This is a genomic window from Furfurilactobacillus milii (assembly GCF_021654115.1).
Classification (GTDB): Bacteria; Bacillota; Bacilli; order Lactobacillales; family Lactobacillaceae; genus Furfurilactobacillus; species Furfurilactobacillus milii.
Genome location: NZ_JAIWJF010000010.1, coordinates 1 through 48,339 on the forward strand (window position 1 = coordinate 1; position 48,339 = coordinate 48,339).

Genomic DNA, 48,339 nt, shown 5'->3' on the forward strand with positions numbered 1-48,339 from the left:
GGGTCATGAAGATACCTCTTTCTTGTTTGTGGTGAATTAAGAATAGGTCTTCATGGCCTTTTTGACTAGTCTGAATAAAGAACTGGTCTAGTAGAGCAGGTGTTGCACTTCAATTTTAAATCGAGGGAATTTTAAAAGAATAAAGTGTTGTGCTTTATTTTTTTATTGGTTTATTAAACGTTCATTTAATAAAGAAGGAAAATACTATGCAAATTACAATCTTCGGTGCTACGGGTAGTGTTGGGCATTATCTCATAAATGAAGCCCAACGACGTGGTGACACTGTAGTAGCAGTCAGTCGGCACGCACACAGCAAACAGAGTTCGGGCGTGAGTTGGCAAAGCTTTGATTACGACAGCCTCGATAGCATCGTTAAAACACTGGCAGGCAGTGATGCCGCCATTATTTCATTGGGCGATTACGATGTGATTACACCAACCCAAAATATTGTTGCAGCAATGAAGGTAGCGAACCTTAAACGTGTTGAGATACTGACGGGTTTTGGAACGAGCTCTGCAAGTCGTAAGCAATTGGGAATTGGGATGCGTGCCGTTATGACGGTAATGATGCCAATGTTACGAACGAAGGAAAAGCAGGATCAGATTATTCGCAATTCTGGGCTAATATTTACCATTGTTCAGCCACCGACTTTAACGGACGGGCCAGCGACTCATGCCTATCGTTACGGCAATTACGGGCATAAATCGATTAGCGGTCATATTGCGCGAGCTGACTTAGCTGAATTTATGATAACCAATTTAGTGGAAGATCGTTTCAAACGAGAATCCGTTTATTTACAAAATTAGGAGGACATGATTATGTCAAAGAAAACCATTTTAATTACTGGAGCTTCAAGTGGCATGGGTTACGCCGCTACAAAATTATTTGCACAACAAGGATGGACTGTTTATGCCGGCGCACGTCGAGTCGAAAAGATTCCAACGGGAACGGGAATTCATCCAGTAGTATTAGATGTAACAGACGACACGTCACGTAAGGCATTTGTACGGGCCGCTAAAGCGGAAACCACGATTGATGTATTACTTAACAATGCCGGATATGGTGAATATGGGCCGCTAGAGGAGGTTGATTCCGAAAAGTCGCACAAACAAGTTGAGACTAATCTGTTTGGTGCCGCTGAGTTAACCAAGCTAGTGTTGCCATCGATGCGACGTCAGCAGAGTGGCCGAATCGTAAACATTTCCTCAATTGGTGGTGATGTTTACTCGGCCTTGGGCGGCTGGTACCACGTTACTAAGCATGCACTCAATGTCTGGTCCGATGTTTTGGATACGGAGATTCAGCAGTTTGGCTTACGCTCCGTGGTTGTTGAACCGGGTGGTACGCAATCTTCATGGAGTGAGATTGCCATGGGATCCATCAATAAGAATGTATCTGCAAATACGCCGTATCAAGCGTTGATTGATGGCACTTTGTCCATGATTAATCGTGTCGGCAGTCAATCTTCGGCCACTTCGGAAGAGCTAGCTAAGGTCTTTTACCGTGCGGCCACTGATGACAGACCTAAATTACGCTACTACTTTAGTATTGGTGACAGAATGATGGCTCATTTTGCACGTGTACATCCCAACTTGTTTCACAGAACGGTGATGAGCATGGTCAAACGTGCGACAAAATAAGAAGTCTTCATGCGTTGTAACTGACGTTTTGTGTCCTAATTACCCGAAAAGACCAAGACTATCGTTGAGAGGAAAGCCTTGGTTTTTGAGTATAAGGCCTAACTCACATCGCCAGTAATATAGCGGTATTCCTGAGTCTTTCCGCCATAGCCCCAACTATCGGAGGCGACATCTTGTAGAACAACGTAACTTGTTAAGGCAACGTTTGGAAATAGTTGACTCATTTGGTCAAACGTTGCCTTAACAAAGGCTGCTTTATCGTCGCGAGAATTCGTGGATTCGGTGATTTTAATTTCCACAAAGAAACTTGTTTCATTTGTTTCAGAAACTGATTTAGCGCCGATAAACCACTCGTTTGGATCAGTAAAATGAACATCTACGGCGGCAACGGCGCTTGCTTTTCCTAGTTTGTCGACAGCAAGCTGGGTGAGCATTGCAGCAACTTTTTGTGCAGTGACTGTGGTTTTAGGACTAGCAATTCGAACTCTTAAATATGGCATGTGACAATCTCCCTTGTGTGTACTGAATAACTTATGTTTCCAATTATAGTAACGGCGTTTGCTGGTGCATATTACGAGATTATGATACGGTTATCACAATTTATGATAAGGCGGCAATTTATGCAATTGCAGGATTTGGAAATATATGTTCAACTCTACGAACAACATTCAATCAATCGGGTTGCAAAACTAATGGGGTTTGCGCAATCAAACATCACGGCCAGATTGCATGCGATAGAAACGGAGTTTGATGTCGAATTATTTACGCGCAGCTATCAAGGCATTACACCAACGAAAAATGGTGAACAATTTTATCAGTATGCACAGTCTGTTTTGAGCGCTACGCGAAAAGTTAGGGCACAAATGAAGCCCAGCGTTGTTTCCAAACGGCGTATCGTGATGTCACAACTGCTGTTTAATTTGCTAGTTGTTAAACAAAAACAGTATCCCTTGGCTCAAAACACGTTTGACTTACTGAGTTCTACAGAGATTTTAGCGTTGTCCAACAGTCATGCAGATCTAGTAATTACATATGCCAACTTCAATCCCTCAGGTTACCAAGAGATTGCCACCGACTATTTGTCGGCTTCATTCGTTGTTGCATCCGGTCAGGAGGAGGATGGTCAGCTACCGTACCTCGTTAATCGTGATCGTCACTGTCCATTTCGCGCACGAACGCTACGGCGATTAAATCATAATATGACGAATATTCAGGAAATTGATTCTTGGGATAGCATTATTAAGCTAGTCAAAAATGGGTTAGGCATCGCTTTACTGCCAGATTATTTAACTGCCAGTGATGACTTCAAACGGATTGATTCTAAGCATCGTTTTAAAGTGCCATATGCGACGTTTAAAAAAGTATCACAGTAAACAGTTTTGATGACCCGGTGACGCACATTGTCTTTAGTGGTCTGATGGGATAGATTTAAAGATAGTTAGTTACGTCAGGCTTAGTCACAACTTAGGCTAGAAAAGAGGACACGCATCGATGTTAAAAGATGATCAAATTGTGTGGGCGATTCATCAAATGGAAGCTGAGATTGGGCCGGTTGGACCGTCGTTGATTACAAGAACACCATTTCAGTATTTGATTTCAGTTATTCTCAGCGCACAGGCCACTGACGTATCTGTGAATCAAGTCACGCCAACATTGTTTGACAGATATCCTGATCCCGAGGCATTGATGCACGCCAATGTTGAAGACGTAGAAACAATCATTAGGCGAGTTGGCTTGTTTCATAACAAGGCGAAGAACATCGTTAAGACTGCTGGCATTGTGCACGAAAAGTTAAATGACACAATTCCAAACGATCGAAAGGGTATCATGGCGTTGCCAGGAGCGGGTCGGAAAACGGCCAATTTGGTGTTAAGCGATGTGTTTGGGGAACCAACGTTTGCAGTGGACACGCATGTTTCAGCGATTTCAAAACGACTTCACTTTGTTAAACAATCAGCATCACCCTTGCAGGTGGAACGAAAGATTGTGAGTGTCGTTAAGCCGGAGGAACTGTATCAAGCGCATCACACAATGATCGAGTTTGGTCGGAAGTACTCGATGAAATTGACGCCGGACAAAGAGGTTTGCAAACTGATTATCGACTGTGACAAGTTGAATGAAGAAAATGAAAGTGCTATTTAAGAGGTTACCTTTGGAAACGTAATGGTTGGGTGGGAAGCGACCATGGACAAACAGCACATTGTCTCGAAACCTGACGGCGGACATTACACGGTGCGTCGTTTTTGTTTTGCACGAAAAAATCCTTAATCAAAAATCGATTAAGGATCGTTTTTAATGCAACGCGGCTAAAATTTATTTAGCAATATACGTATCTTTCCAGTCGTAAGGCACACCGGATGGATTGTAATTGACATCTTTAACTTTGGTATTGAGCAGTTGTGCTTGAACCTTTTGGAAAAGTGGGGCGGTACCTTGTTGCGTCATGAGTAGCTTTTCGGCTTTGACTAAGTTATTCCAACGGTCTTCTGGCTTGTTTGCCAAGCTGTTTTCAGAAGCGCTGAGCAACGTATCATATTGTTTGTTGTTCCAACCGCTGAAATTGTAAGGACTGGTGCTTTCCCAAATGTCCAAAAAGTTAATTGGGTCCGCAAAGACTGACTGCCAACCACCAATGATAAGTTGGAAATTGCCAGACTTTTCACGCGCAAGTTGAGCAGTTTTAGGTAAATTAACGACTGAAACTTTGACGTTTGGCAACTTTTCAAGCTGTGATTGGATGAATTCACCGACGTTTTTACCAGCGTCATCATCAGTGGTAAGCACTTCTGTCTTAATCGACTTGGTGCCGGTCTGCTTGTAGCCTTGTTTCAGTAACTTTTTAGCTTCGCTCAAATTGTAGGTGACGCCGGATTTAACGTATGCTGATTTGGCAAAATCCTTGCCGCTCTTTGGATTGGTGCCAATGCCAGTTGGCGCAAAGCCTTGTGGGACAACAGATCCGTCTGATAGGACATTATTGACAAGATCTTTACGGTTCAAAGCTAGTGAGAAAGCTTTACGGACGTTAACATTCTGGAAGGCCTTAACCTTCTTCTGATTGAAATCGAGTCGGTAACCATTCGAAGATTTACGAGATACAAAATCTTTGTGCCCCTTAAAGTTGGCCACTTGTTCGCCGCTTAGAACTGTTTCGTCAATCTTATGGGATTGATATTCGTTTAAACCAGTTGAGGGATCTTTAACAACTTGTTCGTTGATTTTATTAAGGTGAACATGTTTGTTGTCCCAGTACTTACCGTTTTTAGCTAACGTCCATTTACTGTTTGTGCCGGTCCAGCCAGTGAGCTTAAAGGCACCGCTATACACGTTGTTTTTCGCACTGGTGCCAAACTTACTACCTTCTTGCGTGGCGACCTTTTTATTTACGGGGAAGAACAACGGCCATGCTAATAGCTTCTGAAAATAAGAAACTGGTTTGGTGAGATGAATGGTGAGTTGGTATTTACCGTTAGCTTTGATGCCAAGGGCGGATAACGGCTTTTGACCTTTGTTGACTGCTTCGGCGTTTTCAACTTGGTACATATAGAAGGCATCTTGAGAAGCTGTTTTAGGATCTAGGGTGCGTTGCCATGAATACACAAAATCTTGAGCCGTCAGTGGGGCACCATTACTCCACTTAGCGTTGTGTCGGAGCTTAACGGTATAGGTTTTGCCGTCCTTGCTGATTTTTGTGCTGGTGGCGAGATCATTGACAATTTTGTGGCCGGAATCTTTCAAACGGTAGAGGCCAGACTGCGTATTAAGCAAAACATTGAAGCTTTCAGTATCCGTAGCCTTCGCTAAGTCGTTTGTTGCCAGTTCTTGGCTTTCTGTCCAGTTCAAAGTTTGATCTTTGGCATACTTACTTGATGCATTAGCGTTTGTGACAGTGCCATTGGCTAAAAATAGTGCTGATAACAGTGTGACCGTGCCTAATGTGATCGCGCGTTTAAATTTCATAAGTCACTACCCCCGAGAAGTTTTGTTGATGTTTATAAAACAGAAAAAATCCGTCCTCTATTAACAAATTATTGTTAATAAAGGACGGATTTCCGTGTTACCACCTTATTTTGAAGCAATCTCGCGATTGTTTCCTCGCCAAGTGCCAGGTTCGTGCACAAACCTGATACTCTGGCGCTGTAATGGGCGCACCCAGCATCGTCTAACCAAATTCGGATCAACGGTGTCGCTTGAAGATCATCTTCGGGTTATTCATCAACAGTGCTTTCACCAACATGCACCTCTCTGTGGATGACGTTTAACCGTACTCTTCTTGTCATTGCGTTTCTGTTTTTAAACTGATGACTTAAATTTACAACTTTTAAAATGAGTGTCAAGTGTGAATTGCCATTTGATTTTAATTTTTGCAAGTTTGTCTTAAGGTTAAATGACGAATAAAATGCAACAACAGAATTAAGTTATAAGGTTAGAACATGTGGATCTTGCGAATATTGAGTGAGGCAAAATAAAAAAATAAACCAGCAATCATATTAACCAATTGAGTTTGGTGTGATTGCTGGTTCAGTATAAAATGGTAACCGAATTTTTTCCTTCGGCGACCTGTTAATTCAGTGCTGTAACTTGTTGTTCATTAGTGAAGGGAAACTCAACTGGTTCCGTTTGTTCCAATAGTTCAGGTGAGAGAGAAACCTTGAATACTGACTGGTTGTCATAAGGCACAAAATAATAAGCCTTTGATGTTGCACCCATGATCCCAATGTATTGGGTGTAATCTGATTCGCCCTGTTTAATGTTGACACCATGCGGAATTTCGACATTGTGCAGAACATGAAGGATCGCGTTAACCCCCGCATATTCACCCGTGACAGGGGTAATGTTTTGCTTCAAGAAGGCAGTCCGGACGAATCGTTGTGGTGGCGTGTAACCACCGGGCAATTGTGAGGTGCCGGTGCCTTGCCCAAACGCTTCAGCAGTCACACCCATGAACTGTTTTGAGTCATGGGCGGTAGGCTGAAGGGTTAAGTAGTTGTTTAAATTTTTAATATGCCATTGAAGCTCTGGTGAGTTGGTCATCACTTCGACCGGATCGTCCTCGAGTGTGAGTTGTTCATGACGAGGCTCAATTACACAGCAGCGTCCACTGGCATCGGTTACGATCCAGTGCAATGGGGGCACAGTATTGATCAATGGCGTTTCAAACGCAATCAAGCGAATCTGATCCAGTTCCTGTTGAACCTCGTCTAAATTACGGCAGTTTCCTAATAAAACGGAAACGAGTTCGTGAGGGGCGAGGTTCTTTTTGCCCGATTGAGGTGTTTGATAGTTTGCCTCGCGGGGGAAGTAAAGTGCGGCCACAGAAAGGCCGTATTCATTAATCCCATCTGCGAAGAAGTAAGTACCCAGTCGACGGCCGGTGCCAACGAAGGCGTATTCATTGGTGAATGTAGCTTCTTTTGTGGCGCTTTCCCACTGATAGTGGCGTGGTAAGAAGACTGGCCGACCACCCAATTCAAAAGCATAGTCCATGGTACGGGCAAGAAAGTGGTGATTATCTGTCGTATCAAAGGTTAGGCTTGTACACATACGCATTACCCTCTTATTTTTGGAGTTGACATTATTTTAAGAGGGGATTGTAAAGGGGTCTTCTCAAACTTTTGTGGATTAGGAGTATTGGCGAGAATCTGGAATAGGCTAACACCACTTATAAATGAAATGGATAATTTCTGCCATTATCTAAAGTGCTTTGTTTCAAATATTTGTGTATCTTTTGTGGTAGTAATATAGTTTGCGTTATAAAACACGCCGTTTAAGTGTGTGCATAAAATTGAAGATTGTTGTGCAGTCTATCTCAGATTTTTCTATTAATTTGCAATTCACTAAAGAGAATGGACTTGCTATCTGTCCTTAACAACAGTCGTTTACTAAAACTAGAATTTAATCCAGAAATGGCAACACGTACAGTGAGGCGAAGTACTAGCAATGACAGTATACAAAAAGATTAGTGTAAAAGGATTGAATATTTTTTTCCGGGAAGCAGGAGATATTAGCAAACCAACAATGTTATTGCTTCATGGTTTTCCAACAGCGAGCCACATGTTCCGTTATTTAATGCCGTTACTTAGTCACAAGTTTCATTTGATTGCACCAGACTTTCCTGGTTTTGGTCAGTCAAGTTCGCCGGATCATACGAGGTTCGAATATACGTTTGACCACTTAGCGGAGGTTACAACGGCGTTTGTCGAAGAACTGAACCTGGATAAATTTTATATGTACGTGTTTGATTACGGTGCTCCGATTGGTTTTCGGATTGCCTTGCACCATCCAGATTGGATCTCCGGCATTGTCAGTCAAAACGGGAATGTTTATCAAGAAGGATTGGGGAAAAAGTGGGCAGAACGTCAAGACTTCTGGAATCATCCAACGGAGACCAAACGTAATTCTTACCGAGATGCGTTTGCACCGGCAACAATCAAAGGCCAGTATACGTTTGGTACGCAACCGGGAACAGTCTCGCCAGATGGGTATACATTGGATATTGCATACACACGGACTGCTGGCTATGCGGACCGCCAACTTGATTTGATTTACGATTACCAAAATAACATCAAGATGTACCCAGCATTTCAAGCTTATTTACGCCAATATAAACCCAAATTACTGGCCGTTTGGGGTAAAAACGACCCATCGTTCATTTATCCCGGCGCCGAGGCGTTTCAAAAGGATGATGCGCATGCCAAGGTTGCCTTTGTTGATAGTGGTCACTTTGCGTTGGAGACACACGCGAGTGAAATTGCCCGAATAATAATTAATTATTTTTAGGATGAAAATAACGGATCGTTAAGTGATGACCTGAGTCTGATACTTGACTGCTCAACGCTTACTTTAGTGAAATTGCCGCAGAGGCGAGACAGAACACTGACTTTTGCTCATCTAACATATAAATCCGGCGCTCATGGGGGAATTACCCATAAACGCCGGATTTCTGTTACCTGAGAAAGCTAAACATTGTCATGTCTCGCTCTCATTAATACTATTTTTGATAAACGTGATGTGCTTGCCAGACACGGTAATTACGCCCTCTTTTTGAAGGGCCTTCAACTGGCGACTTAACGTTTCTGGTGATAGGCCTAGAAAACTTGCTAATTCCTTTTTCTTAACAGGTAACTGGAACGTATTGGAAGAAGCATTTTCTAGTTTGTCCGTTAAGTAGGACAGAACGCGGTCTTTAGCTAATAGCGTGTCACGACGAACGGAATTCTGCTCAACGGCAACTAGCTTATCGCCAAAATTATTTAATAAGTTTAAGCATAGTTCTGGAGATTCCCGTAGTACTTGTTGAAAGGCCTGATGTGAAACGGAACAAACGTAGGAGTCCTCAAGCGACTCAATAAAATAGTCAGTCTGACGTTGAGAAAATACTGTTTCCTGACCAGTGATGTCACCGGGTTTCATCATGTAGAGAATTTTTTCTTTACCAGTATCCGAAACTGAATAGACCTTGGCAGATCCTTGATCTATAACAAACATACCATCGTTATTATCGAGCGGTTGCTTTATCAAAGTGCCTTTTGGAAACCATTGTCGGTGCTTTGAAGCGGGAACTAGTGACGTTAAGGTCTTCAAATTTAATTTTGAAAATAACGGGGCTCTAGCCAAACATGTTGTTGCGGAATGTTTTGTGATTATTTTTCGCCTTCTTGAGATAGATCAATTTTTTTATTTGTGGTTCATAGTACCATATTCTTATCAAATGAACGATGACGTGTCACACTTACAACAGTTCTACTATCACCGTTCGTTTCAAATTGTTGTTAACTTAGCTCAAGAAAGAGGTAGAAAAATGCCATTAATGAGAATTGATGTTATCAAAGGACATGATGAAGCTTATTTAAAAACAATGTTGGATATTGCCTATGAAGTACAAGTTGATAAATTTGCGACGCCAGAGGGTGACCGTTATCAGTTGTTGACCCAGCATGAACCGTTTGAAATGCAGATTCTTGATACTGGATTAGGTATCAAACGAACGCGTGACGTAGTGTTCTTTAATTTGGTTACACGGCCACGTTCAACACGCGATAAATTGGATTTTTATAAGACGCTGGTGGATCGATTGAATAAAGAACTGGGAATTCGTAAAGAGGATGTTGTCTTCAGTCTGGTGCCTAACAACGATGATGACTGGAGCTTTGGCAATGGTGAGGCACAATTTTTAAACGGCAAGTTGTAAGCACGAAGCTCAATAAAAATCTTTTTGAGATAAACTTTTACGAAATGAACCTCTAAGATTGGATACAAAATCTAACCTTAGGGGTTCATTTTAATGACAGCCTTCACACTGATATTGATTTGTGGGTCATGACGACAACTTGAAACTTTTAAGCCTCGGATACAAATATCAGCGTTTTCTTAAGATAGTCTAGTTTATCAAAGCGGGCGGAATTCCTAGGCTAACACTGCACTTTACTGATAAAACTTTTTTTATGAAGCCGTTTGCATAACCATATTATGGATAAGCGTTTCGACATCAATTTTACGGACGAGGTCAGAATGTTGAGCGTTCTGGCCTGTCACGAGTAATTCATTGAAAACCGCGACATGATTCTGAAATATTTGACGGCTAGCATCCACACTTTGAACAGGGACGCGGCCGTCGGAACTATATGTTTGGGCACCCAAAATCCCAAATACCATGAGATTGCGTGGAAGCTTGTTTTGGTGTCGAATAAAGTCTTTGAGCATAGTGGTGTGCTGATTTTGAACTGTATTATTGAAGTTAAATGGTGATCCGATAAACATGAATTCGCGGACATCAAGTGACTGCTGATGATAGTAACGTTCGAGATAATCAGTAAAAATTAGCCCGCCATTTGAATGGCCAACGAGGTTAAAGGTGTGAAGGTCCGCATGTTGTTTAAGATAGCTAAAGGCCGTTCGAAGCCAATATGATTGATGACGGATATTGTTATATCCATCATGATTGTTGGTGAATGAAATTACCACGAACGGTCGAGTGTCACGACGGCTGATGGATCCGGTGTGTGTGACGGTGTTGTTTTGGTGCACAGTTAAACGTAAAAGACTGTGCTGGTGGTGATCACGGTGATTAAGATCTTTGACTAAAGCATCAAAGCGATGAGAGCCTGCACTGCTGCCAGGAATGAGGATTGTTGGTATAGCGTTACGACGGATATGTCCAATTTTTGTTGGTTGAAATAATTTTCCGATACTGAAAAATAACAGACAAATAATAACTAAAATAATGCTAACTATAGTGCCGCGTCGATATTTTTTAAACGTAAGCTTTTCCTCCACACTCCAATATTGATTGGCTAAATTTTAAGAGTGAAAATGCCGTTTGTCGAATATCAATTTTGCATGGTCTGGCATACTTTTTACGTATGCCTAAGCTGGGCAGATCAGTATTATAGATGTGTATGAATTGGCATCGCAAGTGAGTATTTAACTTTGGAAGGTAATCGCGTTAAGGTTAAATTCATTAAGAATGATATTCCAAAGATAAGAACGCAGCCACATTACGAGGCTAGTTAAAAAATGTTAAACAACCAAATACCGATTTGTATGATAGAACTGAGTTAATTCCATTTGATAAATTAACGAATTTCTTCATGACTAAGTTATAGAAATGGTTATAAGAAAAAGGATGAATCTTCACTTGATTCATCCCTTTTGCATCCGCTTTTAATCAAGATCACGTTGAAGTTGCTGCAGGAAAGCTTTGGCAGCTAACGAAAGTCGCTGTCCTTTACGCCAGACAATGCTGGCGCCTGAGGTAAGGCGTGGCTCAAACGGAACAAACTTGAGATCAGATTGATTAGTATTAATAATACCGTCGAAACATAAAGCATAACCAACGCCTGCGGATACCATTAAGGCAGCATTGTAGAGTAAATTATACGTCGCCACGACATTTATTTTAGCTGTGCTTTTGCCCAACCAATCATCTAGCAGGCCGGTCATCCCTTGTTGGCTGGACAAAATCAACTTCATCTGGGCTAAGTCGCTAAGTTGCAGGTGGTCCTTCTTGGCTAAAGGTCCGTCACCAGGCATTAACACGCCCCAGCGACTCTCACCTGGGAGATGAAGAAAATCATAATCGGTTTTGTCTGCTGGTTCCATGATGACACCAAAATCAAAATAACCTGACTTGATAGAAGTACGGATTTCATCTGCATTAGTACTAATGATGCTGGTTTGAATATGTGGGTAATGCTGCTGCAGTGTGCTGATTGACTGCGCAACGTTAAGAAACGTGCGTGCTTCTGCGCTGCCGATAACGACTCGTCCATTAATTTGTTGCTCTTCGTGCAAATTTTGCAGTGTCTTGTCCGTTAAAGATAGAATTTGGTCCACTTGGCTGGCAAAATATTCACCACTGTTGGTTAATTGAATGGATCTTGTACCGCGCACAAACAGTGTCAGTCCTAATTCATCTTCTAAATCTTTTAGTTGTCGTGAAACAGTCGGTTGGGATACATGTAGCATTTCTGCTGCACGACTGATATTTTGTTCACGCACAACTGCCTGAAAGTACCGGAGAACTCTTAGTTCCATTTTCAAACCTCCTATATAGCTAAAAGGCATATGTATAGATTTATATTAGGCATTAGACATATATCTAGTCAAGCATTAGGATAACTTTATTGCCAGATGGCAAGAATGTAAATGACTTTACGTTTGAAAAAAGGAGTTAGAAATGGCAACCCTTGTGAATGAAAATCTGCACTGGACGACTCAGCAATTAACTGCCTTTGCCAGGGCAAACGATATGCAAATCTCACCATTTTATAGTGATGGTAAAACTTATGGCACGCCATTGTGGATATGGTCAGTTACCGCCAATCGTGCGCTATATGTACGTGCGTGGCATGGGACACAATCAAGTTGGTATCGCTCAGCAGTGGAACAAGGGGCCGGGCGAATGCATTTAGCAGGCCGCAATTACCACATTTTCTTTAAACCGGTTATGGACCCAAACATTATCCAGACGGTTAACATGGCTTATCAAGCGAAATATACGAATAGTCCCTATTTAGCGGGGATGGTTAACGTAGCCGCACAACAATCGACCTTATGTGTATTGCCAAGAGACAAGGACAGAAGAAAGGAATAATAAAATGAAGACAATTTTAATTTTAGGCGCAAACGGTGGGACAGCACAGATTCTAATTCAGCGGTTACTAAATGAGATCGACGACAAACTGATCCTATTTTTACGCCATGCTTCACGTTTGGCACAGTATCAAGATAATGACCGTGTGACTGTAATTGATGGCGATGTACTTGATCAAGACCGGTTACGGCAAGCAATGCAGAAAGTTGATATCGTCTACTCAAACGTTGGTGGTACCGACCTAGCAGCGCAGACACAAAGTATTTTGAAAGCAATGGCTGCCGAGAACAAACAGCGGTTAATTTTTATTAGTGCACTGGGTGCCAATTATGAAGTTAAGGGCAACTTTGGAAGTTGGAATGAACAGGCCATCGCTGCTTATTTGCCGGGATTTAGAGAATCAGATCAGTTGATTCAGGATTCTGGCATCAACTATACCGAGATTAGACCGGCTTGGCTGACTGATGAAAATGAAATTGATTATGAAACCACCCAGCGTGGTGAGGATTTTAAAGGTACGGAAGTATCCCGAAAGAGTGTCGCAGATCTTGCTTTTAAGTTGATTAGCAATCCTGACATGGATCAGCGGGCTAGTGTCGGTGTAAATAAACCGAACACCGATGGTGATAAACCACGTTGGATGGCATAGAAAGAAGGTAGCAAAATGGTTGAAACATTTAAATTGAATAATGGTGTTGAAATGCCAAAATTAGGTTTCGGTGTTTTTCAAATTGATGACGCGCAACAGTGTGAACAGGCCGTTCTCGATGCACTAAAGGTTGGTTATCGACTAATTGATACGGCCGCAACATATGGAAATGAACGTGCCGTTGGTAAGGCAATTGTTGAAAGTGACGTACCCCGGAGTGAAATTTTCATCTCTTCAAAGGTCTGGATTCAAGATGCAGGGTACGAAAAAACTAAAGCATCGTTTGAAAAAACACTGGCAAATTTACAAACGGATTATTTGGACCTTTACCTTATTCATATGCCGCTTGGTGATTATCACGGCAGCTGGCGTGCAATGGAAGAGTTGTACGAGGCAGGCAAAATCAAGAGCATCGGCGTCTGCAACTTTGAAGCAGATCAGTTGATTGATTTAATCTTGAGCCATCATGTAAAACCAGCTGTTGATCAAATTGAGTTGCACCCATTTTGGCAGCAAAATCAATTACGTGATGTTATGGCAAAATATGAGGTTCAACCAATGGCATGGGCACCTTTTGCAGAAGGTAAACACCAATTATTTACAGATCCAACATTGACTGCAATTGGCAAAAAATACGGAAAGACAGCTGCACAGGTAACACTACGCTGGTTGATACAAAATAATATTGTAGCGATACCAAAATCAGTCCACACCGAACGTATGCAACAAAATTTTGACGTGAGTGACTTTTCATTGAGTAATGCTGATCTAATTCAGGTTAATGATCTAGATTTGAAAGAACCTGCAATATTGGATATTCACCGATTAACTGAGGTATATCGCTTGCACGGAATTAAGTTCGAACAGTAGTCCAAGGGAGGAGTGCCATAGTGGTTGTTAAAAAGCTTTCAGTAACTGATGAAGAGTACAAACAGATTGATAAGGTTAATGCAGAGAATCAGATGACGCTGCAACAGCTGAACAACCGAGTCAACGATTCCGATCAGGCCCGAAGCTTGTTGAGCAAAATTATCGGTCAACCGGTTGATCAATCTGTTGAGGTGCGTTTGCCATTTTATACGGACTATGGACGGCGAATCATCTTCGGCAAAAACGTTTTTGTTAATAGCGGGGTTATGTTCACAGATTTGGGTGGCATTGTCATTGAAGATGATGTCCTTATTGGCCCAGGTGCCAGCTTAATCAGTGTTAATCACCCTCAGAATCCAAATAATCGACATGGTTTAGAATTATCCCCAGTGTATATCCATCAAAATGCATGGATCGGCGCAAAGTCGGTTATTTTACCAGGCGTTTCGGTAGGTAAAAACGCAATTGTTGCCGCGGGTGCAGTCGTGACACATAATGTGCCGGATAACACGATCGTTGCGGGCGTACCCGCCAAAGTAATCAAAACAATTGTGGCTTAATTTCGAGAAAAATAGGCGATAACATGAGAGAACATAAAAGTCTTGCCATCCGATTGATGATAATAATTAGCAGTTTAATGCTCATAATGTTGTCTGACACACTGACTGGTAGTGCGAACCAACAAAGTAGTAATTCAAACATTGTTGTGCAGATCGGCCGACAACGTTTTAAAGCGACGCTTAATGATAGCGTTGCTGCAAGGAACTTACAGCGGAAATTACCAATGTCGGTGAAATTTTGTAATTCACCGGGATTTGAAGAGAAAATTGCCGATTTAAAACAGCCGTTGCGAATCAGTGGTATGACGGCAGGTGGTAACCCGGATGTTGGCAGTATTGCCTATTGGTCCCCAGACCAGCGATTAGTCTTTTATTGGGGGAATGTCGGTTACTATCAAGGTATTCACATTATTGGTCATTTCGATGGCAACAAGTTTAGAAAAACGGTTCAACACCTTGGACCAAAGCAAACGGTTACAATTCGGGCAACAAAATAAAAACTAATAGCAATTAATGGAGGAATATTATGAGTATTGAAAATAAAGTTGTTGTAATTACAGGTGCATCCAGTGGTATTGGCGAAGCCACCGCTAAGCTATTGGCTAGCAAAGGTGCCAAGGTTGTTTTAGGTGCGCGTCGTGAAGAACGTTTGGCACAACTCGCTGATAGCATCGGCGAGAATGCTGTTTATCGGGTAACAGATGTTACTAATCGGCAAGAGGTAGCTGCGTTGTTCAAACTGGCCGTGGATAAATTTGGTCGGATTGACGCGCTCTACAATAATGCCGGGATTATGCCGCAGGGCAACCTGAGTGACCGTGATTATGACCGTTGGCAAGCAGAGATCAACGTTAATATCATGGGCGTGTTGAATGGCATTGGTGAAGTTTTACCAATTATGCAAAAGCAGCAGGATGGGTTAATTATCACGACAGATTCTGTCGCTGGTCACGTTGTCTACCCAGCATCCGCTGTTTATAATGGCACCAAATACGCGGTGCGGGCCATTATGGAAGGCTTGCGGCAGGAAGAAAAAAACAATGGCATTCGTTCCACAATCGTGTCCCCAGGCGCAGTGCGGACAGAATTGTCTAAGACAATCGGTAATGCTAACGTGGAGGCAGCGCTACAGCCAATGTTTGATGCACCACAAGAGGAAGGATTGACATTGGCACCTGCTGATATCGCAAACGCGGTGTTGTTCGCTATCGATCAGCCCAAGCATGTTGCAGTCAGTGAAGTTATTGTTCGGCCGGCCCGTCAGGAAGTTTAAACAGTTGAAGCGTATTGCGTGTGTAGATAGTAGGCTCTCGAAAGTGGTTATTTTCACTTTTGGGAGCCCTTATTTTTTATTGAAAGATGAAGTTGTTCAGCGTTATAAGAATGCTATTTTACGGGAAAATGCACCGTTGCTCAGATGCATAAAATTGATATTGTCTTTTATTATAAAAGGCCCTATACTATCTTCGTAACATGTTGGCAGAGTGGTTCAGCAGTATGGAGGACAAGACGATGGCTAGCAACAAAGTTAGTTTCGAAGATGATCAATTACTCGTAGAGCCTGTTGGTATCGATAAAGTGCTTGGGTTCGAAAACTGTTTGAAAATTCCGTTACATCATGTAGTCGATGCAAGCTTGGATAATGGCGAGGATAATCAGTTTGTTTGGCGCAAACTAGGATATGGCGGCATTAACAAGAAGGTAGGGACGTTCAGTAGCAAAGGCCAGGATTACTTTTACAATTTTGACCGAAGTAAAGCAGCAATTGTGATTTCGCTACAAAATGAAAAATTTTCCCGGTTAGTGTTAGATGTAGATGAGCCTAACCAAGTAATTACAGATATAAATGCAAAAGTAGCAGAATTGACGCAGTAGACTAAAGCAAATAATTAATATTGACCCCCAATCTGGATTAGGTTAGGGGTCTTTTAATGGAGAATATTATTGATACTGTTTCTGTGTATGACTGAACTTGTTTATTCTGTATACTTGGGACAATGACGGACATTGTTTGATTAATCACGTCAATGAAAGGTATCAGCGAGAGGACTCTACAATATGGATTGGGAAGACAATTTTTCAGAGCAAACATTAGACCGCGGCTATGATTATTTTCAGCGAGGCCTAGTGCACGACTTTACCCAGCAGGATAACGGAACGTTGACTGCTACAGTGTTTGGCACTGAGGCTTATCAAGTAACGGTCAAACTGAACGGTAACCGCCTCGAAAAAGCAGAATGCGATTGTCCGTATGCAGAGGGTGGACACAAATGCAAGCACATGGTGGCAGTACTCGATTACTATGAGGACAAAAATGATCCGGCCGCATTTGACGATGATGACGAGTACGACGGGGATGATTACGACGAAGATGATATGGAAGTGGAAGAAACGGACGGTGACGAAGATGATTTTGCCTCAACGATTCCAACCACTCGTGAAGCCATCGACATGGCTTCAAATGCCCAGATTCGAGAATTTTTGAAATACGCCCTCACTCGTAATCCTGAATTGGCCGTTGAATTCCAAATGAGAACGAATAAAACGGTTATTAAGCGACGGAATAACAGCTATCGGAGCATTATTGATGATATTTTCTCAATGTGTATGGACGCTTCAGGCTTCATTGACTACGATACTGCCGATTTATTTGAAAGAGAGTTAAGCGATTTCATTGATAAGTATTTAAAACCACTGATCGAGGAAGGTCAAGGAACATTAGCTTTCAAGTTAACTGGCTATTTAGTTGAAGAACTAGCCGAAGTCGATATTGATGATTCTAACGGTGAGATAGTCATGTTGGCAGACGAAACTGCTTCTCTCTTGAAACAAATCTTGGGCGAAGCAGATCTGCCGCTTAAGCGAACTATCTTTAAGTGGTGTCAAAAGCATGCTACAGAAAAGTTCGGTGCGTTTGAAGAAATGGTTGAAGATATTCTTTTCGATAACTTTGCGGAGTCGGAATTTCTTCAGAAGAAGCTGACGTGGACCGCTGACAAACTGCAACAATCGCAGTTGAATCCTGGTAGTTGGATGGATCATCGGACGGCTGAAAAGTGGGCAAGCTATCATCTACAAGTCATGCAGGAATTAAAAACTCCTGAGGAAGCAATCAAACAATTCTGTTTGGAAAATCTGTATTACGCTAAGTTGCGGACTACCTATGTAGCAATCTGTGTTAAACAGCAGAACTATGATGAGGCCATTCGGGTTCTGATTGATGGCCAGCAGTCTACGCCTTACCCAAGGACTGCGACGAATTTTGGCGAACAGTTAAAACGAATTTATTTAAAATTGGGAGAAACGGAGAATTACCTAGATGAACTGACTCAGTTAGAAACTGTCTATAATCCAGCTAACCTTGAAGATTTTCAGGAATTGGAGAAAGCCTACTCAGCAGCAGAATGGCCGAACGCACGGCAAAAATTGTTTAATGCAATGCCAGCGGGCACCGATCTCAGAAGGCTGTACGTGGAAGATGAACTGTACGATCAGTTGATGGACACTGTCTCAAAAGAAACCGATCTGTTTAGGGTTCGGGACTATGAACCGATATTAAAACAAAAATATCCTGACCGGATGTTGCAGCATTATGCAAACGTTATCCAGACAATGGCGTCACATACCAATACCAGAAGGAACTATTGGAATCTAGTAGAAATTCTGAGACACATGCGTCAATATCCTGACGGTAAACAGGTTACTAGTGAGATAGTTGCGGACTGGCGCAAACGTTATGGGCGTCGGCCAGCGATGATGGAAGAATTGGATCGGTTGTGAGCAGATGTGTCTTTAAAAAGGCTTGATATTAAAGGACTTATAAACTTGTCAAATTACTATAGAAACATAATGAAAGCAGCATGAAATCCTAACGTAAATCGAGGGTTTCATGCTGCTTATTTTGGTATACTTTTGCTTACCGAGAAGTGATGACGTTTTAGAGAGTGCCTACGAAGCACGAGAGAAAGCGAGCAATAACGTTAAGAGACAGTTGTGAAGGTGGCCTTTGCCTTTTCAATTGTCTCTTCGTGTTATGTACAGCTTTCTGTGCGTCAGTGGCACGTTTGATGCCTACCATCAATGGAGGTGACGCCAATGACGTGTTTAATGACATTATTGTTGCGGGACCGAAGGGAAGGAAGACATCTGTGTGTCCCAAAAGGATACCTTGTTCTTGGCTTGCAGTTTTGTGACGTTAATTATCGCATGGCTACAGCTACTTGTTTCATTGACACAACACATTTGCTGTTGATGAACAAAAAGAGCAATCGTCGTTATATAGCTTTGGAAGGCTGACAGTTGCTCTTTGACTTCAGGCACCACCGCTTTTGCGGATCGGTCAGGGGATGTTATTCCAGTGTCATCCTTTTTACGTTGTTAGTATAACACCTGATACTAAAAGATACCGCAGTCAAAGTTGATTACTTGATGGTTTGAGACATTCGATATGCCTTGGGTGTCATATTGGTTCGTTGCTTAAAAATTTTCGTAAAGTACGCACTGTTATTAAAACCAACGCCCAATGCAATAGTAGTGATAGGGTCATCGCTTTTTATCAAACGTTGTTTCGCCTGATCAATACGATACTGAATTAAATAATCAATCGGACTTTGATGAAAATACTTATGAAATGAACGGCTGCATTCCTTTTCGCTCACACCAACGTGAGCAGCAATATCGGCGACTGTTACTTTTTGATCAAAGTGGCGATGGATGAAACTAATCATTTGTTTGATCCGTTCTTGAGCGTAAGGCGTGGTTGTAAGTGCGTACTGTTGCTGTGTATTGATCTCGTCTATCAGGGCAAGCCACGCCTGACTCAGCAGACTACGGATCTGAAATTCCTTGTCGGCTTTTCCATCCAGTTGGGTAAGTTGTTGAAGCAATTTGAAGAATTGCCGACCACTTGGGGTGCTTTCTCGAATGATCACGACTTCAATGCTCAGATTTTTGAGAATCGGGTTGAGATATTTGGTTTCAAACACACTTCGGTAGTGGCCAGTTAACAGGATTGGGTGGAATAAGTGCGCGTGCTCCATTGCACTTTTTTGACCCGGTCCTTTTCGTTTGGTATTCATCACGTTGGTATTGATAAAGTAGGCCTCACCTTGATGAATGGTGTAAACCTGATTAAGTGTCTCCACGATGATCGACCCTTGGTAGGCGTAGTCAAATTCCAATTCTTCGTGCCAGTGCCAAGGCGCAATGAACTGACTGAAGTCTCGCCGGTGCATTGTGTAAGGAAATGTGTACGTCATGCCATCAATTTGTTCGACGGCGTTGTCGTCTTGTTCAAAGCCTAGCTTCATATTTTTATCTCCATTTTGTCCGAATAGTTATACTTTAAGACAGAATGATAATATTTTAAAGCCGCTTCTCTTTGTATGATGAAGATACAAATTACGAGAAAGAGGCAAAACAATGGCTTACAATTTTGATTTTTATTCACCAACAGAAGTTGTGTTTGGTCGCGACACACCCAGTAAGGTCGGCAAATACATTAACAAGTATCATGGTCACAAGATTTTGATTGTCTACGGTAGCGACCGTGTGCGTCAAAATGGTCTGATGGATGTCATTACGAAGGCACTGGCGGATGATAGTCTGACCTATAAAATGCTTGGAGGTGTGGTGCCCAATCCACGTTTGAGCAAGGTTTATGAAGGCATCACGCTTGGCAAACGGATGGGTGCTGACTTTATCTTAGCTGTCGGTGGCGGCTCCGTAATCGATACAGCCAAAGCGATTGCATATGGTCTGGCTGAACCTAACGAAGACGTTTGGACATTATTTGCCCATCAACGTACTGCCAAAGCTTGCCTGCCAGTGGCGTCTGTCCTAACAATTGCGGCAGCTGGCAGTGAAACCAGTATGGGTTCCGTAATTACTGATGAAAAAACGAAGGAAAAGCGCGCGTATGATGATGACTTGGCACGACCAAAGTTTGCTATCATGGATCCTGAATTAACGCTGTCTGTTTCAGATTACCAAACAGAGTGTGGTGCCACAGATATCATGATGCACACAATGGAGCGGTACTTCACTAACGGCGGTAACATGGCAATTACTGATGCCGTTGCGGAGGGATTGTTACGAACGGTGAAGACAAACGCGCAGGTCTTGCATGCCAACCCGCAATTATATGAAGCGCGTGCCGAAATGATGTGGGCCGGTTCACTGTCACACAACAATTTGACCGGTTGCGGCAATGACGGTGGTGATTTTGCAACCCACATGTTGGAACATGAATTGAGTGGCATGTTTGATATCACTCACGGCGCAGGTTTAGCAGCCATTTGGCCGACATGGGCGCGTTATGTTTACCAAGATGATTTACCTCGTTTTATCAGTTTTGCGCAGAACGTGATGGGCGTGACTGAAAAGGGTAGCGGCGAGATGATTGCATTAACGGGAATTGCCAAAATGGTGCAGTTTTACCATGCCATTGGGATGCCTGCGACCATCAGCGAGTTGGGCATTACGTTGACCGATGACCAGTGTCATACGTTAGCTCATAACTGTGCTGTTGCTGCTGGGGGTAAAAAAGGATCGGCTAAGGTGTTATACGAAGATGACATGTATCAAATCTACAAAAAGGCCAGCGAAGCTTAAACGTAGATCAATGGCACCATATTACTATTGAAAATAGGGATTAAAATAGGTGGTTCTGTCCTACATTTTGGGACGGAATCATTTTTGTTTTGCAAACGTGATTTCTATCATAAAGACGTATAATTAAGAGCAAACAGTCGACTAGAAGCAGGATGGCGATTTTACCCATCTCTTTTGCAAATAAAGGTTTGGTAGCTAATCATGAAACAAATTTATTTTTTATGTACAGGCAATTCATGTCGTAGCCAGATGGCTGAGGGGTTTGCCCGGCAATTATTGGGACCAGAGTGGCACATTGCTAGTGCTGGAGTAGAGACGCACGGATTAAACGCCAGGGCCGTTGTCGTGATGAATGAAGTGGGAATTGATATTTCGCACCAGTATTCCAAACTGATTGATGTGGATTACTTGAACCATTGCGATCTGGTTGTGACGTTGTGTGGTGATGCTCGTGACCGTTGCCCAATAACGCCGCCATCAGTGAAAAAGCTGCACTGGCCCTTACCGGATCCTGCACAAGCGGCGGGCACCGAAGAAGAGCAACTGACAGTGTTTCGCGCTGTCAGAGATCAAATTAAACAGCGTATTTTGGCAGAAATCAAATAAGGCAAAGGCGAATAGTGACAATTATGCGAAATTTCTTTTTAACAACATCACGACTGGGCTTTTCTCATTGGCAATCGACGGATATGGAATTGGCGCAAACACTGTGGGGTGACATCAATGTTGTTCGATATATTCATCAAGGCCCATTTTCAGATGAAGAGGTGGTCGAGCGTCTGAACACTGAAATGGCACAACAAGCCAAAGTTGGAGCGCAATACTGGCCAATTTTTTGGAAGGCTGATGAAACGTTTATTGGTGCTTGTGGACTGCGGCCAACAGATGAGCCGAATGTTTTTGAATTCGGTATTCATTTACGACCATCAGTTTGGCATCAAGGCGTGGGAATGGAAGCGGGCCAAGCAGCGATAACGTACGGTTTTAATGAACTGAATGCTAAAAAGATTGTCACGGGCCATAATCCAAATAATATTGGTTCGCAAAAATTGCTCGCAAAACTAGGTTTTGAATACTATGGCAAAGAATTTTATGCACCAACGGGTCTTGAACACCCGATGTATCGAATGACACCAGTCATGTGGGCGGCAAGAAAATATTAAAAATGACGGTTAATTGTCTCTTTTGCGAGAAGAAATTAACCGTCATTTAGGTTGGTGTCGATTATTAGTCTTGAGCGCCCTTGCCTAAGAATGCGTTAAGCATCCAAACGTTCTTATCAACGCTCATCTTAAAGCCATTTAGCATATCTTGAGTTGGCCAATCTTTTTCATCATCGGAAACTTCCATGCCCAATTCAATTTGATCACGGAGATATTTAAATTGATCGGATAATTGTTGAATGTAGTCCGGCAATGATGTGCTGCCCCAACTGGTTTTATCATCAGGTAAGCCAGTATGTTCAATGAATTCGTGTGTTGTTGAGTAAGGTGAGCCACCGAGTTGTATCAAACGTTCAGCAATATCATCAAGCATGTCGTCGAGTTGATCTAAATAATCGTCCATCTGGGGATGCATGCGGAAAAATTCTGGTCCGCGCATGTACCAGTGAATTTGGCGAACATTGACCTTGAGTTGGCTGATGTCAGCAATCAATTGATTTAACTGATCACGAGTTTTGGGGAAATCGTACTGTTTATATGATTGTGCCATATTTACAAAACACTCCTTCACATAGTGACAAACTTCCGGCTGACGGTGAAATCCTTTAATTGATTTCGAAGTTATGATACATGGTTGGTTGTTGATCTGTCGAATTTCTAACCTCGAATCGCAAATTTAAAACTGAGATGTTTGAATGGGTAGCAGTTGGTTAACTTAACAACCAAACGTTAGCCACTTTCCGATGATGAATAAAGATATAGTTGCTTGCGCAAATAAAACGATCGATTTAGAATACAATCACGTCCATGAATAAGACGTGATGAGCCCAATAATTGCCACATTAACTGTGCATATAAATGACAGTGGGAGGATCAAATATGAGCAAATTTGTTGAGAACTTTGATGCAGATAACGAATATTTAACAATTCCTGATGGTTTTAAAGAAGTCGCCCACGACACTCGCTCTCGTAATGGGGAAGACGTTGAGGTGGTTCGCTATCAACAATCTGAAAAGATTGTGCAGAACAATCCACACGTCACAGTTGTATACGGTGACGATGGTCGTTTGATCAGCTACAACAATTTTTCTGTTGATAGCCCGGATGCATTGCCGGATGATTCTGAGGCCGTGGACATTGCTCTTAATGTCTTTGATTCGTTGGATTCAGAATACGCAGAAGAACTGTCACTGATGCGCATTGATGAACAAGAGCGACTGTTTATCAACGACGATGGTGATGAGATTGCCACACCGATTTTGTGGGTTAAGTTCGCGCACATGAACGGCTCCTACAACTGGGTTTCCGTAGGCCCTGCAGGGCAAGTGATTGAATTTGAACGGGAGTCATTGTGGGATTACGGTCAATCTCGTCGTGCCACAGAAGAGTGGAATGATGACGACTGGGTGGCTGCTCGGGAACACCGCGGACCACAGTTATCGGCACCTTCTGCACTGGCGTAACTCAATGCTATCGGCCAATAAAATGAGTTTGAACGAAATATGTGAAACTAACGAAAAGCAGCGTGCAATTATTTCTTGCACGCTGCTTTTTTGTATATAAACGAAGCTTTGATTACTGATAAGATTGTTGAAGAAATTCCTTCAACGGTGTCGCCTCATGACCCATGATTGTTTGATAATCATCACTGACCGTGTCGAGCAGACCCATCGCACCGCCTGCATACATGGACGACAACATGTGGCCTTCGTTTCCTTGATTGTACATTTTCTCAAATTCCGTGGCAGTGACAGGCTGGTAGGTAATGGGCTGCCCTGAGACGTCACTGAGGACAGCGGCAAGTTCCGGCATTGAATAATTGCGAGCTTGTGTCAGTGTGTAAACGTGGTTTTGCAAACTTGGCGTGGTGGCAACTTTGGCAAACGCTTTTGCACTGTCCGTTTGCGAAATAAAACTCAATGACTGATCACCAACTGGGTAAATGACATGTTGACGCTCAATTAGTTCGGGCAAGTATGGAATCAGTGGATCTGCGTACAAGGCATTTCGCAGAATGGTGTAATGAAGCCCTGATGCTGCTAGCCGCCTTGGTAGATACCCATAGAAGGCAGACAGGTCAAACGGATTGTTAGCCTGATCGGCAATAAAGCCCATGGCAATCAGCTGCTTGACGTGTGCCTGTTGTGCCGCCGCAATAACGTGTTCGAGTTCCGTGACGCGGCTATAGCTATCGTGACTCTTGCTAGGCACATAAATAAACACGTCGGCGTTATCCAGTAGCTTGGTCAAACTACTTTCGTCGCTATAGTCGATTTGATTGATATCGATTCCCAGGGTCGCCCACATCATTGCCTTTCTAAGCGTGTGAACGCCGAGAGAGACATCATCAGGATTAACTAACCGCGTCAGCTCAGTGGTGATCTGGGTGCCCAGGTGACCTGTGGCACCAGTTATGACATATTTCATTTAGGGTAGCGCTCCTTTTCAGTGAAATTACTGTTGTTTGGACAGCACTTCTTTAACGGCTTCATTTAGTGGTGTCACAGGGTGACCTAACACATCGGCCAAATCTGATGAAGAAACATCGAGTTCGCCACTACCCATGAGACTTTGCATACTGGTCAAAACCTCGGCTAGGTGTGCATTAACGCCGTTGTCAATCAGCGATTGTTTGTAATCGGCGGTTGAGACATTGGTAAATGTGAATGTTGTACCGGTCACTTGATGGATAGCATGGGCTAAATCCTGAAATGACGTTGGTTTACCCCCAAACTCATAAACGGACTTTGTGGATGTGGCGGCCAAAACTTTAGCACCAGCTTCAGCGTATTCACGTTCTAATGCATAGCTGACGCGGCCATCACCAGCAGCATATAACATGTCTTTACCTGCGGCGCCAGCAGTTAAATAGTTGGCTTCGTTTTCGAGATACCAAGCATTGCGGAGGAAGGAGTGGGCAATACCACTGTCGGCAATCATTTTTTCGGTGGCCACGTGGTCTGTAGATAATGGCGATTTAGCGATATCCGCTTTAGCAAAACTGGTGTAAGCAACGTAGCGAACGTCGGCTGCCTTGGCGGCCTCAACGACATTGGCGTGCTGTGTTTGACGAGGAACAGCTGTGCCAGGAATCGATGAGATGAATAGCAAACGGTCAACACCGGCAAAGGCGGCGTTTAGGCTGTCAAGGTCAGCATAGTCACCTTGGCGCACTTCAATACCGGCTGGCAACACTTGATGTGCTTTGTCTGTATTTCTGGCAATGGCGATGATGTCAGAAGGTGAAACGAGTTGTGTCAGTGTTTTAATAATGGTTTGGCCCAAATGACCGGTAGCTGCTGTAACTGCGTATTTCATAATGATTAACTCCTTTTTGAATTGATCAACGGTTATAAACTTTGACGGCGACGTTCTTGAATGCCATCAATGATTTCGGTTAACGTAATGGCCTGCATTTCCTGTTCTGCGGCCTGTTGTACGCGATCGTAGACACCATTTAATGTTTCCTGGATATTGGCGCCGACGGGACATTGCATATTGGTGCGTGGGTCGACGTGCAGGATGTTTTGGCTAGCTTCAACAGCACGATAGACATCAAGTAGCGTAATGTCATCGGCTGAGCGAGCCAAACGAGGTTCTGCGGAACCATTTTTCGTCGTTAACAAACCGGCATTTTTGAGATCAACCATGAGTTTGCGGACGACACTAGGATTGGCCTCGATACTGGCCGCAATGCTAGTACTGCTAAGACTGGCTGTTGGCGCGATACTGATGTATGCCAGAATATGAACACCATCACTTAAACGATATGAGTACTTCATGGAAATCACCTACGATTCTAACTGTTACTTTATAAACAACAGGTTCATTGTAACGCCTGTTGCTTTTAAGTCAACAGATTAGTGTTTGATCTTGGATGTCGCTTGCGGTTGTCAACATTGACACGCTCGCCGTGGGACCGGTTCAAGCCGGAAGTGCACCGTCTTTCACCTCGCCGTAAAGCCTCGTGAAGACCGCGAGTCTTTGCGTCCGTCTGTGTTGTAAATTCGAGAGAATCATTCGAATTAACAACACCTTCACGGTTCGGTATCAATGTTGACGCCCTTCGGCTAACGTGGTGGTTTGGAGGAAAACATTAATGTCGACTTCTAAAAAGTTGGGAAGTCATTTAAGAATATTGACAGCTTATTATAGACGACTAAAATTAACTTTTCTTTACTAAAATCCACTTTTTGAATACAATTACATATATAAATATATTTGGAGGTGTCTTATGAGTATAAAAACGCCAAAAAAGATTAACTTGAATGTTAAAATAGATCCTGATTTAAAACAAAAAGCAGATACTGTCTTTGAGAATATGGGTATCACAACGAGTGCTGGTGTCATGTTATTCATTAAAAGAGTGGTGGATGACCAAGAGTTACCGTTTACACCACGCGTTGCAACAGGCGTTGATAAGGCTCTTCAGGATTTAGAAACAGGTAATGTGCATTCTGTAAAGTCACCACAACAAATGTTTGATGAGTTGGATGGTGACGATGACTGAAAAATGGCTAACCATCGTATATACCAATCAATTTAAAAAGTCATACAAGCGAATAAAGAAGCAAGGACGACAGCTAAAAAGTTACAGTCTACAATAGAGATGCTTGCGAGTACAAATACAGTTGATCGTGTTTATCATGACCATCAATTAACAGGGCGTCTGAATGGTTTTCGTGAACTTCATATTGAACCAGACTGGTTACTTATTTACAAACGTGATGATGCAAAATTAATTTTGTTGATTGTGGATACTGGGAGTCATGCTCAATTATTTGGCATGTAAGTGAAAGGTCTATTGGCCTTAGTCTTTATTGACTGAGGCTTTTTTATTTGTTGCTTAACTTAATCAATATCATTGGCTCACAATTCGTTTTTATTGAAAATTAGGGATTTCCCTCGTTTACAAACGTAAACAAAAATGATATTGTTTAAATAAGGTTTACAAACGTAAACGCAAAACGGATTGAAGGAGTGCAGTGCATTATGGATAAGTTGGTCGTTCTTATTGGCGGAATTACATTGATAGCGTTTATTGGTTGGTGGTTCTTTGGCAAACATCAATCAGCTGCGGTGGATGCACAGGTAACAGAAAAGCAACAGCGCGCACGCGTCAGTGTTGATGGTGGCTATACACCGTCAACGTTGATCTTGAAAAAGGGTATTCCGGCGCAAATTACGTTTAATCGTAAAGATCCATCTAACTGTTTGGAACAAGTTGTGTTTGAGGACTTTGGGATTAATCAGTTTCTACCACAGGGTCAAGATCAGATTATTGACATTGATACATCTAAAGCTGGTGAATTCAACTACGCGTGCGGCATGAACATGTTTCACGGCAAAGTGGTTGTTAAGTAATGTGCTTGGTGCAAACGGGCTGGTCGTTTGAGGGCAAAGTTACGGTTGAACAAAGGATTATTGAAGGGTGGATGCACCAAGATGAGTTATAAAAATCGTTTTGTATTTTCATTAGTGGTTTCACTGCCACTATTGGTTGAAATGTTTTTAGCGCCGTTTGGTTATCACATTCCTGGTGGTGATTGGGGCGAGTTTCTGTTGGCAACCGCTGTGATGCTGGTGTCTGCCGGACCGTTCGTCAGAAGTGCATGGGCGGCCTTTAAACATCATCACGCCAATATGGATACGCTTGTCGCTATTGGTACCTCGACAGCATATCTTTACAGCATTTACGCGATGTTGAATCACCAAGCTGTGTTCTACGAGAGCGCTGCACTAGTTGTGACACTGATTCTGCTGGGACAAGTCTTTGAAGAGCGGATGAAACATTCAGCAAACGGCGCTGTTAAGAAGTTGCTGGACTTACAGGCTAAAGATGCCGAAGTGCTCCGTGACGGCAAACTGGTTATGCTCCCGTTGGATCAAGTTGTAATGGGTGATGTGATCCGTGTAAAACCTGGGCAAAAAGTTGCCGTCGACGGCGTGATTACAGAAGGTAAATCCACCCTCGACGAATCTATGGTCACGGGTGAAAGCATGCCCGTCGAGAAAAGCGTTGGTGATGCTGTTATCGGCTCAACCATGAACAACACTGGGACATTTATGTTTAAAGTGAACAAGTTGGGCAAAGACACTTTGTTATCACAAATTGTCGAAATGGTGAAGAAGGCGCAAACGTCTCATGCTCCAATTGAAAAGATGGTCGATAAAATTTCGAATATCTTTGTGCCGACTGTGTTGATTACGTCGATTATCACATTCATGGCATGGTACGTTTTCTTTGGTGCCACGGTGGGACAGGCCTTAATCTTTATGGTTGCCGTACTTATCATCGCGTGTCCGTGTGCGCTTGGGATTGCCACACCAACAGCCTTGATGGTTGGAACCGGACGTAGCGCCAAGTTAGGGATTCTGATTAAAAACGGCGAGGCTTTGGAAGCTGCCAACAAAGTGAAAACGGTAGTGTTTGATAAAACAGGTACCATCACGGTTGGCAAACCTAAAGTGACAGACGTCATCGGCGACGAACGGATGGTTTTGAGCGTGGCCGCAAGTTTGGAAAAATCATCAGAACATCCATTAGCAAGCGCAATTTTGGAGCGTGCTGAGTCAAACGACCTGTCATTTGTTGAGGCAACTGACTTTCAAGCGATTGAAGGTAAGGGCGTTCAGGCAATGGTAGACGGCAAGCTGGCGTTTGTTGGCAACGATAAGTTACTTCAAGACCATAAGTTAGGACCTCAACTGAAGGATCGAATGACAGCATTACAAACGGAAGCCAAGACAGTTGTGATTGTTGGCTTGGATGACCAAATCATTGGTTTAATTGCTATTCAGGATGCACCAAAGCAGAGTTCCATGAATGCCATCGCGCAGTTAAAACAGCGGGGCCTGCGAACAGTGATGCTTACAGGTGATAACAAGCTGGTTGCCGAGGCAATCGCTAAGCAAGTCGGTATTGATGACGTGATTGCCGATGTGTTACCGGGTGATAAGGCTGATCACGTGAAAGACCTGCAGGAAAATGGTCCAGTAGCATTTGTTGGCGATGGTATTAATGATGCGCCAGCGTTAACGACCGCTGACGTAGGGATTGCGATGGGTTCTGGAACTGACATCGCCATTGAATCCGGCGGCATTGTGCTGGTGAAAAACAATTTAGAAGACGTTGTTCAGGCGCTGGCACTTAGCGAGAAAACGTTTAGCCGTATTAAGATGAATCTATTCTGGGCATTTATTTACAATGCTCTTGGTATTCCGATTGCCGCTGGTGTGTTTGCTACACTTGGCCTAACCTTGAGCCCTGAGTTAGCCGGACTTGGGATGGCGCTAAGTTCGCTTTCGGTGGTTGCAAACTCGTTGTTGTTGAATAAAGTTAAATTGACATCGAATGCGAAGGAGCGTGTTGTGGCATGAAGTTAGCTGAGATCAAGACAAGGACGGTTGCCATAATTGGCGTGGCTTATGTCGTAGTAGCTCTGATTATCGGTAGTTTTCTGACGAATATCTTAAGCTAGTTAAAGTCTTTACGTACAAAGGCGGGTCTCTTTTTAGAGCTCGTCTTTTTATTTTTAGCGCTACTAATTATTTTTCAACTATAAAAAATTAATTACTGAAACCTGAGCAATTATAGAAACTATTTTTCAATATTACGTCCATGTTTGCAAATTGACTGAACTGTTGCTATGAGTGCATCTATACGCGTTTTTCAAATGTTCCAAATAAGTAAAACCATGCTATGATGTGGCTGTAATGTAAGCGCTTGACCATTATCAATATTACTTTTTCCTAGTTTAAAGTTTCAAATTATTACTTTATTGTCCTTACTAATTATCATAAATAAATGTTGATTCATTAACTATTTTTATGGGGGAATACCATGTTAAGCAATCAAGGAGTAAAAAAACATTTTAAAATGTATAAAAGTGGTCGCTTGTGGATGATTGCCGGTATTGCAACGGCCATGATGACATTGAGCTATAGTCCGCGTGTTTATGGTGACACGGTTAGTCCAACGTCTAATGAAGTATCAACTCCGAAAACAGGTGTTGATAATAATGCGAAGTCAGCAGAGCTAAAACCGGTTGGGAGTGACAGCGGAGTAGTGAACACAGCGTCAACTCAGAAAGATATTACAACGACTAGCGCGCAGACAAGTAGTGGATCTTTGGACCAAAGGTCAAATATTGCAAAAGATAGTGGGACAAGTCCATTGAGCGAATCTGCTAATGCTGTGTCCCAGGCGCCGGTTACATCAGCTGATTCTCTCGGAAGTGGCTCTACTGAGAAAGCGCCTAGTTCTGAAAAAACAGCTAGTTCTGCTGCAGACGTGAATGGATTGAGTGAATCGAAACAAATTACTGGATCGTCAGAAGGCAGAATAAGCGCAGAGTCCGTTCAAGCGAGTCAAGTAAATTCTGGTGCGGTTAGCGCCACATCAGTTCGAAGTGCTAAACCAAGCGAAGTTAGGCAAAATATAGAAACAGCCAGTGTAAGTGGCAATTCAGCAATAAGTAAATCGGACACTAGTGCACGTGATTTATCTACGGTGGGGAAGATAAACCGTACACAGAGTGCCATACGGCCAATGGCTCTAAACTTTTTGACGACTGACGACACTGAGCCTATTGATCAATGGATGCCGAACAAAACGCTTCAAAAAATTGTTCTAGATGAACTACGCACTACCGGAAAAGAAGCTGGGAGTCAGAAAACATGGTCGAGCGTGAACGACATTACGCAATCAGATATGTTATTACTCCACTCATTGTGGACGCAAGGATATGAAACATATATTGATGGGAAAACTTCTTTCTCACTTGAAGGGCTTCAATATGCCACAAATTTGACGGATTTGAATTTTAATCGCACGATGGATTCAAACTCTGTAGATGGAAACCCGATAATTCAGACTCGCGGGGACATCACCGATTTATCTCCGTTGAAGAATTTAGTGAATTTAACGACGTTAGAGCTTAACGGAAATCGCGTGTCAGATATTACACCAATCGCAGGACTTAAGAAAATAACTAGACTGGTTTTCCCTAACAATAATGTGGCTGACCTGTCCTCGCTAAATGCTGCCCAATATACGAAAGGTCTTTATTATTCTGGGCAAATTATTGAACAACCTTTGGTGAGAATTCCTGATACCATGACGTATACAATGGTTAATCCGGTTAAGCCCGCACAGGGAATTACGTATCAGTATGCTGCCTATAAGGGAATTTATTTTGCACTTCAAACAGCCATAGCGTCGCCCAATACGTATGATACTTATAGAGCATTTTTAAATGCCGGACCGTCGTCATTTGATGGTAAAAGCATTAAATATCAAAATATTCACGTACAAGTGGTTCCTGATCAGACGCCAAAATATCCCACGGATCACTATCTGACAAATGATTTGAATGTGAATTTAGCACAGGATTTTGGCACCCCCTCATATATCATACAAGACAATCCCAAGACTTATTACATGATTTCTCAGTTTTTTGCTCCTGACGGCCTAGTAGCGGCTACTATCTTGACACCTTACGATGTTGCACCGAATGCAAAGGACGTCACTGTAAAGTATGTTGATGAGACAGGCTCTAGTATTGCAGATGACAAGACATTATCAGGGTTAGTTGGTGACCCATACACATCCGAGGCGTTATCGCCTGTTCCAGCGGATTACGAGTTAACAACGACTCCAAACAACTACAAGGGTACCTTTTCAGATAAGGCGCAAACTGTCACTTATGTGTATAAAAAGGTCAACTCAACAATTACCATTCATTACAAGGATGACAAAGGCAACACAATCAAGGATGATACCACTTCAACTGGTAAAATTGGGACTGCTTTCAATCTGACGCATCCAGACATTGACGGATACGATTATGTTTCGACTACCGGTACGCCATCTGGTAAATACACCAAAGATTCAGCAGAGGTTACTTTTGTCTATAAGGTGGCACAGTCGACCATCACAGTACACTATCAAGATGATAAGGGTAATACGATCAAGCCGGACACGACGTCGACAGGAGATATCGGTAGTACGTTCAATCTGACGCATCCAGACATTGACGGGTATACTTATCAATCGGCAAAGGGAGTTACTTCTGGTAAATACGCCGGAACTAATGCAGAAGTAACCTTTGTGTATCATGTTAATGAAGTGGTTCCACCTACAACGCCAGAAACACCAGTTACGCCTGAACAGCCCGCCACACCTGGAACGTCAGCAAAGCCAGAAACACCGACAATTGCACCAACTAACAACAGCAGTGATCCGGTCAATCTTGATGCAAGACAGGGAACGGTCACTGTGAAATATGTAACAGATAGTGGTCAACAACTCGCTCCAACTGTAGTTATGACTGGCAAACAAGGAACATCATATATAACCGCTCCGGTTGCCGCTTTGTCGACAGTATATCAGTTGGAAAAAATACCAGAGAATGCGTCTGGCTTGTACGAATCAAACAATCAGGTCGTTATTTATGTTTATAAGATTGCTGCTCCGGTAGCAGATAATAGTACCAAGCCGCTAGCGGCAATCAAGACTGACTCTGTTGAGACGGTTCATCACGAACGAGCAGGTGTCGTTCTTCCACCACGTACGTCAAATTATGATTTGCCAAAAACAAATCAAAAACATGCAGCAACTTCTGTAATTGGTTTCGCGTCATTAGGATTCTTGTTCGGTGGTTTGACATTTTCCAAACGAAGAAAACACGATTAATTGGTGTTCTAATCTAAACTAATTTATTTAAAAAGTGACAAATAATGGGGCGTCAGAACCATTTACAAAAAGATCACAATTCAGTCACGCAACACATGTCATCTATGGTTGCACGTCTGAAATTGTGATCTTTTATTTTACAGATGATTTAAAAGCAGTATTAGCGCTTCTGATTGGAACTTGCAACATTTCGTGCAGAAAAGCGTCTGCCTTAACAATAGCTGATGGTACATGGACATGCGCGATAAAACTTTGTCCGTTTGGTCCGTAACCATTGGCGTCATCATGAAGGCGGGCGACTTCACCTAACAGAAGAGTAATGAAGTCTGTCATCGTCCACATGCCTAAAGCAGTTGTCGCAAACGTCAGTTGATTATCTTTGACCACAATGTGCGGTGCGTAAGTTGCGTAATTAATCAGCGTAATCTGTGGGGCAAACTTTTTGAAACCGGCGGCTAAACGGCGTTGCATGGTGGCGTCTTGCATAATACCCAAGGTGTTAATTTTCAACTGCTGGTTTTTGAGGAGCGCTAATGTATTCGTGACATTGTTACCGCTATTGGTTGATTTAGTTTCGAGCAAATCAACGTGGTCGTCAAACTTTTCCAATAAGTACCGTTGAAATAATGCGGACTCAGTTGCGTCTTCAGGCGCAACGATACCGTGCTGAGCCATTTGGGTTCGCAGGAGTGGTGTTGTATGGCCAGCGCCACCCACGAGTACGTAATGTTTCGCAACGTGATGTGAAATGGCAGCATGCATTACGTTTGCACCTTCGAGAATGCTGCCACCAAAGAGAGCCAGTGCATCGATTCTCTGGATGCGAAACTGTTGTTGTAATGCTGATGTTGTTAGTGTATCGACATCACGTTGACCTAAGAAAAGGCTAAGCTGATTTAGGCGATTAGCGACAGTATCAAGTCGTTTTTTTGACAATGTGGTCAGATCAATCATGGCGTCACTCCCTTATCAAATGTACTTATATTGTAATATGTGAAACGCGTTTCATGGCAACGACGAATTAAGAATACGGATAAACAAATTTATCTTTGAGTGCTAGACTGCTTAATAATAACCCAAAGGAGATAATGCGAATGTGCTCATCAATGTTGATTAAATCAATGCAAGGTGGTTATTTCTGGGGTCGCACAATGGATTTTGCGGCCAGCATGTTTCATGACCAAGAAGCAGGCGGCCACATTCCGTCACAAATTATCAGTATTCCAGCAAATATCACCGTCCCCGCCCAAAGTGGTGAGTGGGAAAGCCGTTACGCTACGGTGGGTGTTGGTACCGCCGGCAATACAATTTTGTACGATGGCATCAATGAGTGTGGCTTGACCGGTGACTTACAGGTATTGATGGAATGTTCTTACGCAGACACTGATTCTCTAAAATCCCGCGGTTTGAAAGGGATTCTTGGTGAAGAAGTCGTTACGAATGTGCTAACGACTTGTAAAGACGTAAGTGATGTTCGCAAGTTTGCTAAAACACATGGTTTGATTAACAAGAAGTACGACGATGGCGGTGATGGGACGAGTATTCCTGCTCACTATGCGTTTGTTGACGATACGGGTGCTGGTGTAGTGCTTGAACCTACTGATCATGGTGCTTTCAAAGTTTATGATTACATTGGGGCAATGACGAATAGTCCAGAATATGATTACCACACGACAAACCTCAGAAATTATATTTCGTTGGATAATCTGAACCGTTCACACGCAACAAATGTAGGCGATACTGAAATTAAACCGATTGAGGCCGGCACTGGGTACGGCATGTTCGGTCTGCCTGGTGATTTCACCTCGCCATCGCGATTCGTGCGGGCAATGTTTGTAAAAAATAATATTGATGAATTTAACGATGATGAAGGCATTACCACTTTATATAATTGCTTTAAAACGGTAATGATTCCTAAGGGACTGAGCCGGACCCCTGAAGCAACGGCAGTTACTGATTACACGCAGTACTGGACGGGTTACGATCTGTCCAAACGGACTATGTATTTACAAGATTCGACGTGCTTAACGATGACGGTTAAGAAGATTGATCCATCGCTTAGCAAGATCACCTTTCAAGATATCAACTTAGAGCCTGTCGTGCATGAGATTTAGACGATAGTCGCTTACGGTTGTCAACATTGACACGCTCGCCGTGGGACCGGCTCAAGCCCGAAGTTCACGGTCTATCACCTCGCCGTAAAGCCTTGTGAAGACCGCAAGTCTCTACGACCGTCCATGTTGTAAATTCGAGAGAATCATTCGAATTAACAACGCCTTCACGGATCGGTATCAATGTTGACGCCCTCCAACTGATACTGTGGTAAGTTTCGAATCAGCATGAACTTGATCTCTGTGGAATGGAATTTCCGGCCAGTGGCAGGCCAGAAATTTTACTCGAATTTAAACCGACACAGGATAAACAGTCGAACGATATTAAAAAGTAGACCACATCAATCATTCCTCCAAGTCAGAGAGTGTGACAATGTGATCTACTTTTTTATTGCATGTCGGGCAAGTGTTGACTGTTCACGCGGCGATCTTTGAAATAGTATTCGCGGTCGTGGTCGTTGATTTTCCGCATCACGCGACAGGGATTACCAACCGCGACAACATTACTAGGAATATCTTTAGTAACGACACTGCCAGCTCCAATCACCGTATTATCACCAATGGTGACGCCCGGAACAACAACCGCGCCAGCGCCGAACCAGCAATTTTCACCGATATGGATCGGCATGTTGTATTGATACCCTTTTGCCCGCAAAGATGGCAATATCGGATGACCAGCACTAGCAATCGTGACATTTGGACCAAACAGTGTGTGACTGCCGACGTAAATGTGGGTGTCGTCCACTAAGGTTAAATTGAAGTTGGCGTAGACGCGATCGCCGAAGTGGACATGACGACCGCCAAAATTTGCGTGGAATGGTGGTTCAATGTAACAACCGTCGCCCACCTCAGCCAGCATCTGTTTGAGTAAGACATTACGTTTATCTTGTTCACTAGGGCGCGTCTGATTATAGTCATAAAGTAATTCCATGGCCTGTTGCTGCGTTGCCAAAATTTCTGGGTCATCAGGCAGATATAAGTCACCATTGTGCATTTCTTTAGGTTCAGTCATGATTAGGAATCCTTTCTGTTGTTTATTTATTCATAGTCTAACAGATTTCATTCGTCTCGATTTTCTTTCTCAATGTTGTCGCGAATATCAAAACAGGATACACTACGTTCATTCAGTTGGTTCGTTTGTTTAAACCATTCAACAAAACGGAGGTTAATATGGCAAATCAAATTTCAACAGAACATTTATCGATCGCCCGTCAAAATTTTGCCGAGTGCCAGCCGATGTTTGTTGCGCTGGGGGATGAATCCCGTCAGCAAATCATCATGGCACTGATTGGCACAACTTGTGAGACAGGATTGAGGGTTGGTGAAATTACAAAGGCTGTGAACTTGTCACGTCCCGCTGTTTCACATCATCTCAAGATATTGCGGGATGCTGGACTGATTAATCAACGTAAAGATGGCACGATGAACTTTTATTCAGTTGATATTCGCTCAAACTTTTCTAAATTAACGAATTTAATCAAGATCATTGAAAAATTACAGGAGGAAACACATGGCTAAGACGATGCAGGCAGTTTTGATTGCTAAAAAGGGAGCCGCACCAGAACTGACGGAGACGACAATACCAACGATTGGTGCTCATGATTTATTGGTTAATGTTCGAGCTGCCAGTTATAACCCGGTAGATAACCGTGTTCGCAAGGGTAACGTCAATATTGTTATGAAGAAGAAGCCAAGCTTTCCGTTTGTGATGGGCTATGATTTCGCGGGCATTGTTGTGCAGGTTGGCAGTGACGTCAGGAAATTTAATGTGGGCGACAATGTATACGGTAGAACGCGAAATGATCGTCCTGGCTCGTTCGCCAACTTTATGGCGGTTGACGAGGCGGACGTTGCAGTCAAACCGCAGTCACTATCAATGAGTGAAGCCGCTGCACTGCCGCTGGTTGGGTTGACTGCCTACGAGGCATTAAATGAGCGGATGAAGCTAACGGTAGGTCAAAAAATCTTGATTCTAGCAGGTGCTGGTGGTGTCGGCACGATTGCCATCCAAATGGCGAAACAGATGGGCGCTTATGTGGCGACTACTGCCAGTAAGAAGGGCTATGATCTGGTCAAACGGCTTGGTGCGGATGAAATTATTGATTATCACACCACTGATTTTTCAGATGTGCTTCACGACTACGATGCCGTGTTGGACACGCAGGGTGGGGATGATTTGGTAAAAGCGTTTCAAATCGTCAAACCCGGTGGGACGGTTGTTTCCTTGGCGGGCATGCCAGACGCTAAGTTTGCCAACGAACAACAATTGGGCTGGTTTAAAGCACGGCTATTTGGTCTTGCTGCACACAAGATTACCAAGTTAGCTGCACAAAGACGTGTGAACTATCATTTTCTTTTTATGGATGCCAGTGGCAATCAGGTTGCCAGTTTAACGAAACTTGTTGATACGGCCGCTCTTAAACCAATCATTGACCGTAAATTTAATTTCGACGACGCGATTGAGGCAATTAACTACGCCATGTCGGGACATGCTAAGGGCAAAGTAATCATGGAAATGCCGGCAGTATCGCTGAATTAGCTGTCTTGCCGAATAAAAAGCCACAGCAACAAAGTTTGTCATCAGAGTTACTGACGCAGACTTTGTCACTGTGGTTTTTAACGTGTAGAAACTGATTTTTTCGCTGATGTTAACATCGCACGTTCATGTTCGAAGCGGGCAACTTTATGATCGAGATACACTTGTTGTTCCTGAAGTTGAGTGATCTTATCATTTGTGTCGACCTTAAGTCGCTTGAGTAATGCAATGGCTTCATCATAGGCGTCAGTGGCTTGATTAGCGGAATCCAACAGTGTGTGCAAATGCTTAATTTCTTCGATAGTCGCGCCTAACTGTCGCAGATGGACGATTTTATCAAGCTCGTCAACATCATGGTCTGAGTATTCGCGTTGGCCGTTTGCATTACGTTGAATGTTTTTGAGTAAGCCCTGTTTTTCATAAAAGCGAAGGGTATCGTACGTGATATTGAATCGGTCAGCTACGTCTCGAATTGATTGCATAAAATTTCTCCTAAAAAGTTTGCTAAATGCCTTGCGCTAGTCTAACACCAGCGGAGTAGGATAACAATTGTTCAGTTATGAAACGAACTGATAAGAAAATAATTGCTGTTTATAAATTCTGGAGGACTTTAAAATGACACAGACAAATAACGAGATATTAACTTTGGTAACTGGTGGTAACCGCGGCATGGGGCTCGAAATCGTTCGTGAATTAGCCGCAAAAGGTCAGCACGTTATCTTAGGTTCACGTAATTTAGTCAAAGGTCAGCAGGCAGCTGACCAACTGGCAACGGAAGGATATTCTGTGGACGTTGTTGAACTGGACGTGACAAAGCCGGATTCGGTTACTCAGGCTGCCAAGCAGTTGACCGATAAGTTTGGCTATTTATCGGAACTTATCAACAATGCTGGTGCCGTATTTGACTTTGGACAAAAACCATCCGATGTTTCAACAGAGTTGTTGAAAAAAGACTTTGATATCAATTATTTTGGAATGATTGATGTGACTCAGAAAATGTTGCCATTGTTAAAACAGGCACAACAAGCAAAAATCATCAACGTTTCCAGTATGATGGGGTCTAAGAGTGAAGCACTAAATCCTGCTTCTGGCGTGTACAAGGCAGTTGCCGTTGGTTATCAATCTGCCAAGGCGGCAGCGAACATGTTCACGGTTCAATTGGCAAAAGAAATGCAACGCGACCAATTGAACATTACAGTAAACGCTATTGATCCAGGAATGGTTGCCACTGAGTTTGGCGGCGCAAGGCCAGAACAGGCCAAGGCTATGGGCGCCCAACCGATTACCCATGGTGTAGCCCGTACAATTGAACTAGCAACTGATTGGAACAATAAAGACAATGCAACATTCTCTAACACTGAGGGACCAGTTGCTTGGTAAGCCATAATTAAAAACACTCCACCATCGCATTCATTAGAATGTAGTGGTGGAGTGTTTATGTTTAAGACAGAAATTACAATCATTTTAATAGATGGATGTGCCCATCAAACAAATAATCAGTAGGGTTAGTAGAAGTGTGATTATTCCAGTATTTGACCAAAAAAAGATTGTACGCATGAGGTCGATGTCGTTTGAAGTGAATTTATACTTCGTGGTTTTGACCGCAACCTGTAGCGAGTGATGTTCCACTTTGATCAGTAAGCCGACGATGACAACCAGCGTCGCGAGATTGATAATAGCTCCCCCGATAAACGCAATATTGACGGTGTCTTGTAACAAATCAGGCGCCATCTCAGATTCAACAGACATGATAACACCACAGATTAAGATGTAGGCAACATAGATGCAAAAAATAATCCAGCGAATGCGTTTAATTTGTCTGACCATCTTAGTGTTCGTTTGCAGTTGATGTTGTCTTGAAAATAGTTGGGAATACTGTTTGGCACGATGGGAGGAAAACAACGTAAATAAGATACCAATAACATAGAGCAAAAGCATGTTGGGATGACGTTATAATCTGATGCCGGCATGAAGGAAATAAGTAACTGTGGTGGATATAGAATCATTTTTTTCTCGTTTCAAACTTTTTTAAAAGTATATCATAAAGGCATATTTTATATTTTTGCTTGATTTTTCAAGTCTTAATAAGGAGGGGATACGATGAAAATTTACTTTGCGGCATCGATTCGTGGACGGGATGACTTATGAGACGTGATTTTCGGCTCACAATCAAGGTGTGAAAACCGCGTTTTTTAGCGGGTTGAACCCGGTCCCATGGAACGGCGTTTTCGGCCAGCGTAACGGTAGCTTTTTGAACATTGTGCGTAGTAAGCCAGCCAACTTAACACAAAAAATCTCGTGCCAAACGACAGTAATAGTCGTTGGACGCGAGATTATTTTTTATCATAAATTGCGTTTACTAGTCAGTAACAACCAGTGACTTGATGGCTTCACGGTTAGCCATCGCTTTGTAGGCATCATCGATGTCATCCAGTTTGAATGACTTAGTGAAGACTTTACCTGGGTGAATGTCGCCATCCAATACAGCCTTTAGTAAGACACTCTTGTCGTAGGTCGTAACAGAAGCAGGACCACCTGCGATTGAAATGTTGTTATAGAAGGAAGGCGCCATGTCCATTTTTGGTTCATGTGGCAAACCAACACGGCCAACGATAGCACCTGGACGGGCAACTTGGGTTGCGGTTTCGTTGGATAATTCAGTGCCGACGCATTCAAGCACAGCATCTGCACCATCATTGTTAGTGAGTTCCATGACTTTCTTAACAGCGTCGTCGCCACGTTCTGCAACGATATCCGTTGCGCCGAACTCTTTGGCGAGCTTTTGACGATCTTCATGACGGCTCATTGCAATAATTCGTTTGGCACCGCGCATCTGGGCAGCAATGACACCACACAAACCAACGGCACCGTCACCAACGACAACGACGGTACTGCCAGCATGGACATTGGCGACTCGAGCAGCATGATAGCCAGTTGCCATAACGTCAGCGAGCGTTAACAGTGAATCCAACATGGCTTCGCTGTAATCTTCTGGTTTGCCAGGCACTTTAACCAGTGCCCATTCACCATGTGCAAAGCGAATGTATTCGGCTTGCACACCGTCACTAAAGTTATTGTCATGGTCTTGACAGTCACCATCAAAACCGGCACGACAAGCGGCACAATGACCACAGCCGTGAGTAAATGGTGCGATAACAAAGTCACCAGGAACAACGGTGGTAATTGCACTACCAACTTCTTCAACAACACCGATGGCTTCGTGACCAGTATTTTCGGAATTGGCGGCCTTATCTTCTAAACCACGATAAGCCCATAAATCGGATCCGCAAACACAGGTCCGCACGACCCGGATGATGACGTCATCCGAAGCCTGAACTGTTGGTTTTTCAATGTCTTTAACTTCAACTTTGCCTGCTTTTACAAATACAGTAGATTTCATTATGTAGAACACTCCCTTCGAGGTTATTTTAAGACTTTTCGTGTTTGTTTGCGTACTTTACGGATTGAAAATTTAAATTTGTCATGTTGTTTGAAAAATGCGCATATAAGTGTTTAAGAAAGAATGAAGTTGTGAAATGCTGTTGTAACCTAAGTAACACTAGTGTAACATTCGAATTGTAGAAAGCGCATGAATTTGGGAGGTCAATGACATGACAATGAAAGGGTTTAAAATTGCATCGGTTGGTTTATTAACGGTTGTTGTGTTGGCTGGCTGCTCAGCGTCAGCAACGGCAAAGACAAATGCGTCGAGCGGTAGTGTACATACTACGTCACAAAAAGTCGTCAAAGGTAATGCGAGTCAGTCTCGTCAGAAGACGAGTGCCACAAACGACACTACAGAAGTGAATAGCAGTGTTAAGACTGTTGCGGACAGCTCGGTAGAAAATGTGCAGCCATCGACTCAAACGGTCAATACTGCTTCAAGCAGCACTGTTAGCTCACAGCCATCAACCGGCACAACGACTGCCAGCTCATCGGCTCCCACAATTCAGTCATCAAGCGTTAGTGAATCAACGAAGAGTTCGACACCGGTTACACAATCCGTGGCGACCAAGACTGCAAGTGCAACAACTGATCAGTCTTCTGTAGCGCAGCAATCTTCAGCCAACGGTAACTCGCAGGCCACTCAACAAGCCTCAGTAACTGCCAGCTCAAAGGAACCACAGCAATCATCAACTGCTCAAACGGCAGCGGCCATTCTATTGGCAAGCGGTCAGGATCGTAATGTGGCAGACATGAGTCAGCTATCCATTGTCAACGCAGATCCTAAGTGGGGCAACATAACGCCTGGTGACGATGGGCAAGTTCATGTTCTTAACACCAATAACGGTGTCTCCAACGTAGGCTATACCATTACTGGTGATACAGTTAAAATGTATACGATGCCTTCTGCAGTGAGTGGCGCTGATTGGGTTAATCAATCGACGGGTTCATTTAGTTTGCAACAAGCTGTCAATCAGTCTCAAACGAATCCAGCAGCCCCATCAATTGCGCAGAAATTTGCAAAATAATGAATAATGATAAAAATGACTGGCTAGAAAAATCTAGCCAGTCATTTAATTTCTCAACGAACAAAAGCCTTTAAACTAAATAAAACGGCTTAGATACGTGAAAACAACGAAGTGAGGTCAAAACTGGCCGTATAATTACGATAACTGTGCATTATCGTAATTGATGGAGAATGCAGATGAATGAAGAAAGTATTTGTAATTTATCAATAGTTACTACGAGAGGGATAATTCGTCCCTTTTCGGCTCATGAAATCGATGCTTTTTTGAGCTACCATAACAACCTTGACTGGATGCAGTATCAGGAATTTAAAGGACTGAGTCGAGCGGAGGCTGAAGATACACTATTATCCAATCCAAAGCTCACGCAAGGAAAACAATTCGCATTTGTAAAACCTGAAATGGAGCAGTTATTGGGTGATTTTTATCTGCAACTGGAGGGTGACACAATGTGGTTAGGCTATACGATCAATCCGCTGTTTGCACGACATGGGTATGCATTTGAAGGCGCTAAAGCATTGATTGAGTTTTTGTCACAGCAACATGTCCGAGTTATAAAGGCAGATGTTGATCCAGATAACCAAGCATCGAGGAGGCTATTGGAAAAGCTAAGTTTCAAACGAATCATGCAAAATAATGAAACGGTTATCTTTGAACGAAAGTTGACCAATTTTAATAATTAGAACGATTAGTAGTGAATTGTGAGGTAATTCCTTGTGATTCACTACTTTTTTAGCGGCAGACATATTTTTTGAAAGGTTACTTATGGATTGGATAATATGTACACAATAAAAGGAAAGGAGGTTAGGCAATGAGGGCGCCAACAAAATGGCTAGTGGGACTAACAGGTTTCCTGACGCTGGTGATTGGGTGTCTGTTAGTGGCCATGAATGCAAACATCGGCTTTGTCTCCGACTGGATTGTTAGCATCATGAATCATGACGCAAAATTAGCTATGATCATTTGGATTGTGGCAGGTGGTTTTATTGCGTTGGTGGGGTTGGTTATCCTGTTGATTGGTTTATTTAAGCCACGGACAGTTGGCATGATCGAGTTTCAAGGCTCTCGTGGCGTCGTGAGACTACCTGTCAATGCAATTGAGCAGGATTTGAAACTTCGGATTGAAGATGCTGTTGACGTAGGGCATCTTGAGGTAAATATTCGTGCACACGCCAAACAGCATCGGGCAGACGTTAAAGTGCATGGTACCGCGCTAGCACAAGAAACACCCAGATATGATGATTTGGGTGAAGCCGTGTTGGCTGTTGTCAATGAGTATCTTCAAGACAGTTTGCAATTCAAGTTGCGTAAGCGTCAGGTGACAATTGAGGCATTTCGCAATCCTGACCAGAAGGCACGGGTGGTTTAGCGAAGGGAGGTGGTTTCATGAGTCGTCCGATGTTTGGCACCATAGTCGGGCTGGTGCTTGGACTGGCGTGGGTACTGGCCGGCTTTTGGAGCATGATTTTGGTTGCGGTATTGGCTTTAGTTGGTACGTTAATTGGTAAGTACAGTCGGGTAGTTGATCGACAGATGATCAAACGCCGCATCAATCAATTTTTATCTAGTTAGGTTAGGTCTGTTTTGTTATGGAGGGAATCGATAATGGAAAACACTAAACAAGCTGCACAATCACAGTTAAAGCACACATTAAGTTACGACGATGGCGTTATTGAAAAGATTGCCGGATTGGCCGCACGAAATGTTGATGGTGTCTTGTCACTAGATGGTGGTATGCTTAGCGGCATTACTGATCGCTTTCGAAACCAAGCTGATCCAACACAAGGGATAGATGCAGAAGTTGGTCAAAAACAAGTGGCCCTAGATATGCACGCTACCGTTGAGTACGGGAAAGATATCCGCCAATTATTTGAACAGGTTACTCAGCGCGTCGTTCGTGACATTCAAAGCTTTACTGGCTTAGACGTTGTGGAGTTGAATCTACACATCAATGATGTGATGAGTAAACGGGAATGGCAAGATCAAACAAAAGGTAAACCAAATTCATCACATTCAACAGAAACTAAAGAAGTTGAATAAGAATTTTGAACATCATCTATAACATTACCCGCGACTAACGGAGGTTATAAATATGGCTGAAGCGATGACGAAAAAGGAACTTGTCTTTGATAACGATGTGTTAGAAAAAATTGCCGGTAAGACTGCGCAAGAAGTTGACGGGGTTCTGGAATTAAAGGGTGGCCTATTCGACAATATTTCAAACCAGATGGGCGTCAATAAGCCTGAACAGGGTGTTTCTGCCGATATTGATGAAGACAAAAAGACGGTCGAATTAGAGCTGGACGGCACGCTTGAATATGGTAAAGATGCCAACGATATTTTCGATAAAATCACGCGTAAGATTACTGCTGCTGTCCGTTCGATGACTGGTTACACGGTGACCTCGATTAAGTTGCACGTTAAGGATTTATTGACAGCTGAAGAGTGGCGCGACCAGACGAAAACGGATAAGAAAAAGTAGCTAGTTAGCGCTGTTGAATCTGATTAGAATGGTAAAAATGCCTGTCACACTTCTGCTTCAAGGAAAGCAATGTCGACAGGCATATTTTTTGAATGCAATAGCAGGTTTGGCTAAGCTAATGATAGTAGGATACCTCAGACAACCTTTAAGGAGCGATTAGATGAAGAATTTATTACTCGGTTTTAGTGTTGCAGCCAACATTGCTCTGGCTTACATGATTTTTCAGGATAAGGATCAGATGGAGGACATTAAGTCACGTTTTGATGCCTTAACTGATCAAGCCGAAGGCAAGGCTAAGCAAGTCAAAGGTGCCATCACTGGCGATGCTGGTGACAAAGTGAGCGGCAACGTGGATGAAGGCAAAGGAAAGGTCAAAGAAGGTGTTTCCGATTTGAAGGACAAATTGACCAACGACTAAAGTTGCGTTGACGGATCATCCCTCACACATTAGATTACTAACCTATAAACATCAGAAAGCACCAACTAACTGTTTTTCAGCTAGTTGGTGCTTTCGTTTACATCGTGGGCAAGCCTTGTTAAGCCATCCGAATTGGCGATTTTGTAGTGATGCTGCTGTTTGATAAGGTAGCCATCTTTCACGAATTGTGCGAGCACATAGAGTAAGTGACGGTAAGAAATGCCAAGGTATTCAGCCACTTGAACGTGTTTCTCACTGTAGAGACCATCGTGAGCGGTTAATAAAATAAATGATGCCAAACGTTGAGCAACGGGAAAGGCCGCATTGTTGCCAGCAGTTTTAACGGTTCGGTAATTTTTATGAACGAAGTAAAGGCAGATTTGACGCAAAAAAACGGGATCAGCGAGTAGCTTTTTCTGCAGTGGGCGGATGGGCAGCGCCAGACACCAGCAGTCGGTGATGGCCTGCATGCTGAAAGCCGTTGCTGACCGTTGTTCGATAAGTTCCATTTCACCAATAAAACAGGGTGGTGTAAAGAAATCGATTAGTGAAACTTTGCCGTTTGCTAACACGTCATATAGTTTCGCTTTTCCTTTAACTAAATAAAATAGGTACGTTAACGGAGCGCCGGCTTTGACAATGAAATCATTGGCTGCAATGTGGAAAAGCTTGGTGTCTTGTCGTGGATCAAACGAAAATTGTTCATTGAACCCTGAAGTGACGATGAAATTGTTAATAACATCCTGAGTATCGATTTCCTGCATGTTTTTACCTCAACTATGAGATTTATCATACTTATAATAGCAACCGCTTACATATAATACAAATTGTAGCAGAGTGATGCCGAAGCTCGGGAGCATCCGAGTACCGCTGAAATTCGAGGAGGAAGTAAAAATGGCAGGACGTAAAATTATTCTTGATTGTGACCCAGGCCACGATGATGCGATTGCATTGTTCATGGCAGCTGCACACCCAGCAATTGACTTGTTGGGTGTGACGATTGTTGCGGGTAACCAGACATTGGCTAAAACGGTTCGTAACGGGTTAAATGTTGCGCAGTTATTAGACATTGACACGAAAATATATGCGGGGATGCCACAACCAATGGTTCGCCAACAGGTGGTTGCTGGCAACATTCATGGCGAAACAGGTTTGGATGGTCCAACGTTTGGCCCATTGCATCGGGAAGCCGAGAAGCAGAACGCGGTTGATTTTATTATTGATACCTTGATGGCTAGTGATGGCGACATCACGTTAGTCCCAACCGCACCACTGACTAACATTGCCGTTGCCATGCGTCGTGAACCACGCATTATCCCAAAGATTCAGGAAATCGTTTTGATGGGTGGCGCATACGGGACCGGGAACTTTACGCCATCTGCTGAATTCAACATCTTTGCTGACCCAGAAGCAGCTAAAGTTGTCTTTGGTGCGGGGGTGCCAATTACCATGATGGGTTTGGACTTAACCGAACAGACGATTTGTACGCCTGACATCATCAAACGAATGGAAGATGTTGGCAATACTGCTGGTAAGTTGTTTAGCGACATGATGAACTTTACGTTGAAGACTCAATTTGAAGCATTTGGTTTGAAGGCTGGCCCCGTTCATGATGCCACCACTATCGGTTACTTGATTGAACCAGATATTTTCAAGACAGAATCTGTGTACGTCGATGTTGATATCAACCGCGGGCCTTGTTACGGTCGGACTGTTTGTGACATGCACCATGTTATGAAAGAAGAGCCAAATACTAAGGTCGGCATTACACTGGATCTGGACAAGTTCTGGGATTTAGTTGAAAAATGTGTTCGGATGTATAAATAAATATGTAATAGGGTACTGCCATTTGCAATTGTTAATCAACATGAAATGGGCAGTGCCTTTTTACATAAAAATATTTAATTGGTGTCCGTTATTGTATAAAACCAACTTTGTTTACGCCAATAACTCCGCGTCTTAAACGTCCAACCTCAATATTGGAAAAATTGAATGTCTCAAAATTGAATTTTTCGAATTGAAAATCATTAAAAGCAATATCATCGAATTTTAGGGTGTTCATTGCAAACCTTTCAAGTCCTAATTGCTTAACCATTTCGTCCGTTAATGTATAATCCTGTTCAACCAGGCCGAAAATTGTTTGTCCGGATTTTATTGAGTAAGACAATGCTAAATTTTCTATGCCTTGATACACAAAGCCACCAATAACACTTCCAATAACACTGCCAAGTGTCATGCCAATCGGGCCAAGGGTTGCTCCAAGGAGACTGCCAGATAGAGTAAATATAGTTGAAAAAAGTAATGAATTCACTTGGTCTTTGACCAAAGCTGTAGAAATTTTTCCACGTGCATATTGAATATACGTTTTGCAAGTTCCGTATACAAATACAACTAATGAAGAAATACCGACAGGAGTTAAATTCTTCATTGCTTCTGAAGCTAACTTTTCTCCAAAAACTTTGGATGCTGCATTGGTTGTCAAATATCCAGTAATTGTCGACTGTAAAAAAGCGTCGGTCGTATTAGCAATCGTCGGTCCAGTATTGCTTGAAAGATCAGTTAAGTCGATGTTTTCTTGGTTTGCTATCTGTTGAATAACCTTTAATAAAGTTGGTAATTCAGAAATAATTGCAGTTATGGCTGCAGATGCAGCACCAGTTTTCATAGCCTGTTTTAAAACATGTATTTGACCGTTAGATATGGTTGTTTTTAAACCAACACCGTAATCATCGGCGTCAAATTGTCCTTTTTTTGCGTCTGAAGCTATCTGCGTGGATTCGTCTTTAGATAAAGTTGATGATGAAACTCCATTACCTTCGATATGGTCCGATAACCCATTTTTGACCTCTTTTGCATTAGACAAATTTTGATTTTGGTTGTTTTGACTATACTTTGTTATTTTCTTTGAGACCTCGATTTAAAATTGAAGTGCAACACCTGCTCTACTAGACCAGTTCTTTATTCAGACTAGTCAAAAAGGCCATGAAGACCTATTCTTAATTCACCACAAACAAGAAAGAGGTATCTTCATGACCCG

General features: G+C 42.9%; 53 protein-coding genes and 1 other annotated feature. Of the genes, 35 read left to right on the forward strand and 18 right to left on the reverse strand.

Annotation, left to right across the window (positions count from 1 at the left end; genetic code table 11):
- The first annotated feature begins 206 nt into the window (after positions 1-206).
- Positions 207-806, forward strand: coding sequence for an NAD(P)-dependent oxidoreductase (locus LDK34_RS11200; RefSeq protein ID WP_236941849.1), 600 nt, complete (start codon positions 207-209; stop codon positions 804-806).
- A 12-nt stretch (positions 807-818) separates the two neighbouring features.
- Positions 819-1,640 (forward strand): SDR family NAD(P)-dependent oxidoreductase, encoded by an 822-nt coding sequence (locus LDK34_RS11205; protein WP_178941947.1) that lies wholly within the window; start codon positions 819-821, stop codon positions 1,638-1,640.
- Positions 1,641-1,738: 98 nt separating this feature from the next.
- Here LDK34_RS11205 and LDK34_RS11210 read toward each other — a convergent pair whose 3' ends face one another.
- Positions 1,739-2,140, reverse strand: a complete 402-nt coding sequence (locus LDK34_RS11210) for a tautomerase family protein (RefSeq protein WP_178941948.1) — start codon at positions 2,138-2,140, stop codon at positions 1,739-1,741.
- Positions 2,141-2,260: 120 nt separating this feature from the next.
- On the opposite strand from LDK34_RS11210, the gene LDK34_RS11215 reads away from it, so the two are divergent.
- Both LDK34_RS11215 and LDK34_RS11220 read left to right on the forward strand, forming a co-directional pair.
- Positions 2,261-3,013, forward strand: coding sequence for a LysR family transcriptional regulator (locus tag LDK34_RS11215; protein ID WP_178941949.1), 753 nt, complete (start codon positions 2,261-2,263; stop codon positions 3,011-3,013).
- Between the two features lie 118 nt (positions 3,014-3,131).
- Complete coding sequence (locus LDK34_RS11220; RefSeq protein ID WP_178941950.1) at positions 3,132-3,782, forward strand: endonuclease III domain-containing protein; 651 nt, start codon at positions 3,132-3,134, stop codon at positions 3,780-3,782.
- Between the two features lie 171 nt (positions 3,783-3,953).
- On the opposite strand, the gene LDK34_RS11225 is transcribed toward LDK34_RS11220, so the two are convergent.
- Together LDK34_RS11225 and LDK34_RS11230 are read right to left on the reverse strand one after the other, a co-directional pair.
- Positions 3,954-5,600: a peptide ABC transporter substrate-binding protein gene (locus LDK34_RS11225; protein WP_178941951.1), complete on the reverse strand. Its 1,647-nt coding sequence runs from the start codon at positions 5,598-5,600 to the stop codon at positions 3,954-3,956.
- Between the two features lie 77 nt (positions 5,601-5,677).
- Positions 5,678-5,929 (reverse strand) — a binding site (T-box leader).
- A 274-nt stretch (positions 5,930-6,203) separates the two neighbouring features.
- The gene (locus tag LDK34_RS11230) at positions 6,204-7,184 is read right to left on the reverse strand and encodes a choloylglycine hydrolase family protein (RefSeq protein WP_178941952.1); all 981 of its coding nucleotides are present in this window, start codon (positions 7,182-7,184) and stop codon (positions 6,204-6,206) included.
- Positions 7,185-7,580: 396 nt separating this feature from the next.
- Here LDK34_RS11230 and LDK34_RS11235 point away from each other — a divergent pair, with 396 nt between their 5' ends.
- Complete coding sequence (locus LDK34_RS11235) at positions 7,581-8,420, forward strand: alpha/beta fold hydrolase (protein WP_178941953.1); 840 nt, start codon at positions 7,581-7,583, stop codon at positions 8,418-8,420.
- 189 nt (positions 8,421-8,609) lie between these two features.
- Here the strand turns inward: LDK34_RS11235 and LDK34_RS11240 are convergent, their stop codons facing one another.
- Positions 8,610-9,257, reverse strand: coding sequence for a Crp/Fnr family transcriptional regulator (locus LDK34_RS11240; RefSeq protein ID WP_225439147.1), 648 nt, complete (start codon positions 9,255-9,257; stop codon positions 8,610-8,612).
- Positions 9,258-9,441: 184 nt separating this feature from the next.
- Between LDK34_RS11240 and LDK34_RS11245 the strand changes: the two genes are divergently transcribed.
- Positions 9,442-9,831 carry a tautomerase family protein gene (locus LDK34_RS11245; protein WP_178941954.1) on the forward strand — a complete coding sequence of 130 codons (390 nt, stop codon included), beginning with the start codon at positions 9,442-9,444 and terminating at the stop codon, positions 9,829-9,831.
- A 251-nt stretch (positions 9,832-10,082) separates the two neighbouring features.
- Here the strand turns inward: LDK34_RS11245 and LDK34_RS11250 are convergent, their stop codons facing one another.
- Positions 10,083-10,916: an alpha/beta hydrolase gene (locus LDK34_RS11250; RefSeq protein ID WP_178941955.1), complete on the reverse strand. Its 834-nt coding sequence runs from the start codon at positions 10,914-10,916 to the stop codon at positions 10,083-10,085.
- A gap of 387 nt (positions 10,917-11,303) precedes the next feature.
- Entirely contained in the window at positions 11,304-12,176 is an 873-nt protein-coding gene (locus tag LDK34_RS11255) for a LysR family transcriptional regulator (RefSeq protein WP_178941956.1), read from the reverse strand.
- 142 nt (positions 12,177-12,318) lie between these two features.
- On the opposite strand from LDK34_RS11255, the gene LDK34_RS11260 reads away from it, so the two are divergent.
- The 8 genes from LDK34_RS11260 (at position 12,319) to LDK34_RS11295 (ending at position 18,594) form a co-directional block, all read left to right on the forward strand.
- Entirely contained in the window at positions 12,319-12,735 is a 417-nt protein-coding gene (locus LDK34_RS11260) for a DUF2255 family protein (RefSeq protein WP_178941957.1), read from the forward strand.
- Positions 12,736-12,739: 4 nt separating this feature from the next.
- Entirely contained in the window at positions 12,740-13,384 is a 645-nt protein-coding gene (locus LDK34_RS11265) for an SDR family oxidoreductase (protein ID WP_178941958.1), read from the forward strand.
- A gap of 15 nt (positions 13,385-13,399) precedes the next feature.
- A complete protein-coding gene (locus LDK34_RS11270; RefSeq protein WP_178943539.1) occupies positions 13,400-14,254 on the forward strand; it encodes an aldo/keto reductase in 855 nt (284 codons plus the stop codon).
- 20 nt (positions 14,255-14,274) lie between these two features.
- A complete protein-coding gene (locus tag LDK34_RS11275; protein ID WP_178941960.1) occupies positions 14,275-14,814 on the forward strand; it encodes a DapH/DapD/GlmU-related protein in 540 nt (179 codons plus the stop codon).
- A gap of 23 nt (positions 14,815-14,837) precedes the next feature.
- Positions 14,838-15,311, forward strand: a complete 474-nt coding sequence (locus LDK34_RS11280) for a cyclophilin-like fold protein (RefSeq protein WP_178941961.1) — start codon at positions 14,838-14,840, stop codon at positions 15,309-15,311.
- Positions 15,312-15,340: 29 nt separating this feature from the next.
- Positions 15,341-16,087, forward strand: coding sequence for an SDR family oxidoreductase (locus LDK34_RS11285; RefSeq protein WP_236941850.1), 747 nt, complete (start codon positions 15,341-15,343; stop codon positions 16,085-16,087).
- A 239-nt stretch (positions 16,088-16,326) separates the two neighbouring features.
- Positions 16,327-16,689, forward strand: a complete 363-nt coding sequence (locus tag LDK34_RS11290) for a hypothetical protein (RefSeq protein ID WP_178941963.1) — start codon at positions 16,327-16,329, stop codon at positions 16,687-16,689.
- A 183-nt stretch (positions 16,690-16,872) separates the two neighbouring features.
- Positions 16,873-18,594, forward strand: a complete 1,722-nt coding sequence (locus tag LDK34_RS11295; protein WP_236941851.1) for an SWIM zinc finger family protein — start codon at positions 16,873-16,875, stop codon at positions 18,592-18,594.
- Positions 18,595-19,235: 641 nt separating this feature from the next.
- On the opposite strand, the gene LDK34_RS11300 is transcribed toward LDK34_RS11295, so the two are convergent.
- Positions 19,236-20,123 (reverse strand): AraC family transcriptional regulator, encoded by an 888-nt coding sequence (locus tag LDK34_RS11300; RefSeq protein ID WP_178941965.1) that lies wholly within the window; start codon positions 20,121-20,123, stop codon positions 19,236-19,238.
- Between the two features lie 112 nt (positions 20,124-20,235).
- Here LDK34_RS11300 and LDK34_RS11305 point away from each other — a divergent pair, with 112 nt between their 5' ends.
- The 3 genes from LDK34_RS11305 to LDK34_RS11315 all read left to right on the forward strand — a co-directional run bounded on the left by LDK34_RS11305 (position 20,236) and on the right by LDK34_RS11315 (position 22,589).
- Positions 20,236-21,426 carry an iron-containing alcohol dehydrogenase gene (locus tag LDK34_RS11305; protein ID WP_178941966.1) on the forward strand — a complete coding sequence of 397 codons (1,191 nt, stop codon included), beginning with the start codon at positions 20,236-20,238 and terminating at the stop codon, positions 21,424-21,426.
- Positions 21,427-21,627: 201 nt separating this feature from the next.
- The gene (arsC, locus tag LDK34_RS11310; protein WP_178941967.1) at positions 21,628-22,032 is read left to right on the forward strand and encodes an arsenate reductase (thioredoxin); all 405 of its coding nucleotides are present in this window, start codon (positions 21,628-21,630) and stop codon (positions 22,030-22,032) included.
- Between the two features lie 23 nt (positions 22,033-22,055).
- The gene (locus tag LDK34_RS11315; protein WP_178941968.1) at positions 22,056-22,589 is read left to right on the forward strand and encodes a GNAT family N-acetyltransferase; all 534 of its coding nucleotides are present in this window, start codon (positions 22,056-22,058) and stop codon (positions 22,587-22,589) included.
- A 64-nt stretch (positions 22,590-22,653) separates the two neighbouring features.
- On the opposite strand, the gene LDK34_RS11320 is transcribed toward LDK34_RS11315, so the two are convergent.
- Entirely contained in the window at positions 22,654-23,139 is a 486-nt protein-coding gene (locus LDK34_RS11320) for a Dps family protein (protein WP_178941969.1), read from the reverse strand.
- A 329-nt stretch (positions 23,140-23,468) separates the two neighbouring features.
- Between LDK34_RS11320 and LDK34_RS11325 the strand changes: the two genes are divergently transcribed.
- On the forward strand, positions 23,469-24,053 hold the full coding sequence (locus tag LDK34_RS11325; RefSeq protein ID WP_178941970.1) for a hypothetical protein: 585 nt from the start codon (positions 23,469-23,471) through the stop codon (positions 24,051-24,053).
- A 112-nt stretch (positions 24,054-24,165) separates the two neighbouring features.
- On the opposite strand, the gene LDK34_RS11330 is transcribed toward LDK34_RS11325, so the two are convergent.
- The 3 genes from LDK34_RS11330 to LDK34_RS11340 are packed head-to-tail and all read right to left on the reverse strand — an operon-like array spanning position 24,166 to position 26,372.
- Positions 24,166-25,017 (reverse strand): SDR family oxidoreductase, encoded by an 852-nt coding sequence (locus LDK34_RS11330; RefSeq protein WP_236941852.1) that lies wholly within the window; start codon positions 25,015-25,017, stop codon positions 24,166-24,168.
- 27 nt (positions 25,018-25,044) lie between these two features.
- Positions 25,045-25,908, reverse strand: a complete 864-nt coding sequence (locus tag LDK34_RS11335) for an NAD(P)H-binding protein (RefSeq protein WP_178941972.1) — start codon at positions 25,906-25,908, stop codon at positions 25,045-25,047.
- A gap of 32 nt (positions 25,909-25,940) precedes the next feature.
- Complete coding sequence (locus LDK34_RS11340; RefSeq protein WP_178941973.1) at positions 25,941-26,372, reverse strand: Rrf2 family transcriptional regulator; 432 nt, start codon at positions 26,370-26,372, stop codon at positions 25,941-25,943.
- 452 nt (positions 26,373-26,824) lie between these two features.
- On the opposite strand from LDK34_RS11340, the gene LDK34_RS11345 reads away from it, so the two are divergent.
- The 5 genes from LDK34_RS11345 to LDK34_RS11365 all read left to right on the forward strand — a co-directional run bounded on the left by LDK34_RS11345 (position 26,825) and on the right by LDK34_RS11365 (position 33,286).
- The gene (locus LDK34_RS11345; RefSeq protein WP_178941974.1) at positions 26,825-27,100 is read left to right on the forward strand and encodes a type II toxin-antitoxin system RelB/DinJ family antitoxin; all 276 of its coding nucleotides are present in this window, start codon (positions 26,825-26,827) and stop codon (positions 27,098-27,100) included.
- A gap of 99 nt (positions 27,101-27,199) precedes the next feature.
- Positions 27,200-27,382 (forward strand): type II toxin-antitoxin system RelE/ParE family toxin, encoded by a 183-nt coding sequence (locus tag LDK34_RS12695; RefSeq protein WP_420871570.1) that lies wholly within the window; start codon positions 27,200-27,202, stop codon positions 27,380-27,382.
- A gap of 200 nt (positions 27,383-27,582) precedes the next feature.
- Complete coding sequence (locus LDK34_RS11355; RefSeq protein WP_178941975.1) at positions 27,583-27,954, forward strand: cupredoxin domain-containing protein; 372 nt, start codon at positions 27,583-27,585, stop codon at positions 27,952-27,954.
- Positions 27,955-28,035: 81 nt separating this feature from the next.
- A complete protein-coding gene (locus LDK34_RS11360; protein ID WP_178941976.1) occupies positions 28,036-29,970 on the forward strand; it encodes a copper-translocating P-type ATPase in 1,935 nt (644 codons plus the stop codon).
- Positions 29,971-30,433: 463 nt separating this feature from the next.
- Positions 30,434-33,286, forward strand: a complete 2,853-nt coding sequence (locus tag LDK34_RS11365; protein ID WP_178941977.1) for a MucBP domain-containing protein — start codon at positions 30,434-30,436, stop codon at positions 33,284-33,286.
- Positions 33,287-33,418: 132 nt separating this feature from the next.
- On the opposite strand, the gene LDK34_RS11370 is transcribed toward LDK34_RS11365, so the two are convergent.
- Positions 33,419-34,240 carry a YdcF family protein gene (locus LDK34_RS11370; protein ID WP_178941978.1) on the reverse strand — a complete coding sequence of 274 codons (822 nt, stop codon included), beginning with the start codon at positions 34,238-34,240 and terminating at the stop codon, positions 33,419-33,421.
- A 140-nt stretch (positions 34,241-34,380) separates the two neighbouring features.
- Between LDK34_RS11370 and LDK34_RS11375 the strand changes: the two genes are divergently transcribed.
- Positions 34,381-35,400, forward strand: a complete 1,020-nt coding sequence (locus LDK34_RS11375) for a linear amide C-N hydrolase (protein WP_178941979.1) — start codon at positions 34,381-34,383, stop codon at positions 35,398-35,400.
- Between the two features lie 385 nt (positions 35,401-35,785).
- Here LDK34_RS11375 and LDK34_RS11380 read toward each other — a convergent pair whose 3' ends face one another.
- Positions 35,786-36,409, reverse strand: a complete 624-nt coding sequence (locus LDK34_RS11380; protein ID WP_178941980.1) for a sugar O-acetyltransferase — start codon at positions 36,407-36,409, stop codon at positions 35,786-35,788.
- Between the two features lie 158 nt (positions 36,410-36,567).
- Here LDK34_RS11380 and LDK34_RS11385 point away from each other — a divergent pair, with 158 nt between their 5' ends.
- Both LDK34_RS11385 and LDK34_RS11390 read left to right on the forward strand, forming a co-directional pair.
- Positions 36,568-36,915: an ArsR/SmtB family transcription factor gene (locus tag LDK34_RS11385; protein ID WP_178941981.1), complete on the forward strand. Its 348-nt coding sequence runs from the start codon at positions 36,568-36,570 to the stop codon at positions 36,913-36,915.
- The gene (locus LDK34_RS11390; RefSeq protein WP_236941853.1) at positions 36,908-37,936 is read left to right on the forward strand and encodes an NADP-dependent oxidoreductase; all 1,029 of its coding nucleotides are present in this window, start codon (positions 36,908-36,910) and stop codon (positions 37,934-37,936) included. The genes LDK34_RS11385 and LDK34_RS11390 overlap by 8 nt, the downstream gene beginning before the upstream one ends.
- A 77-nt stretch (positions 37,937-38,013) precedes the next feature.
- On the opposite strand, the gene LDK34_RS11395 is transcribed toward LDK34_RS11390, so the two are convergent.
- Entirely contained in the window at positions 38,014-38,415 is a 402-nt protein-coding gene (locus LDK34_RS11395; protein WP_236941854.1) for a MerR family transcriptional regulator, read from the reverse strand.
- A 133-nt stretch (positions 38,416-38,548) separates the two neighbouring features.
- Here LDK34_RS11395 and LDK34_RS11400 point away from each other — a divergent pair, with 133 nt between their 5' ends.
- Positions 38,549-39,313, forward strand: a complete 765-nt coding sequence (locus LDK34_RS11400; protein WP_178941984.1) for an SDR family NAD(P)-dependent oxidoreductase — start codon at positions 38,549-38,551, stop codon at positions 39,311-39,313.
- Positions 39,314-39,397: 84 nt separating this feature from the next.
- On the opposite strand, the gene LDK34_RS11405 is transcribed toward LDK34_RS11400, so the two are convergent.
- Both LDK34_RS11405 and LDK34_RS11410 read right to left on the reverse strand, forming a co-directional pair.
- Positions 39,398-39,871, reverse strand: a complete 474-nt coding sequence (locus tag LDK34_RS11405; protein WP_178941985.1) for a hypothetical protein — start codon at positions 39,869-39,871, stop codon at positions 39,398-39,400.
- Between the two features lie 421 nt (positions 39,872-40,292).
- The gene (locus tag LDK34_RS11410) at positions 40,293-41,333 is read right to left on the reverse strand and encodes a zinc-binding dehydrogenase (RefSeq protein WP_178941986.1); all 1,041 of its coding nucleotides are present in this window, start codon (positions 41,331-41,333) and stop codon (positions 40,293-40,295) included.
- A 211-nt stretch (positions 41,334-41,544) separates the two neighbouring features.
- On the opposite strand from LDK34_RS11410, the gene LDK34_RS11415 reads away from it, so the two are divergent.
- The 7 genes from LDK34_RS11415 to LDK34_RS11445 all read left to right on the forward strand — a co-directional run bounded on the left by LDK34_RS11415 (position 41,545) and on the right by LDK34_RS11445 (position 45,302).
- Complete coding sequence (locus tag LDK34_RS11415) at positions 41,545-42,405, forward strand: hypothetical protein (protein WP_178941987.1); 861 nt, start codon at positions 41,545-41,547, stop codon at positions 42,403-42,405.
- 176 nt (positions 42,406-42,581) lie between these two features.
- A complete protein-coding gene (locus LDK34_RS11420) occupies positions 42,582-43,085 on the forward strand; it encodes a GNAT family N-acetyltransferase (RefSeq protein ID WP_178941988.1) in 504 nt (167 codons plus the stop codon).
- A gap of 128 nt (positions 43,086-43,213) precedes the next feature.
- Positions 43,214-43,771, forward strand: a complete 558-nt coding sequence (gene amaP / locus LDK34_RS11425) for an alkaline shock response membrane anchor protein AmaP (RefSeq protein ID WP_178941989.1) — start codon at positions 43,214-43,216, stop codon at positions 43,769-43,771.
- Between the two features lie 17 nt (positions 43,772-43,788).
- Complete coding sequence (locus LDK34_RS11430) at positions 43,789-43,974, forward strand: DUF2273 domain-containing protein (RefSeq protein WP_178941990.1); 186 nt, start codon at positions 43,789-43,791, stop codon at positions 43,972-43,974.
- A 33-nt stretch (positions 43,975-44,007) separates the two neighbouring features.
- Entirely contained in the window at positions 44,008-44,442 is a 435-nt protein-coding gene (locus tag LDK34_RS11435) for an Asp23/Gls24 family envelope stress response protein (RefSeq protein WP_017260380.1), read from the forward strand.
- A 52-nt stretch (positions 44,443-44,494) separates the two neighbouring features.
- A complete protein-coding gene (locus LDK34_RS11440; protein ID WP_017260379.1) occupies positions 44,495-44,884 on the forward strand; it encodes an Asp23/Gls24 family envelope stress response protein in 390 nt (129 codons plus the stop codon).
- A 160-nt stretch (positions 44,885-45,044) separates the two neighbouring features.
- A complete protein-coding gene (locus LDK34_RS11445) occupies positions 45,045-45,302 on the forward strand; it encodes a CsbD family protein (protein WP_017260378.1) in 258 nt (85 codons plus the stop codon).
- Between the two features lie 80 nt (positions 45,303-45,382).
- Here LDK34_RS11445 and yeiL read toward each other — a convergent pair whose 3' ends face one another.
- Positions 45,383-46,066, reverse strand: coding sequence for a transcriptional regulator YeiL (gene yeiL, locus LDK34_RS11450; RefSeq protein ID WP_178941992.1), 684 nt, complete (start codon positions 46,064-46,066; stop codon positions 45,383-45,385).
- Positions 46,067-46,196: 130 nt separating this feature from the next.
- Here yeiL and rihB point away from each other — a divergent pair, with 130 nt between their 5' ends.
- Positions 46,197-47,129 carry a ribosylpyrimidine nucleosidase gene (gene rihB, locus LDK34_RS11455; protein WP_178941993.1) on the forward strand — a complete coding sequence of 311 codons (933 nt, stop codon included), beginning with the start codon at positions 46,197-46,199 and terminating at the stop codon, positions 47,127-47,129.
- An 88-nt stretch (positions 47,130-47,217) separates the two neighbouring features.
- Here the strand turns inward: rihB and LDK34_RS11460 are convergent, their stop codons facing one another.
- Positions 47,218-48,165 (reverse strand): hypothetical protein, encoded by a 948-nt coding sequence (locus LDK34_RS11460; protein WP_236941855.1) that lies wholly within the window; start codon positions 48,163-48,165, stop codon positions 47,218-47,220.
- Positions 48,166-48,339 lie beyond the last annotated feature (174 nt).

Excerpts from the sequence above, each read along its gene's own strand:
- LDK34_RS11200 (WP_236941849.1), top strand. The coding sequence starts at position 207 with ATGCAAATTACAATCTTCGGTGCTACGGGTAGTGTTGGGCATTATCTC.
- LDK34_RS11205 (WP_178941947.1), top strand. The coding sequence starts at position 819 with ATGTCAAAGAAAACCATTTTAATTACTGGAGCTTCAAGTGGCATGGGT.
- LDK34_RS11210 (WP_178941948.1), bottom strand. The coding sequence starts at position 2,140 with ATGCCATATTTAAGAGTTCGAATTGCTAGTCCTAAAACCACAGTCACT.
- LDK34_RS11215 (WP_178941949.1), top strand. The coding sequence starts at position 2,261 with ATGCAATTGCAGGATTTGGAAATATATGTTCAACTCTACGAACAACAT.
- LDK34_RS11220 (WP_178941950.1), top strand. The coding sequence starts at position 3,132 with ATGTTAAAAGATGATCAAATTGTGTGGGCGATTCATCAAATGGAAGCT.
- LDK34_RS11225 (WP_178941951.1), bottom strand. The coding sequence starts at position 5,600 with ATGAAATTTAAACGCGCGATCACATTAGGCACGGTCACACTGTTATCA.
- LDK34_RS11230 (WP_178941952.1), bottom strand. The coding sequence starts at position 7,184 with ATGTGTACAAGCCTAACCTTTGATACGACAGATAATCACCACTTTCTT.
- LDK34_RS11235 (WP_178941953.1), top strand. The coding sequence starts at position 7,581 with ATGACAGTATACAAAAAGATTAGTGTAAAAGGATTGAATATTTTTTTC.
- LDK34_RS11245 (WP_178941954.1), top strand. The coding sequence starts at position 9,442 with ATGCCATTAATGAGAATTGATGTTATCAAAGGACATGATGAAGCTTAT.
- LDK34_RS11255 (WP_178941956.1), bottom strand. The coding sequence starts at position 12,176 with ATGGAACTAAGAGTTCTCCGGTACTTTCAGGCAGTTGTGCGTGAACAA.
- LDK34_RS11260 (WP_178941957.1), top strand. The coding sequence starts at position 12,319 with ATGGCAACCCTTGTGAATGAAAATCTGCACTGGACGACTCAGCAATTA.
- LDK34_RS11265 (WP_178941958.1), top strand. The coding sequence starts at position 12,740 with ATGAAGACAATTTTAATTTTAGGCGCAAACGGTGGGACAGCACAGATT.
- LDK34_RS11270 (WP_178943539.1), top strand. The coding sequence starts at position 13,400 with ATGGTTGAAACATTTAAATTGAATAATGGTGTTGAAATGCCAAAATTA.
- LDK34_RS11280 (WP_178941961.1), top strand. The coding sequence starts at position 14,838 with ATGAGAGAACATAAAAGTCTTGCCATCCGATTGATGATAATAATTAGC.
- LDK34_RS11285 (WP_236941850.1), top strand. The coding sequence starts at position 15,341 with ATGAGTATTGAAAATAAAGTTGTTGTAATTACAGGTGCATCCAGTGGT.
- LDK34_RS11290 (WP_178941963.1), top strand. The coding sequence starts at position 16,327 with ATGGCTAGCAACAAAGTTAGTTTCGAAGATGATCAATTACTCGTAGAG.
- LDK34_RS11295 (WP_236941851.1), top strand. The coding sequence starts at position 16,873 with ATGGATTGGGAAGACAATTTTTCAGAGCAAACATTAGACCGCGGCTAT.
- LDK34_RS11300 (WP_178941965.1), bottom strand. The coding sequence starts at position 20,123 with ATGAAGCTAGGCTTTGAACAAGACGACAACGCCGTCGAACAAATTGAT.
- LDK34_RS11305 (WP_178941966.1), top strand. The coding sequence starts at position 20,236 with ATGGCTTACAATTTTGATTTTTATTCACCAACAGAAGTTGTGTTTGGT.
- arsC (WP_178941967.1), top strand. The coding sequence starts at position 21,628 with ATGAAACAAATTTATTTTTTATGTACAGGCAATTCATGTCGTAGCCAG.
- LDK34_RS11315 (WP_178941968.1), top strand. The coding sequence starts at position 22,056 with ATGCGAAATTTCTTTTTAACAACATCACGACTGGGCTTTTCTCATTGG.
- LDK34_RS11320 (WP_178941969.1), bottom strand. The coding sequence starts at position 23,139 with ATGGCACAATCATATAAACAGTACGATTTCCCCAAAACTCGTGATCAG.
- LDK34_RS11325 (WP_178941970.1), top strand. The coding sequence starts at position 23,469 with ATGAGCAAATTTGTTGAGAACTTTGATGCAGATAACGAATATTTAACA.
- LDK34_RS11330 (WP_236941852.1), bottom strand. The coding sequence starts at position 25,017 with ATGAAATATGTCATAACTGGTGCCACAGGTCACCTGGGCACCCAGATC.
- LDK34_RS11335 (WP_178941972.1), bottom strand. The coding sequence starts at position 25,908 with ATGAAATACGCAGTTACAGCAGCTACCGGTCATTTGGGCCAAACCATT.
- LDK34_RS11340 (WP_178941973.1), bottom strand. The coding sequence starts at position 26,372 with ATGAAGTACTCATATCGTTTAAGTGATGGTGTTCATATTCTGGCATAC.
- LDK34_RS11345 (WP_178941974.1), top strand. The coding sequence starts at position 26,825 with ATGAGTATAAAAACGCCAAAAAAGATTAACTTGAATGTTAAAATAGAT.
- LDK34_RS12695 (WP_420871570.1), top strand. The coding sequence starts at position 27,200 with ATGCTTGCGAGTACAAATACAGTTGATCGTGTTTATCATGACCATCAA.
- LDK34_RS11355 (WP_178941975.1), top strand. The coding sequence starts at position 27,583 with ATGGATAAGTTGGTCGTTCTTATTGGCGGAATTACATTGATAGCGTTT.
- LDK34_RS11360 (WP_178941976.1), top strand. The coding sequence starts at position 28,036 with ATGAGTTATAAAAATCGTTTTGTATTTTCATTAGTGGTTTCACTGCCA.
- LDK34_RS11365 (WP_178941977.1), top strand. The coding sequence starts at position 30,434 with ATGTTAAGCAATCAAGGAGTAAAAAAACATTTTAAAATGTATAAAAGT.
- LDK34_RS11370 (WP_178941978.1), bottom strand. The coding sequence starts at position 34,240 with ATGATTGATCTGACCACATTGTCAAAAAAACGACTTGATACTGTCGCT.
- LDK34_RS11375 (WP_178941979.1), top strand. The coding sequence starts at position 34,381 with ATGTGCTCATCAATGTTGATTAAATCAATGCAAGGTGGTTATTTCTGG.
- LDK34_RS11380 (WP_178941980.1), bottom strand. The coding sequence starts at position 36,409 with ATGACTGAACCTAAAGAAATGCACAATGGTGACTTATATCTGCCTGAT.
- LDK34_RS11385 (WP_178941981.1), top strand. The coding sequence starts at position 36,568 with ATGGCAAATCAAATTTCAACAGAACATTTATCGATCGCCCGTCAAAAT.
- LDK34_RS11390 (WP_236941853.1), top strand. The coding sequence starts at position 36,908 with ATGGCTAAGACGATGCAGGCAGTTTTGATTGCTAAAAAGGGAGCCGCA.
- LDK34_RS11395 (WP_236941854.1), bottom strand. The coding sequence starts at position 38,415 with ATGCAATCAATTCGAGACGTAGCTGACCGATTCAATATCACGTACGAT.
- LDK34_RS11400 (WP_178941984.1), top strand. The coding sequence starts at position 38,549 with ATGACACAGACAAATAACGAGATATTAACTTTGGTAACTGGTGGTAAC.
- LDK34_RS11405 (WP_178941985.1), bottom strand. The coding sequence starts at position 39,871 with ATGCTTTTGCTCTATGTTATTGGTATCTTATTTACGTTGTTTTCCTCC.
- LDK34_RS11410 (WP_178941986.1), bottom strand. The coding sequence starts at position 41,333 with ATGAAATCTACTGTATTTGTAAAAGCAGGCAAAGTTGAAGTTAAAGAC.
- LDK34_RS11415 (WP_178941987.1), top strand. The coding sequence starts at position 41,545 with ATGACAATGAAAGGGTTTAAAATTGCATCGGTTGGTTTATTAACGGTT.
- LDK34_RS11420 (WP_178941988.1), top strand. The coding sequence starts at position 42,582 with ATGAATGAAGAAAGTATTTGTAATTTATCAATAGTTACTACGAGAGGG.
- amaP (WP_178941989.1), top strand. The coding sequence starts at position 43,214 with ATGAGGGCGCCAACAAAATGGCTAGTGGGACTAACAGGTTTCCTGACG.
- LDK34_RS11430 (WP_178941990.1), top strand. The coding sequence starts at position 43,789 with ATGAGTCGTCCGATGTTTGGCACCATAGTCGGGCTGGTGCTTGGACTG.
- LDK34_RS11435 (WP_017260380.1), top strand. The coding sequence starts at position 44,008 with ATGGAAAACACTAAACAAGCTGCACAATCACAGTTAAAGCACACATTA.
- LDK34_RS11440 (WP_017260379.1), top strand. The coding sequence starts at position 44,495 with ATGGCTGAAGCGATGACGAAAAAGGAACTTGTCTTTGATAACGATGTG.
- LDK34_RS11445 (WP_017260378.1), top strand. The coding sequence starts at position 45,045 with ATGAAGAATTTATTACTCGGTTTTAGTGTTGCAGCCAACATTGCTCTG.
- yeiL (WP_178941992.1), bottom strand. The coding sequence starts at position 46,066 with ATGCAGGAAATCGATACTCAGGATGTTATTAACAATTTCATCGTCACT.
- rihB (WP_178941993.1), top strand. The coding sequence starts at position 46,197 with ATGGCAGGACGTAAAATTATTCTTGATTGTGACCCAGGCCACGATGAT.